This window comes from Streptomyces sp. NPDC015346 (assembly GCF_043078785.1).
Lineage (GTDB): Bacteria > Actinomycetota > Actinomycetes > Streptomycetales > Streptomycetaceae > Streptomyces.
The window spans coordinates 1-56856 of the sequence record NZ_JBIBTW010000007.1; the positions used below are offsets into that span (position 1 = coordinate 1).

Consider the following 56856-nt stretch of genomic DNA (forward strand, 5'->3'; position numbering starts at 1 on the left):
GAGTTCTCAAGGAACGGACGCTTCCTTCGTACTCACCCTCTCGGGCTTTCCTCCGGGCTTTTCCCTTCGGTCTTTCGTGTTTCCAGCTTAGCAGATCCGTTTTCCGTTTCCGCCACCCGCTGGAGCGGGCTTGCCGTTCCAGGAATTCGCTTTCGCGCTTTCCCTTGCGGCGGGGTCAAACACTACCAGGCTTTTTCGCTCCCCCCGACCACCCCTCCGCAGGCATGCAGAGGTGTAGACCACTGGGGTTAGGATCTGAACTCGATAGGTGCTGCCGACTGCCGACCCACGACTCAGCGTCGCGTTGGGGTCAAGCAGGAGTAACGACAGTACATCCCACCGTCAGTAGAGGCAAATCGTTTCCGGGTAGTCCCTAGGTCCGCCAACTGGTACATCTCGTGCGGAACTGGGACTTCTTATGACTTACGCTCTCAACAGTACGCCGTCCGGGACAGGTAGTGACGGCGACACAATCTCCGCCCCTGGGAGGCTTCCCATGACAACCGTGACGTCGCCACTTGCTGGACGCGCCATCGGTCTTGCCGCAGTGCCCGACCCCGTCTTCTCCGGTGCGATGGTCGGCCCCGGTACCGCCATCGATCCCGTGCTCGAGCCGTCGGAGGCCGTCTCGCCCGTCGACGGCGTCATCGTCTCGCTGCACCCGCACGCGTTCGTCGTCGTCGACTCCGAAGGGCACGGTGTCCTCACCCACCTCGGGATCGACACCGTCCAGCTGAACGGACAGGGCTTCGAGCTTCTCGTCAGCAAGGGCGACACCGTGCAGCGCGGGCAGGCCGTCGTGCGCTGGAACCCGGCTGACGTCGTGGCCGCGGGCAAGTCCCCCATCTGTCCCGTCGTGGCCCTGGAGGCCACGGCCGACTCTCTCTCCGGTGTGGTCGAGGACGGCGACGTGAAGGCCGCCGACGAGCTGTTCAGTTGGCGCTGACGCCGGCGTCGTCCTCGTGACGACCACGAGTTCGTGATTCATCGCGGCGGCGGGTGCCGCCGCTCTATCGGAGACGGTGAGATGGAGACAACGCTGCGAGGCGTCGGCGTCAGCCACGGAGTGGCGATCGGCGAGGTACGGCACATGGGTACGGCGGTCCTCGAGCCGCCGGCCAAGCAGATTCCCGCCGAGGAGGCGGAGCGCGAACAGGGGCGCGCCCGTCAGGCCGTGGAAGCTGTGGCCGCCGACCTGATCGCGCGGGGCAATCTGGCCGGGGGTGAGGCGCAGCACGTGCTCGAGGCCCAGGCCATGATCGCGCAGGACCCGGAGCTCATCGCCGACGTCGACCGCCGGATCGCGGTCGGCAGCACGGCCGAGCGCGGTATCTACGACGCGTTCTCGCACTACCGCGAGCTGCTCGCGGGTGCGGGTGAGTACATGGCCGGACGCGTCGCCGACCTCGACGATGTGCGGAACCGTATCGTCGCGCGCCTGCTGGGTGTGCCGATGCCGGGTGTGCCGGACAGCGACGAGCCGTACGTACTGATCGCGCGGGACCTGGCTCCCGCCGACACGGCGCTGCTCGACCCGGCGCTCGTCCTGGGCTTCGTGACCGAGGAGGGCGGGCCGACCAGCCACAGCGCGATCCTCGCGCGGGCGCTCGGTGTGCCGGCCGTGGTCGCGTTGCCGGGCGCGGGGGAGATCGCCGAGGGCACGGTCATCGCGGTGGACGGTTCCACCGGGGAGATCTTCGTGGACCCGAGCGAGGAGAAGAAGGCTCAGCTGACGGCGGCCGCCGCCGAGCGCAGGGCCGCTCTCGCCGCGTCCAGCGGTCCGGGGGCGACCTCGGACGGCCACAAGGTGCCGCTTCTCGCCAACGTCGGTGGTCCGGCGGATGTGCCGGCCGCGGTGGCGGCGGGCGCCGAGGGTGTCGGTCTGTTCCGTACGGAGTTCCTCTTCCTTGACGACAGCGAGAAGGCTCCGTCCGAGGAGAAGCAGGTCGAGGCGTACCGCAAGGTCCTCGAGGCGTTCCCCGAGGGTCGTGTGGTCGTGCGGGTGCTGGACGCCGGTGCGGACAAGCCGCTCGACTTCCTGACTCCGGCGGACGAGCCGAACCCGGCGCTGGGTGTGCGGGGTCTGCGGACGCTGCTCGACCACCCGGAGGTGCTGCGGACGCAGCTGACGGCGCTGGCGAAGGCCGTCGAGGGTCTGCCGGTGTACCTGGAGGTCATGGCGCCGATGGTGGCCGACCGTACGGACGCGAAGGCCTTCGCCGACGCGTGCCGTGAGGCGGGGCTGCGGGCGAAGTTCGGTGCGATGGTGGAGATTCCCTCCGCCGCTCTGCGGGCTCGTTCGATCCTGCAGGAGGTGGAGTTCCTGTCGCTGGGCACGAACGACCTGGCGCAGTACACCTTCGCCGCCGACCGTCAGGTGGGTGCGGTGTCGCGGCTGCAGGATCCGTGGCAGCCGGCGCTGCTCGACCTGGTGGCGATGTCCGCCGAGGCGGCCAAGGCCGAGGGGAAGAGCTGCGGTGTCTGTGGTGAGGCCGCCTCGGATCCGCTGCTGGCCTGTGTGCTGACGGGTCTGGGTGTCACCTCTCTGTCGATGGGTGCGGCGTCGATTCCTTACGTGCGGGCGACGCTCGCGAAGTACACGCTGGCTCAGTGCGAGCGGGCCGCCGCCGCCGCGCGGGCGGCCGACACGGCCGAGGAGGCCCGTGTGGCCGCGCAGGCGGTGCTGTCCGGGGAGTGATCCCGGCGGGTTGTTGTTGAGGAAAGGGGCTTCTCGTCACGTCGGTGACGGGGAGCCCCTTTTCCGCGTCAGGGGTGGGTGGGCCAGTCGTCGTCCTCGGGGGCGAGGGCGAAACCGGCGCGGTAGTCGACGTGGGGTTCCGGGGAGAGGGGTTCTCCGGTGTGGGCGTCGGTGCAGTAGGCGCTGAAGACCTCGGCTTCGGTGAGGGGGATGAGGCTGCCCCGGGTGAGCCGCCAGCCGTGGAGGCGGTCGCGGGCGCCGGGGTTCATGGTGCGCAGGACCACTCCCCCGGGGCTTTCGAGGGCGATGCCGACGGCGAGGACGGTGACGAACTCGGCGCCCTGGTCGCGGTCGAGGGTGACGGGTCGGTCGTCGTCGCGGATGGCGTGGAGGGCGGCGAGGAGTTGTTCGTCGCCGGCGGGGACGCTGCAGACGAGGTGGTGGGTGCCGGGTCCCGCGGCGTCGAGGAGTCGCATGAGCAGGCGGGACGCGTGGTCGAAGGCGGCCCTGCCGATGTCCTGTCCGCAGCTGGCGCAGTCGCCGGTGTCGGTGAGGAGCGTCGTGGCGTACTCCCAGGTGGCGCGGCGGACCGCGGTGTCGACGAGGGTGGGGACGAGGTCGGTCATGGGTTGGCCGGTGTAGGTGACGCGGGGGCCGTCGCTGGCCAGTTCGGCGGTGTAGCGGCTGCGGCTGGCGGGGTGGTCGGGGTCGATGCCGGTGTCGGCGCAGTACTGCGCGTACTCCTCGGGGTCGAAGAGGGCGACGGTGGTGTGGCCGCCCTGGGTGGAGAGGGTTTTGAGCAGGCCTTCGACCTCGCGGAGGTAGACCGGGTGGTCGTCGAAGGGGAAGGTGGCGTACCGGCGCATGGCGGTGAAGTCGTGTTCGTCGGCGAGGAGGCCGATGGTGCTGGGGACTTCGCGGCGCAGGGCGCGGCGCAGGGATGTGGTGGTGGCGGGCCGGATCATGTCTCCCCCTTGTGCTCTGTCGATCAGTGCTCACTCACCGTAGTCGGCGCCACTGACAGTGAGGATGTGCCGGGGCGTCGGCGGACGAGGCGGTGTTGGCCGGCGCAGGTGGCGACGAGGCCGGCGCCGAGGAGGGGCCAGGCGAGGGGGCCGGCGCTGATGACGGCGGTGAGCAGGAGGGGTCCGGCGAAGCGCTGGCTCGCGGCGGCGAGGCCGTGGACGCCGAGGTAGGCGCCTTGGGCGTCGTCGGGGGCCAGGGCGAGGGACAGTTCCCAGGAGGCGGTGGCGTGGATCATCTCGGCGAAGGTGAGGGCCACGGCGGCGGTGACGAGGGCGGCGATGGCGGGGCCGCGTCCGGTGAGGGCGGAGGCGGTGAGCGCGAGGGTTCCCGCGACGAAGAGGCCTGCGAGCGGGAGGAGGAGTCGTCGGGCGGCGTCGGTGGTGGCGCCGAAGCGCGCGAGCGGTACCTGGAAGAGGACGACGAGGACGCTGTTGAGGACCAGGAGCAGCGGGGCGAGGCCGACCGGGGCGTCGGTGGCGTGGACGATCCAGAGGGGCAGGGCGACCTGGAGGATCGTGTCGTGGAGGCCGAGTCCGGCCTCGCTGGCGGTGAAGAGCAGGTAGGTGCGGTCGCGCCAGGGGCTGGTGGGCCTGGTGGTGGGTGCCGGGGTGGTGGAGTCGGCCGCGATGCGGGAGGGCGCGGCGGGTTCGGCGCAGCGGAGGGTGAGGGCGGCCATCACGACGTAGGAGAGGGCGTTGCCGATCAGCAGGAGCTGGAAGGCGGTGCTGGTGGCGACGGAGAGGGCGGCCGCGGCGCCGAGTCCGCCGAACGCCCAGCCGAGGTTGGAGACGGTTCGGTTGATGGCCTGGTATCGGACGCGTTGTGGTCCGGCGACGCGGGCTGCGTACAGCTTGGTGAGGACGCCGGTGGCGCGGTCGGGTACGGCGCCCACCGCCGAGTAGAGGATGAGCAGCGGGTAGGTGTCGGTGGTGAGGAGGGCGAGGAGGGCGGCGGCGCGCAGGAGTTGGGCGCCGATGAGGACGTGGGTGACGGGGAAGCGGTCGGCGAGGCGGCCGGCGAGGGGTGCGCCGGCGATGCCGACGCCGCCGGATATGCCGACGAGGAGGCCGACCTGGGCGATGCCGAGTCCGGTGACGTAGGTGAAGTAGAGGGCGATCGAGGTGGCCCAGAGTCCGGTGCCGCATTTGTCGATGAAGCCGATGACGAGCATGCGGCGGCCGTTCACCCCTCCCGGGATGCGGTTCTTCAGCGGTGAGCGGCTCACTCGTCCCCCTTGACAGCAGTTTTGTATTGATACAGACTTTGGTACGTGGCAGCACAATATTCGATCGAGGGGACGACGGCCAAGGGGATTGCCGCGTCCGTCGAGCGCGCGGTGAGCGAGGGCGGGCTGGGGCCGGGGGACGCGCTGCCTCCGGTGCGGCGGCTCGCGGACGAGCTGGGAGTCAGCCCGGGCACGGTCGCGACCGCGTACAAGGAGCTGCGGCAGCGGGGCCTCGTGGTGACGCGTGGACGGGGCGGGACCGTGGTCGCGGAGGCGCCCTCGGTGGCGTCGCGGCGGCCGCCGCGCGTGCCGGCCGGTCTGGTGGACCTGGCGGGCGGTCACCCGGACCCCGCCTTCCTTCCCGAACTGCGGCCGCCCGCCCTGGTCCGGCCCGTGTACGGCTCACACCGTGCGGCGCCCAGGCTCGGGGCCCTGGAGGAGCTGACCCGCGCCTGGTTCGAGCGGGACGGGGTGCCGTCGGAGCATGTGACGTTCGCGCACGGCGCGCTGGACTGCGTCGCCCGGCTGCTGTCGACGGAGCTGCGGCCGGGTGACGCGGTGGCGGTCGAGGACCCCGGCTTCCATCACCTGCTCGACCTGGTTCCGGCCCTGGGGCTGCGGATGGTGCCGGTCGCCGTGGACGGGGAAGGGCTCGTGCCCGAGGCCTTGCGGGCCGCGCTGCGGGCCGGCGTGCGGGCGGTGGTGTGCAGTCCGCGCGGGCAGTGCCCGACGGGCGCCTGGTTCACGCGGGCGCGGCGGGACGACCTGGTGGCGGTGCTCGGGGAGTTCCCCTCGGTCCTGGTCGTCGAGGACGACCACAACGCGGACATCGCCGGCGTGCCGGCCCACACGTTGGCGGCGGGCGGGCTCGAGCGGTGGGCGCAGGTGCGGACCGTGTCCAAGCACCTGGGCATCGACCTGCGGTGGGCGGGGCTCGCGTGCGACGCGGTGACGCTGGCGCGCCACGACGGGCGGATGCTCATGACGTCCGGCTGGGTCAGTCACGTCCTGCAGGAGACCGCGGCCGGGCTGCTGCGCGATCCGTCGGTGGCGGCTCTGGTGGCGGCGGGAGCGGCGGCGTACACGGCACGGCGTACGGCGCTCGTCGACGGCCTGGCGCGGCACGGTATCGACGCCGTCGGGTCGAGCGGGCTGAATGTGTGGGTGCCGGTGCGGGACGAGTCGGCTGTAGTCAACGGGCTGCGGACGCGGGGCTGGTGGGTCGCGGCCGGGGCACGCTTCCGCATCGCTTCGCCGACGGCGGTGCGCATCACGACGGCGGCGCTGGGCGCGGAGGCGGCGGGGCGCCTGGCGGCCGACTTCGCTGAGGTGCTGGGCGAGTCGCAGGCGACGTACGGGGGTTAGGAGGTTGTCCGGCGGATCAGGGCCGGACAGCCCCTAGGGGTGCCCCTCCCGGGGGCGAGGCCACAGCCCCCTTGGGGCTGTGGCCTCGGTGCCCGGGCGACCGGGGGTGGCTAGGGGGCGGTGACGGTCAGCGTGGCGTCGACGATGCGGTGGTCGGAGCAGGCGATGTAGGCGGTCTTGGTTCTGTTGAGGCAGCGGTCCTGGGCGATGGGGTGGGCGTCCGCGTCGTAGCTGAGCAGGCGGCTCTCCGCCGCGAAGACCAGGTCGACCTTGGCGGGCTGCCCGCACGCGCCGGCCAGTGTGCCCTCGGTGGTCTGCTCGCCCCAGCCGGGGCACAGCGGATCCCGGTCGTCGAGTTCGCGGAACAGACCGGTGTTGTTCGCGTTGTTCGCGGTGGTGACGGTCGGCGCGTACCAGGTGTCGAGCAGCGGGTCGTGGGGCTGGACGTTGAAGTCACCGGCGGTGATCACCGTGCTGCCGGCCGCCGTCCACTCCTCCATCCTGGCGCGGACCGTGTCGAGCTGGGCCTGCTTGTACGCGCTTCTGAAGGTGATGTGCGTGGTACAGAACCTGGGGCTGCCGGGCTGGCCGGCGAGGGGCGCGCAGAGCAGCTTGCGGGCCTTGTCCCCGTCGGACGGCAGGGTGATCCGGTCGGTGCCGGTGGGGGCGAAGCGGCTGAACAGGGCGATGCCGTACGGGTCCTGATCGGCGCCGTCGTCGTCCCGGCACAGGTCGGCGTCCACGTCCGGCATGGGCTCGAACCGGGCGAAGTTGGTGGGGCTCTGCGGCCATCCGGCGTCCTGCAGGCCCTTGAGGATGGCCCGGTACTGGTCGGGACAGACCTCGTTGAGGGCGATGAAGTCGGGATTCCGGTAGCTCACCGACCCGAGGATCGCCTTCACGAGGCCGTTGTCGGTCGACCCGTGGTTGATCGCGTGACCGGCGATGTTCCATTGCCAGATCTTGTACGTCGCGGTGCCGGTCGCGGCGGTTGTGGTGCCGGTCGCGGCGGTCGTCCCGGTGGAGGGCGACGCCGTTCCGGCGGGCGCCGTCCACACGGTCAGGCCCAGCAGCGTGGCCAGCAGCACGATGAAGGTACGTGGTCTTGCCATGTCTCCTCTTGGTTCGGGGTCATGCGCGCCTGGTGCGGGCGAGCTCCTCGTAGAAGTGGAGCAGGTCGAGGTTGTCGACCGAGCCGGGGTTGACCGCCTTGGACAGCGGGGTGCCTTGGAGGAGGCGCTTGACCGGGACCTCGATGCGCTTGCCCGTGAGGGTGTGGGGGACGCCGGGGACCTCGATGATGTCGTCGGGGACGTGGCGCGGGGAGAGTTCGGCGCGGATGGTCCGCTTGATGCGGGCGATCAGCTCCTCGTCGAGCGTCGCGCCCTCGGCGAGGTGGACGAAGAGCGGCATCCAGTAGCCACCGTCGGGCTCCTCCAGGCCGATCACGAGGGATTCGCGGATCTCCGGGAGCCGCTCCACGGCCTCGTAGATGTCGGCGCTGCCCATCCGCACGCCCTGGCGGTTCAGGGTGGAGTCCGAGCGGCCGTGGATGATCACGGAGCCGTGGTCGGTGATGGTGATCCAGTCGCCGTGGCGCCAGACGCCGGGGAACATCTCGAAGTAACTGTCGCGGTAGCGGCTGCTGTCGGGGTCGTTCCAGAAGTAGATGGGCATCGACGGCATCGGGTTGGTGACGACCAGCTCGCCGACGTCGCCGGTCAGCGGCTTGCCGGAGGGGTCCCAGGACTGGAGGTCGGTGCCGAGGCACGCCGCCTGGAGTTCGCCGATGTGGACGGGGAGGGTGGGGACCGCGCCCGCGAAGCAGGAGCAGACGTCCGTGCCGCCGCTCACCGAGGCGATCCAGAGGTCGTCACGGACCTCGTCGTGGAGCCAGCGGAAGCCGTCGGGAGGCAGCGGGGAGCCCGTGGTCGCCACGCACTTGATCGCCGAGAGGTCGAAGTCCCGCGCCGGGTGGACGTCCGCCTTCGCGCAGGCCATGACGTACGCGGCGGACGTGCCGTACAGGGTGGCGCGGGTGCGTTCGGCGATCCGCCACTGGGCGGCGGTGTCCGGATAACCGGGGCTGCCGTCGTAGAGGACGACCGTGGTGCCGGTGAGCAGACCGGAGACGAGGAAGTTCCACATCATCCAGCCGGTGGAGGTGTACCAGAAGAACACATCCTCCGGGCCCAGGTCGCAGTGCAGGCCGAGCTGCTTGAAGTGCTCGACGAGGATGCCGCCCTGGGACTGCACGATCGCCTTCGGCAGGCCCGTCGTACCCGAGGAGTACAGGACCCACAGCGGGTGGGAGAAGTCGACCGGCTCGAAGACCGGTGTCACGTCCGCCGAGGTGAGGTCCGCCCAGGCGAGCGCGCCCTCGGGCGGCTCCGTGCCGAGCAGCGGGATGTGGACGACGGCCCGGAGGGTCGGGAGTTCGGCGCGCAGCTCGGCGACGGTGTCGCGGCGGTCGTGCTCCTTGCCTCCGTAGCGGTAGCCGTCCACGGCGAACAGGACCACCGGCTCCACCTGCTGGAAGCGGTCCAGGACGCTGCGCGCGCCGAAGTCCGGCGCGCAGGAGGTCCAGACCGCGCCGACCGCGGCGGTGGCCAGGAGGGCGGTGACGGCCTCGGGGATGTTCGGCAGATAGCCGCTGACGCGGTCGCCCGGCCGGACGCCGAGGGCGCGCAGCTCGGCCGCGAGCGAGCCGACCTGACGGCGCAGGTCGGCCCAGGTGATCGGCCGGGGTTCATGTGTCTCGTCCACATGAAGGAGGGCGGTTTCGTGGGGGCGTTCGTCCGCGGCGCGCAAGGCGTGCTCGGCGTAGTTGAGGGTGGCTCCGGGGAACCACTGGGCGCCCGGCATCGAGCGGTCGCCGAGGACGCGCTCGTACGGGGTGGAGAAGCGGATGTCGAACCACTCGGTGACGGCCTGCCAGAACGACTCCAGCTCCTCGACCGACCAGCGGTGAAGGGCCGGGTATCCGCCCTCGGCCGGGGCTCCGTGGCGCTCGGCGGCCCAGGACTGGAAACGGGTGACCGCGGCGGCGGCGACGCGTTCCTCGTCCGGCTGCCAGAGCGGCTCGGTGTGCGCTGATGTCATGGTGCGGCTCCTGGGGCGTACGCGGGGGTCTGCGTGTGTCGCGCGCACGTGCTGGGGTGTGCGCGTGACGCGGCTGACAGGGACGATGCCATGGGAGCGGCTTTCGCACCAGGGTTCCCCGCCCATGATCGAAGAGCTGAATATGTGCTCCCACCACGGGTGAACGGCAGTTGAACGGACCCCGCGCGCGCCCTGCGGGCTGGCAGGGTGAACGGCATGGACGGTCGTGAGCTGGTGCGTTCGGTGAGGGTGTTCGGATCGGTGCAGGGGTTGCGGACGGTGCGTTCGGCGTGGCGGCAGCGTCGGACGGATGCCTGGGGGCTGCCGCCGAGGGGTGAGGAGCGGGCTCGGGTGCCGGGGCCGGTCGGCGAGGCGGAGCCGCTTCCGGGCGGGGGGATCGTCCGTTTCGCCCGCTCCGAGCTGCGGATCAGTGTGTCGGCCGGGGGCACGGTCTTCTGGGGCTGGGACGGGGCCGGGCCCCTTCCGTCGTACGCCCTGGCGGGTGAGCCGCCGGAGCCGGATCCGCGGGCCCGGCTGGAGCCGGACACGGACGGCGGCTGGCGGGTGGTGTCGGAGCGGGTGACGGTCGCGGTCTCCCGGCACGGGGCGGTGGAGATCCGTACGCCGGGGGGTCTGGTGCTGCGGCGGGATCTGCCGCCGCGCTGGTGGGAGCCGGTCGCCGGCGGTCCCGCACGGTGGGTGCAGCGCAGCGAGGTGCCCGCCGACGCGCGGTTCTTCGGGCTCGGCGGGCGGGCGTCGGGGCCGCGGCTGCGGGACGGTTCGTACCGGCTGTGGAACACCGATCCGCACGGCAGCTTCTCCCCCGGCACCGATCCGCTCTACATCACCATGCCCGTGCAGTTCGTCGTCTCGGACGCGGGGACGCATCTGGCGTTCCACGACAACTCCTGGGACGGCCGGGTCACCCTCACCGAAGGTGAGGAGGGCGCGGGCTCCGGGCACGACCGGCCCGGCACCTGCGAGGTCCGGATGGGCGGCGGGCCGCTGCGCTGCTGGGTCGTCGTCGGTACGCCGGCCCGGGTGCTGCACGGCTGGGCGGCGCTCACCGGGGCGCCGGCGCTGCCGCCGTCCTGGGCGTTGGGGCCGCAGCACGCGCGGTGGGGGTTCGGCAGCGAGCGCGAGGTACGGCGGGTGGTGGACGGCTACCGCGAGCGGGGTCTGCCGCTGTCCGCCCTCCACCTGGACATCGACCACTTCGACGCGCATCAGGTGTTCACGGTGGACCGCGAGAACTTCCCGGACCTTCCGGGGCTCGCGGCCGAGCTTCGGGAGAGGGGCGTGCGGCTGGTCTCGATCGTGGACCCCGCGGTGAAGGCGGAGCCGGGGAACGCGGTGTACGACAGCGGGAGCGCGATCGGTGCCTTCGTCCGGGACGGCCGCGGGGACGAGGTCCACGGCGTGGTCTGGCCGGGCGAGTGCGCCTATCCGGACTTCACGGATCCCGCGGTACGGACGTGGTGGGGCGGGTTGTACGAGGAGCGGCTCGCGCAGGGCTTCTCGGGGATCTGGCACGACATGAACGAGCCGGTGTCCTTCGCCCCCTTCGGTGACCAGACGCTGCCGCGGTCGTCGCGGCACGCCCTGGAGGGCCGGGGCGGCGACCACCGCGAGGCGCACAACGTGTACGGGCTGCTGATGGCGCGGGCCGGGTACGAGGGGCTGCGCCGGCTGCGTCCGGCGGAACGGCCGTTCCTCTTCTCGCGCTCCGGGTGGGCGGGGATGCAGCGGTACGGCGGGACCTGGTCCGGCGACGTGTCGACCGGGTGGCCGGGGTTGCGGGCCTCGCTGGCGCTGGTCCTGGGGCTCGGGCTGTGCGGGGTGCCGTACTCGGGGCCCGATGTGGGCGGTTTCGACGGCAGCCCGTCGCCTGAGCTGTTCCTGCGCTGGTTCCAGTTGGGGGCGTGGCTGCCGCTGTTCCGTACCCACGCGGCGATCGACGCGGGGCGCCGTGAGCCGTGGGAGTTCGGTCCCGAGGTCCTGGAGCACGCGCGCGTGGCGCTTGCCGAGCGGGAGCGGATGCGGCCGTACTTCGTCACGCTCGCGCAGCTCGCCCGGCTGACCGGGGCGCCGTACGTACGGCCGGTGTGGTGGGGGTCGCCGGAGGACCGGGCGCTGCGGGACTGCGAGGACGCGTTCCTGCTGGGTGACGCGCTGCTGGTGGCGCCGGTCCTGACGCGGGGGGCCGACCGGCGGGCGGTGCGGCTGCCGCGCGGGCGCTGGTACGACACGGCGACGGGCCGGGCGTACGAGGGGCCGGGGCAAGTGCTGCTCGACGCGCCGCCGTCCCGCATCCCGGTGCTCGCGCGGGCGGGCGCGGTGATCCCGGTGCGGGGCCCAGGCGGGGAGCTGGAGCTGGAGGTGTGGGCCCCGGCGGCGGGGCGGACCGGTGGGGGGCTGGTCGTGCGGGACACCGGGGACGGGTGGCAGCCGGGCGAGATCGAGCGGTACGCGTCGCGGTTGGTGGACGGGCGGGTGATCGTGGAGCGCGCCACGGACGAGGGGAGCGAGGAGGTGCGGGCGACGGTGCGGGGGTTGGGGTTGGGCGGGTGAGGGGCTGGGGGGCTGAGGGGGCGGGCGCGCGGGGTGAGGGGGACGCGGGGGCGGCGTGACGGCGCCGGTTGGTGGGCGTGGGGGGGGGCCGAGGTCGGCGCGGGGCCGGGTGGTCCGCGCGGGGGCTGTGCCGTGGGCTAGTCGTAGTGGCCTGTGAACCAGCGGCGGGCCGCCTCCGTGTGGAGAGGGAAGGCGAGTTCGGTCGGGGCGTGGAGCAGATGGCGGCCGGTGGTCTCGGCCGTCGGGACCGGGGGCGGCAGGTCGGCCGCCCGGCGGGCCGGGAGCAGGCCGAAGAGGAGCAGGTGCCCGCCCGGGGAGCTGAGCGCGTCCGCGAGCCGCACCTCCCCCGCCGACGCCTCGATGCCGGTCTCCTCGCGCAGTTCGCGGACGACGGCGTCCCGCCAGTCCTCGGCGTGGTCGATGAATCCGCCGGGCAGGGCGACGCCGCCCCGCTGGGGTTCGATGGCCCGGGTGATGACGACGAGTCCCGTCCCCCGCTCGTCCGTGACGGGAAGCAGCGCGACCGCGACGGGGAGGGGGTTGCGGTAGGCGACGGAGCCGCAGGTGGCGCAGGCGCGGGGCCAGGTGGTGGCCTCGGTGTGGCGTGTGCCGCAGCCGGAGCAGTAGGAGTCCTTCACGGCAGGACCGTATGCGATCACCCTTTCCCGTGCGAGGGAGAAACTGATAGACGGTGCGCATGACAGGACTTGCTTCCGCTTTCCGTACCCTCGGTGTGACCGTCGCCGCCGGTCTGTTCGCCGCCACCGCCGCCGTACCGTCCGCGCAGGCCAGGCCGGAGCCGAAGGCTCCGAAGGAGTTCGTGGCGCTGAGCTCGGTCGACCGGACGATCATCCAGGAGATGCGCTACACCACGGAGCACAACTTCGTGGGCGAACCCGTCGACGGCTACCGGCAGCCGCTGTGCATCCTGACCCGTCCCGCCGCGGAGGCGCTGCACCGGGCGCAGGTGAAGCTGCTCGCGCAGGGCTATTCGCTGAAGGTGTACGACTGTTACCGGCCGCAGCGGGCCGTCGACCACTTCGTGCGCTGGGCGGAGGATCTCGACGACGAGCGGATGAAGAAGGAGTTCTATCCCCTGGTCGAGAAGTCGAGGCTGTTCGCGGACGGTTACATCGCGGAGAAGTCGGGGCACAGCAGGGGCTCGACGGTCGACGTGACGATCGTGAGGCTGCCCGCGGCGCCCACCCGCCCGTATGTGCCGGGTGAGCCGCTGGTGGAGTGCTACGCCCCGCAGGCCGAGCGGTTCCCGGACAACTCGGTGGACATGGGTACGGGCTTCGACTGCTTCGACACCCTGTCGCACACCGACGACCAGCGGATCCAGGGGGCTCAGCGGGCCAACCGGCAGCTACTGAAGGGGACGCTGGCCGAGCAGGGGTTCGTGAACCTGCCCGAGGAGTGGTGGCACTTCACGTACAAGCCGGAGCCGTTCCCGAGCACGTTCTTCGACTTCCCGGTGGCGCGCCGGTCGGTGGCCGGGCACTGACGTCGGGAATGCGACGGGCGGCCGGGGCCACCCCCGTGGGTCCCGGCCGCCCGTGCTGTCCGGAAGGACGCAGGGCGGCGCCGTACGGTTCTCAGACATCCGCATCCGTGTCACACTTCTGACGATCCGTCAGGTCTCAGATCGATTGTGGTGCTCGGGGAGGGCCGTCGTGACACGAACGCGCAGACCTGTGGTGGCCGGATGGTTCACCGACGACGTTCCGGAGGGTGATTTCCGGCTCCTCGGCACCCGCTGCACGGCCTGTGCCGCGGTCTTCTTCCCCCGCGAGGACTCCTGGTGCCGCAATCCGGGCTGTCCGGGCGGCGGAGAACTGGTCGAGGCCCCGCTCTCCCGGCGCGGACGCGTGTGGTCGTACACCGACGGACGCTACCGGCCGCCCGCGCCCTACGTCTCCGACCCGGACGCGACCTGGGAGCCGTACACCCTGGTCGCCGTGGAGCTGGCGGCGGAGGGGATGGTGGTGCTCGGGCAGGCCGCACCGGGGGTGCGGACCTCGGACCTGGCTGTCGGGATGGAGGTCGAGGTGGTGCCGGGCGTCCTGAACGAGGACGAGGAGCACACCTGGACGACCTGGCACTGGCGTCCGGTGACCCGGCCGCCGGCGTCCCCGGAACCCCCGGCACCCGTGCACGCGCGCGTGGCGGAGGATCCGGCATGAACGACATCGCCGTCCTGGGTGCCGGGATGCACCCCTGGGGCAAATGGGGCCGCGGCTTCGTCGAGTACGGGAGGGCGGCGGCCCGCGCCGCGCTCGCCGACGCGGGACTGGGGTGGACGGACGTCGACTCCGTCGTCGGGGCGGACACCGTGCGGTGCGGCTATCCGGGGTACGTGGCGGGCGCGACCTTCGCCCAGTCCCTCGGCTGGCAGGGGGCGCGGGTCACCAGCGTGTACGCCGCCTGCGCCTCCGGCGCGCAGGCGGTCGCCACCGCACGGGCGCAGATCCTCTCAGGCCTGGCGGACGTGGTACTGGTCGTCGGCGCCGACGCGGCGCCCAAGGGGTTCTTCGCCCCGGCGGGCGGGGAGCGGCCCGACGACCCCGACTGGCTGCGCTTCCGGGTGCTCGGGGCGACCAACCCGGCCTACTTCGCGCTCTACGCGCGCCGCCGGATGGCGCTCCACGGGGACACGCTCGACGACTTCGCGCGGGTCAAGGTGAAGAACGCAGCGGCCGGCGCGCTCAATCCGCTCGCCCGCTACCGCACGGCGGTGAGCGCCGAGGAGGTCGCCGCCTCGCCCGTGGTCGCCGATCCGCTGCGGCTCCTCGACATCTGCGCCACCTCGGACGGGGGCGCGGCGCTGGTGCTCTCCAGCATGGAGTTCGCCCGCCGGCACGGGCATCGGGACCCCGTCCGGGTCCGGGCGGTGTCCACCGTCACGCCGACGTACCCGAAGGCGCTCCTCGACCTGCCCGACATCGCGACCGACTCCACGGCGGCCGTCTCCCCCTCTCCGCACACCTTCCGGGCGTCGATCGCCCGGGCCGCGTACGAGGAGGCCGGCATCGGGCCCGAGGACCTGTCGCTCGCCGAGGTGTACGACCTGTCCACCGCGCTGGAGCTGGAGTGGTACGAGGACATCGGGCTGTGCGGGGTCGGCGAGGGCGCGAAGCTGGTACGGGACGGGGTGACGGCGCTCGGTGGCCGTGTGCCGGTCAACACCAGCGGCGGCCTGGGGTCCTTCGGCGAGGCCGTGCCCGCTCAGGCCATCGCGCAGGTCTGCGAGCTGACCTGGCAGCTGCGGGGGACGGCGGGGAGCCGTCAGGTGCCGGGCGCGCGGGTCGGGATCACCGCGAACCAGGGTCTTTTCGGGCATGGGTCGGCGGTGGTGGCGGTGCGCTGAGCACCGCCACCGACCACACCGCGGCTCCGTGCGCGCCCGGCAGCTCCATGCGCTCCCGGCGGCTCGGTCCGCGCCGCCGGGCGTCCGGTGGCCGCGCGCCGCTCAGGTGGCCACCGGGGCGGCGGGGCGGTCCGCGAGGACCAGGGCGTGCTCGACGACGGCCACGAGCACGTTCTTCACGGACTCCCGGTCGCGCGCGTCGCACATCAGCAGCTCGACCTCGGGGTCGAGGTCGAGGGCGCCCCGGACGCTCTCGGCCGGGAACCGCTGGGCTCCCTCGAAGCAGTTGACCGCGACCGTGAACGGAATGCCGCGCCGCTCGAAGTAGTCGATCGCGGCGAAGCTCTCCTCCAGGCGGCGGGTGTCGGCCAGGACGACCGCGCCGAGCGCCCCCTGGGCCAGTTCGTCCCACAGGAACCAGAAGCGGTCCTGTCCGGGGGTGCCGAAGAGGTAGAGGACCAGGTCGTCCCGGAGCGTGATCCGGCCGAAGTCCATGGCGACCGTGGTGGTCGATTTGTTCTCCACGCCGTGCAGATCGTCGACGGGCCGCCCCGCCTCGCTCAGGATCTCCTCGGTGCGCAGCGGCCGTATCTCGCTGACGGCACCGACCAGAGTCGTCTTGCCGACTCCGAAGCCGCCCGCGACCAGGATCTTCAGCGTCACCGGTTCGACGAGGGGCTTCTTGCGGCTAGAGCGCCCGAAGGCCATTGATCACCTCGCGGAGAATGCTCACGTCCGGCAGCTCGGCCGGCGGAACGGGGCGGGTCACGTGGACGAGTTCGTCCTCGACGAGATCGCCGACGAGGACGCGGACGACCCCTACGGGAAGGTCGAGTCCGGCGGCGAGTTCGGCGATCGACTGGGGCGTGTCCGAGCAGCGTTCGACGATCTCCACATGTTCCGGGGAGAGCGTCTGATCCCGGCCGGGGTCGTCGGCCGCCGGCTCGGGCACCACCACGGCGATGAGGTCGAGCCGGTGCCGGGTGGCGGCGCTGGTCCGGCCGCGGGTCATCGCGTACGGACGGACCACCGGCCCGGCATCGTCGTCGAACCAGTGAGGGGCCGGGTGTGCCCCCTGGTCCTGCTGGTCTGCGTCAGTCATGCCGTCCCCCCACTCACCCTCCGGCGGTCGAACCGGCGCGCGGGGCCGTCCCGAGGTGGACGCCGACGCGCTTGACCATGAGCGTCATCTCGTACGCGACCTGGCCGACGTCCGAGTCGGCGTCCGCGAGGACGGCGAGGCAGCTGCCGTCGCCGGCCGCCGTGACGAAGAGGAAGGCGTCCTCCAGCTCCACGACGGTCTGGCGGACCCTGCCCGCCTCGAAGTGGCGGCCGACGCCCTTGGCCAGGCTGTGGAAGCCGGAGGCGACGGCGGCGAGGTGCTCGCCGTCCTCGCGCGTCAGGTCGGCGGAGGCCCCGGTGGGAAGTCCGTCACTGGAGAGCACCAGGGCCTTGCGGATGGAGCCCACGCGCTGGACGAGCTCGTCGAGGAGCCAGTTCAGCTCGCCGTTGCCATGGCCGTTTCCGGAGGTGTTGAGTGCTGCGGCGTTCGGTGCGGTCATCGACCGTCCCCCTCGGGTGTCGTTCCTGGTGCTGTTGTCTCGGCGTTCTGCCGTCGTCCGCGCTGCCAGCCTCGCTGCATCGACGCCATGCGGTCGCGCACTTCCTCGGCGTCGCGCTCGAAGTCCCCGTCCGCGGCGGCGCCGGAGTCGGTGGGCGTCCGGTCGTCCGGGCGCTCGCCCGTCTCGCGCAGCTGGGGCGCGAGGCTCGCCTGACGGACCCTGCGGGGCAGCCCGCCGAAGGGCGAGGGCCCTTCGGGCGGTACGGGCACCAGCGTCGGCGGGGTCGTTCCCGGCGGGGTGGCTCCCCGCGGGGCGGTTCCCCTGGAGGTCGTTCCCGGCGGGGTGGTTCCCCGCGGGGTGACGGGCGGAGTGTCGGACGTCTTACGGACGGGCACGGGCGGGGTCATGGGCCCGTCGGCCGACCGGGCGGACGAGGGGTGGGCCGGGCCCGGTTCGTCGAGCCGGCGTCCGTGGTCGACGACGAGCGTCGGCGGCCGGCGGCGGGGCAGCGGCACGGGGCCGTCGTCGCGGGCCCGGTCGGGCGTGCGGCCCGAGGCCCGGTCCGGCGTGCGGTCGAGCGGGCGGTCGGCGGTGCGGCCCGGGGTCTGGTCCCTGGCCTGCTGGTGCTGCTCGCCGTCCGGAGCCGGTGCGAGGCCGCCGGGGCGGCGGCGCTCGCGGGCCCGGAAGAGGCCGCCGCGCTCGCTCTCGGTGTCCTCCAGGTCGGCGGCGGAGGGGTCGAGCAGCTCCTCGAAGCCGACGGAGCCCAGCGGCGGTTCGAGCTCGACGGGGCCGTCGAGGGGGCCGTCCAGGAGCGAGGGGCCCGCCGACCGCGTGGGGACCTGCGTGAGCGCGGCGCGCCGGGCGGGCTGCCCGGCGGTGCCCGATCCGCGCTCGGAGCCGTGGCGGTCCAGGCTCTTGCGGTCCAGGCGGAAGCCCGCGCCCTGGGTCTCGGGCGCGTCGGTGAGCAGGGCGGCCGGGATGAAGACGACCGCGGTGGTGCCTCCGTACGGCGAGGGCTGCAGCGAGACCCGGACGTTCTGGCGCTGGGCGAGGCGGCTGACCACGAAGAGGCCGAGGCGGTCGGTGTCGGAGAGTTCGAACTCGGGGGTCTCCGCCAGGCGCAGGTTGGCGTCGAGCAGGGCGTCGGGGTTCATGCCGAGGCCGCGGTCGTGGATCTCGAGGGTGAAGCCGTTGGCCACCCGCTCGCCGAGCACCTGCACGGCGGTGTGCGGGGGTGAGAACACCGTGGCGTTCTCCAGGAGTTCGGCGATGAGGTGGGTCAGGTCGGCGACGGCGGGGCCGCCCACGCCCAGGCGGGGCAGTCGGCGGACCTCGATCCGCTCGTAGTCCTCGACCTCGGCGACGGCCGCCCGGACGACGTCCATGAGCTGGACCGGCTTGCGCCACTGGCGGGAGGGCGCGGCGCCGGAGAGGATCACCAGGCCCTCGGCGTGCCGGCGCATACGGGTGGTCATGTGGTCGAGGCGGAAGAGGTCGGCCAGTTCCTCGGTGTCCTCGGTCCGCCGCTCCATGGTGTCGAGGAGCGTGAGCTGGCGGTGGAGGAGGACCTGGTTGCGGCGGGCGAGGTTGACGAAGACCTCGGAGACGCCGCGGCGCATGTCGGCCTGCTTGACGGCCGCCTCGACGGCCGCGCGCTGCAGGGTGTTGAGAGCCTGCCCGACCTGGCCGACCTCGTCCTCCGCGTACCGCAGGTGCGGCACCTCGGTCTCGACGTCGACGTGTTCGCCGGCGGCGAGGCGGCGCATCACGCTCGGCAGGCGGACGCCGGAGACCTCCTGGGCCTCCTTGCGGAGCCTGCGCAGGTCGCGGATGAGTTCGCGGCCGACGCGGACGGAGACGACGACGGAGACGAGCAGGGCGAGGAAGCCGAGGACACCGGCGACGCCGGCCTTGAGCAGCACGCTGTAGGCGGCGGGCTGGACGCGGTCCTGATAGCGGTCCCCCGCGGCGGTGTTCTCGCGGGCGAGGTCGTCCAGGACGGGGGTCGTCTGCTCCTCCCAGCGCTCCGCGGTGATGGTGCGCGGGTTCTTGGCGGGGCCGGCGTTGATCAGCGCTTCCTCGGCGCGGCGCAGCGGTGCGGTGGCGGGGCTGCTCCAGTACTTCTCGAAGATCTCCCGCTCACGGGCGGGCAGGACCTCGAGGTTGACCTCGTAGAACTGCTTGCGGTTGGCGACCAGGTCGGAGACGGCGCGGATCTCCTGGGCGGTGACGCGTTCGGAGATGAGCGCGGAGAGGACCAGGGCGTCCTCGCGGGAGAGCAGTTCGCGGCCGCGGACCACGCCGACGAGGGCGCGGCCCTGCTTGTCCATCTCCACGTTCTCGAGGGCGTGGAGGGTCATGAGGAAGCTGTAGCAGGGGTCGACGAGCCGGTTGTAGAAGTCGAGGGCCTGCATGCGGCCGATGCTGCGGTTCTCCACGGAGCGGCGGAGCGAGTCGAGTCCGTCGAGCGCTTCGAGGAGGGAGCCGAGGCGCTGGGAGGCGACCGGCCGCATCTCCTCGCGTACGCCGGAGTCGGCGGCGTTGCGCCGGATCAGGGCGATCTGGCGGTCGGTGGCCTCGCGCTGTGTGCGCAGGGTGGTGAGGGCGTCGGAGGCGCGCGGATCGGCGAGGTAGATGAGCGACTGGCGGCGTTCCTTCTGGATGACACGGACGGTGTCCTCCACGGGGTAGCCGACCTTGTCGACGATGTAGCCGACGTCGAGGAGCTGGTCGGCCTCGCGGCCGGTGAGTACCGTCGCGAACCCCCAGAGGCCGGTGAGGGAGACGAGCGGCACCAGCAACAACGCCACGATCTTCCGGCGGATGGACGTCCCGCGAAAGCGCATGGCCTCCCCCAGCTCGGCCTCCGCCCGGCGCGGAGATCCTCCTTGTCGACGCGCGGTGTCAACACACAGCGTCAACACATGGCGTCAACCATCGGTTTCAACAAACGGCGGCGCGAGCCTACTACTGCATCACAGTCAACTCGAAGGCACATCCGGGCGATTTTCAGCCTGTCGAGTGAGTGTTGATCATCAGATGTCCCGGTATTCCGTGAGTTGGGGTTCGCCACTGTGACACAGGACACCTGGGCAGGCGTCACTTCTTGTGCTCGGACGGATGGCTGGAACTGTTCGTTCCGTTGCGTGGGAGGGGAAACCTTTTCCCTCTCCTGAACGTCATTGAGTTCGGGGCGGGGTGTCTCCGCGTAAAGCGGCTCAAGGCGGGCAGCCACCCTAGTAAGACGTTCGGCGGTGGGGAGTGACGACACGATGGACCACGAGGCGCGGTCGGCGGGGCAGTTGTGGGTGGAGGACGAGAAGGGTCGGCGCCGATTGCCCGATCCGGTGCGTGCCTCCGCCGTACGGGCCGTGCTGCTCACGTCGGTGACGCTCATCCAGGCGATGGTGGCCTTCTTCTGCGCGCTCACGGGCTCCTGGCTCGCTTTTCCCATGCTGCTCACCTCGGTGGGCAGCACGGTGGTGGCGACCTGGAGCGTGCTCGACGTGTGGGTGACGCGTCAGGTGTGGCGGCAGCGCAACGGCGTGGTGTCGGAGCCGGCCAGTACGGCCCGTCAACTGCGGCGCGAGCGGCGCCGGGCGCGGAAGGCCGCGCAGACGATGGAGAGCGAGCCGGGGCACGGGGCCGCCGGGATGCGGCGCCCGGGGACGGAATCCCCCCGGGCGCTGTCCGAGGCGGCCTGAGAGGTCCGGAGAAGGCGGCCTGGGCGTCTGGAGAAGGCGGCCTGAGGCTTCTTGATCACGGCCCGATCGGCCCGGCCCCCCTCGGGGGGCCGGGCCGCGTCGCGTTACGGGGGTGCCGGCGGCGGGTCGGCTACTCGGCCGCGGCTGTCGCCCGGGGCTCCTCCGCCGGGGTGCGGCGGAACATGCGGGTCGCCGTGATCTCGCCGTGGATGGTCTCGCCCTCGGCGGCGGGCTGCGGGAGGCCCGGGCGCAGGTGCTCCTCCACGCTGATGTACTTCAGTCCCGCGCGGAGGTCGGCGTCGTTGCGCAGGCGGATGACCAGCGGGAACTCGGCGAGCGCGGTCGTGTCGAACAGACCGGTCGTGTAGAGGAGCTGGACACCGAGCGCGTCCGACACGGCCCGCTGGAGCTCCAGCAGATACGTCGCGTTGGCGCGGCCGATGGGGTTGTCGAGGAACAGGGTGCCCGCGTGGCGGTGCTTGTCGCGGCCCCGGTCGTTGGAGCGCAGGGCGGCCATCGTGCAGTACAGCGCGATGGCGGCGGTGAGGAGCTGGCCGCCGGAGAAGACGTCGCCCATCTGCCCGACCGGGACGCGCTCGGCCCGCAGCACGGCGTCCGGCTTCAGGATCTCGACCGCGATGCCGCGCGGTTCCAGGGCCGCCTGGACGCCCCGGAGCAGCAGGGACATGCCGTCCCGACGCAGGTCGGAGTTCTTCTTGACGGCAGCGCGGGTCGCCTCGTCGACGACCTCGCCGAGCCGTTCGGTGAGCGTGGCCTGGTCGGGCTCCTCGAAGCGGATGCGCAGGAACTCCTGGCCCGACCACTCGCCGAGCCCCTCGGGCAGCCGTGACAGGCGCTGCGCCGAGCGGAGCGTGGTCAGCGCGGACTCCACCAGGCCGCGCAGCCGGTCGACGATCGAGTCCCGGTTGCGCTCCAGCTGCTCCAGCTCGTCGGTGAGGACGCGCAGCCGGGGCGCGAAGGCCTCGGCCCACTTGGCGGCGTGCTCGGGGAGCGCGGCCGCGGGCAGTTCGCGGATCTGCTGCCGTGCGGGGGTGCGGACCTGCTCGTACCGGTTGGAGTTGGCGTGCCGGACGAGGATGTCGCTCGCCTCGCGCACGGCCGAGTCGGCGGCCGAGAGTTCGGCGGCGCAGCCGCGCAGCGAGCGGCGCGCCTCGGCGGCGGAGTGCCGGGCCTCCTCCAGGGTGCCCGGATAGGGCTCGGGCCCGTCCTGCTCCTCCTCCGCGTGGTCGCGCAGCAGGTCCCGCAGGAGCGCCGCCGTCTCGTCGAAGCCGCCCGCCGCGTCCTCGGCGGCGCGGTGGGCGTGCAGGAGGCCGGCGTGCGCGGTGCGCGCCGCCTCCAGCGCGTCGGTGCGGGAGGCCAGTTCGCTCGTCGCGGTACGGAGCAGGGCCTGGGCCTGCTCGGCGTCGGCGGGGACCATCTCCTCGGGCAGCTCGGTGTGCGACGCGCCGTCCTCGGGAGCCAGCCGCTCGGCCTCCCCGCGGAGCCGGCCGAGCTTCTCGCTCGCCTCGGAGGCACGGGTCTCCAGCATCTGGACGAGTGACTCGGCGCGGGCCGCGGCGGCCTGGCGCGAGGGGCCGTCGGCGCCGTCGGTCGACTCCAGGAGCTGCTCGGCGCGGGTGCGGACCTTGTTGGTGAGGCGGTCGAGCTCGGCGAGGGCGGCGGACTCGTCGCTCTCGGCCCGGGCCTGCTCGGCGCGCAGATCGGCTCCGACGCCGACCTTCTCGTACAGCTGGGAGGCGGCGCGGTACGCCTCGCGGAGGGTCGGCAGCGCGGAGCGCGGGGTGTGGGCGTCCGGCTCGGGGAGCTGATCGGGGGCGCCGGCGATCTCGGCGCGCTCGGCCCGCAGGGCGCGGGCGGTGCGGTGGGCGTCGTCGGCGGCGCGCTGGGCGGCGCGGCGGTCCTCGTCGGCGGCGCGGGCGCGCTCCAGACAGGTCTGGGCGCGGGCTTCGAACTCGGCGGCGTCGTCGGCCAGTTCGCGGAGCTTGGCCTGCCAGGCGGAGCGCTCGCGCAGCCGGAACGCCAGGCCCGCGAGGGCGTCGGCCGCGCGGCGGGCGCGCTGGGCCGCCTCCTGGCGTTCGTCCCGGACACGGGCGGCGTCGGCGGCGGCCTCGTCGGCCTCCGCCCGTGCCGTCCGGGCCTCGGCGAGCGTGGCCGCGGCCGCTTCGGCGGTCTCGCGGGCGGTGGCGGCGACGGCGGCCAGCTCCGCGAGCATCCCGGGCGGGCAGTCGGCGCGCCAGGAGCCGATCCGCGCGGCGAGCGAGCGGTCGCCGGTCAGCCGGGCCGCGAGCGCGCGGATCTCCTCGTCACGCGCGGTGGCGCGGGCGCGCAGGGCCTGCCGCTCCTCGTCGGCCGCGTGCTCGTCGTGCATCGCCGGGTTCGGCGGTACGAGGAAGACGCCCGCGTCCTCGCCGGATTCCGGGCTCGGGACGGGCGCGAGCAGGGCGGCGGCCGTGCCGACGGCCACTGTCGAGCGCGGCAGCAGGGCCGCGGTGCTCAGCACCTCACGGGCGCGGGTGTACGAGACGGGGTCGGTGATCACGACGCCGTCGACCAGCTCGGGGCGGGCGGCGAGCACGGCGGCGTGGTCGGCGGGGTCGACGGCCTGGGCGAGGTAGCGCCAGCCGGGAAGGGCCGGGATGCCCTGCTCGCCGAGGTACTCGACGGTGGCCAGCACGTCCGGGCCGGGCGGCAGCAGCCCGCCGTCGCCGAGGGCGCCGAGGATGCGGGAGTCGTCGGCCGCGGCGGTGCGCAGGTCGAAGAGCTTGCGCTCGGCGGTGGCGATGGACTGGTCGAGGAGCCGCCGCAGCTCGTCCGCGTACCGGTCGAACTCGGTGACGGTGAGGGGGCCCTGGGGGCCGGCGGCGAGGCCGAAGGCGGCGCCCGGCGTGGTGGCGGCCCGGGCGTTGCCGTCGGCATCGGGTTCGGTGCCGGGGCCGAGGTCGCGGTCGCGGTCGGTGCCGGGGCCGAGGTCGCGGCCGGAGCCGGGGCCGAGGTCGGGTCCGGGGTTCGCGTCGGCGTCGCCGGTGCGCGAGGCGGGAATGCTCGGGTCCATGGCCGTGGACGGGCCTGCGGCCGAGGGTCCGTGGCCGCCCGCACGCTGGCTCGGGAGGGGGAGGCCCGCGCTCGGCAGGCTGAGGAGTTCCGCCAGGCGTTCGTCGCCGGCCAGGGCCTCGGCGGCGCGGCGCTCCGCGTCGTAGGCGTTCTCGGCGGCTTCGGCCGCGTCCGCCGCGCGGGCGGCGGCGAGTTCGGCGCGGGATTCGGCCGCGGTGGCCTCGCGGGCCCGCTCGGCCGCGGTGCGCGCGGCGTCGCGTGCCGCGTCCCAGGCGGCGACCGTGGTCTTCTCGGCGTCGCTCGCGGCGAGGGCCGCGCGCGCCGGGTCGGCGTCCGGCGCGGAGTCGTCGAGCCACCCCGCCCGTACCGCCTCGGCCGTCTCCTGCTCGACCTCGGCGAGGCGCTGGCGCAGGTGGCCGGCCTCGCTGCGGGCGCGCTGGGCGTCGGTGGCGGCGGCGGTGGCATCGCGGTGGGCGGTCTCGCCGACCTCCTGGAGGGCGGCGGAGCGCTCCTCCTCCTCCGCGGCGTGCCGCTCGCCGTCCTCCGCGGCGGCGTGCAGGGCCCGTACGAGATCGGCGGCGGCCTTGGCGCGGGCGGCGAGCGCGGGGGCGGCGTCCCGCTCGGCCTCCCGGATGGCCGCGGCCACGCGCGCGGAGCGGTCGCTCGCCGCGCGGTGCCGCAGAACGGTCTCGGTGGCCTGCCAGGCGGAGTGCAGGGTGCGGGCGTCGGTGAGTTCGCGGCGCTGGGAGGCGGCGCTCTTCTCGGCGACGGTCAGGGCGAGGGAGGCGTGGCGGTAGGCCAGTTCGGCGGCGATGAGGGAGCTGCGGCCGCGCGCGGCCTCGGCCTCGGAGACGGCGTGGGCTGCCGTGGTGACCTGCTGGGCGAGTTCGGCGGCGCGGCCGCGCTCCTCGGTGGCGCGGGCGGAGAGCCGGCGGGCGAGCGTACGGGTGCGGCGCTCGGCGCCCGCGTGGATGTCACGCGCGCGTGCCCGGGTCTCGGCGGCCTCCACGATCCGGCCGAGGAGGTCGACGGAGCCCGCGGTGAAGTCGCGTTCCGCGGTGAGCTCGGCGCGTCGGCCGAGCTTGTTGCCGAAGCCGCTGACGAGGTCCGCGAGGCCGTCGGTGTCGCGGGTGTCGGTGACGGCCCGCAGGAGGAGGTCGGTGAAGTCGGAGTCCTTCTTGACCGCGAAGAGGCCGGCGGCCTCGCCCTCGTCGGCGTTCATCTCCCGCTGGTAGCGGAAGAGTTCGGGGTCGAGACCCAGCTCGCCGAGGTGCTCGTTCCAGCGGTCGTGGATCTCCTCCCAGTAGACCTCCAGGTGCGGGTAGGCCTTGCCCGCCTCGGTGAGGGCGTCGCGGAACCCCTTCATGGTGCGGCGGCGGCCCTGCGCACCGGACGCGCCCTCGACGGGCGGGCGTACGGAGGTGGCCTCGGCGACGGGGAGGCTGTCCAGGCTGAGACCGGGGCCGGGGCGGAAGGAGTACCAGGCTTCGGCGAACTTCCGCGGGTCGTTGGAGACCTGGCGTCCGCGCCACTCGCTGGCCTTGCCGACGACGACCAGTTCGCCGGTGAGGGTGTGCTGCCACTCGAGGGCGACGTGGCCGCAGTCGTCGGCGAGGAGGAACTTGCGGAGCACACCGGAGCTGGCGCCGCCGAGGGTGTTGCGGTGTCCGGGGAGCATGACCGAGAAGATCAGCTTGAGGAGGACGGACTTGCCGCCGCCGTTCTCCAGGAAGAGCACGCCCGCGGGCGCCGGGCGGCGCGGCGGGCCGACCGGCTCCTCCTCGAAGAACTCCGCCTGGGTGGGGGCGGGGTGGGGCACGGGCGCGCCGACTCCACGCAGGTCCAGGACGGTGTCGGCGTAGCGCGCACCGGCGGGACCGATGGAGTAGAGGCGGACCCGGGACAGCTCGTACATGGCGGCGGACTCTCGTCGTCTCTGTGTCTTCGTGGTGTCTTCGTGGGTTACGCGTGGAAGGGCAGGCCGGCGTCGGCGGCCAGCTCGAGGTCGTCGCCGTCGGGCGGCGGCACGAGGGTCGCGGAGCCGTCGCTGACCGGGACGACGCCGAGGTCGAGGATCTCGGCCATGGCGGCGCTCCCGGCCATGTCGCGCACCTGGAGCTGGTAGCGGGCGGTGGTGCGGTAGGCGCCGCCCGCGTCGTCGCCGGTGCGCTGGAGGAAGCCGGATTCGGTGAGGAAGGCGACGGCCTTGCCGACGATGCCGGTGGTGGAGCCGGCGAGCCGGCGGGCGTCCTTGGTGGCGCCGGTGGAGGTGCGGCGGGCGTAGATCCGCCAGGCGGCCTCCAGGCCGGGGGCGTCCGACGCGGGGTCGGTGTTCTCGCCCTGTTCCTCCGCGCGCTCCTCGAGGCGGCGGCAGGCCTGGCGGACGAAGGCGTCGACGCCGTTGACGGTGAGGCGGCCGATGTAGCCGTCGTCGGCGAGGTCCTCGGGGCGGGGGAAGGCCATGGCGGCGACGGCGAGGTGGGCGAGGCCGTGCAGGAAGCGGTCGGCGGAGTCGGTGGAGGCGCGGCGGGCGTAGTCGCCCATGCGGACGGCGAAGACGGAGTCCTCGCCCGCGGTGACGGCCATCCCAGCGCGCGGGGAGACCTCCAGGACGACGAGGCCGAGCCCGGTGGCGACGGCGTCGGCGAGGCGCGCGAAGGCGGGGTCCTCGCGGTAGCGCCGCAGGAGCTCGGCGTACTCGGCGTCGCGGGCGGGCAGCAGCTTGGGCTGGAGGCCGAAGGAGACGAGGCGTGCGGCGTCGGCCGCGTCGGCGGGCGTGACGGGGGCGGCGGCGGAGGCGACGGGGGTATGCGGGGGCTCCGGCTCGCTCCACGCGTCGGCGTGCTCGGCGTGGTGTTCGCTCACGGCTGGGGCTCCTCGGTACGGGTGGTCGGTGGTGCGGCGGGGGCGGCGGTGGGCCGGGCCAGGGGCAGCCGCACGGGCGTGACGCTCACGCCGCGCCGCCGCGCGGGCACCTCGCCGGCGGCGGTCCCCTCGGCCACGAGCCGGACGGCCCGCACGGAGGGGACCGGACTCCGCCTCGCGGGCCCGGGCGGCAGCACGACACTGCCGGCCTTGGGCGTCGGCGGGGCGGGGGCCTCGACGGAGGCCGGGGTCCGGGCCGGTGCCGTGGCTTCGGTCTCGTCCGAGGCCGGGGCCCGGGCCGGGGTCCGGGTCCCGTCCGAGGCCGGGGTCCCGTCCGTGCCGGAGGCTGGGGTCCCGTCCGTACCGGAGGCGGGAGCCTCGGACTCGGGGCCCCGGTCCGTGCTGAGGCCTCCGTCAGGGGCCTGCTCCCAGGACAGGGCGGGGCCCTCGACCGGGGCGGAACCGGAGACGGACTCGTCCGAGGTCAGGGCCTCGGTCGGGGTCCCGGGCTCGTCGGGGGTCGGGGCGGCGGTTTCGCGGGCGGTCGGGGCGGGAGTGAGCCCGGGGGTGGTCTCAGGCTCCTCGTCGGTCGGGGCGAGAGCGGGCTCCGTGGTGGTGGTCATGACGCCTCCGAGCGGGCTGCGGCCATGCCGGCCGCGTCGAGGAGTGCCGTGCCCACTATCAGGTCGGCGCCGCCGAACTCCGGGTCGTCGAGCGGGGTGCCGTCGTCGACGGCGAAGAGCAGGCGCTCCTCGCCCTGGCGGTACGCGGTGCCGACCGGGGGGCTCGCCGCGTGGACGGCGAGCAGCGCCACCAGGTACGGGAGGTCCGGGTCCCGGCGGCGGGCGTCGGCGAGGAGGCCGGAGAGGCGGCGCGGGGCGTCGTGCTCCAGGTCGAGCAGCTCCATCGCGCTCGCGAGCTGCTCCTCGCTGAAGCGGCTGTCGTCCGGGGTGGCGATCAGGTCCGGCTCGGGCATCTCCGCGCCGAGGTGCTCGCGCTCGACCGGCGGGGTGAGCAGCATCTCCACCAGGTCGCCGACGCGCACGGACACGGGGGTGCGCAGGCCGGTACCGCGGGCGAAGAAGGCGTCGGTGACCCTGGTCGCCTGTTCGACGGGCAGCGGGAGGAGCGGGGCGACCAGCTGCCCGTACAGGTCTATCCCGGTGTACGAGGTGGGGGCGGCGAAGGCCTGGCGGTCCTGCTCGGCCCGGAAGAGCGGCCCGGCCTCCAGGAGGCGGGACTGGAGCTGGGTGTGGCGGCGGATGCAGTCCTTGACGATGTCGACGAGCTCGGCGGCGCGGCGCTTGTGCTCGTGGTCCTCGGCCTCGTCGCGGGCCTTGCGGATATTGGTGAGGATCGCGTTCTCGTGGCGGTAGCGGTCGGCGACGTGGTCGAGCGCCTCGGCGATCATGTCGGGGACCGCGCTGAGCCAGTCGACGGCGCGGACGTTTCGCCGGGTCGCCTCCAGGGTCTTGCGGAGGGTCTCGGCGTACTGCACGGTGCGGTAGCGCGCCTGCTCGGCGGCGAGCTGGGCGTCGGCGAGCCGGCCGCGGCTGATCAGGATCTCCAGCTTCACCTCGGCGGCGATCTGCGCGCTGGTGACGTCCGTGTCGAGGGCTCCGACCAGGACGTTGACCGCTTCGTCGGTGGTACGGAGGTAGATCCCGCCGCCGTAGCCGGGGACTTCCTCGATCAGTTTGAAGTCGTAGTCCCGGCGGGTGTAGACGCCGTCGGCGCCGAAGGTGCCGTACACGGCGCGGAAGCCGCGGTCGACGCTGCCGACGTTGATCAGGTTCTCCAGGACCCAGCGGGCCACCCGCTCGTGCTCGGCGGCGGGACGGGCGGGGGCCTGGGCGGCGACGCGGGGCAGGAGCCGGCCGACGATCTGCTCGTGGTCGGCGCCGGTGTCGAAGTCCATGTTGAGCGTGACGAGGTCGATCGCGGCGAGGGCGACCTCGGCCATCGCGTAGACCGAGTACTCACCGGCCAGGTTCGCCTTGCGGGTGTCCAGATCGTGCAGCGGCGCGGTGCACGCGAGCGCGCGGAGCCGCCGCGCGAGCCCTTCGTCGGCGGCCGGACCCGGCGCGGGTCGCGGCCCCGCGCTGAGCTGGGGCGGAACGAATTCCGTCGAGGCAGGCGAAGTCACGGTGCACAGATTAGGTCCTCGCACTGACAACGGTCGAAACGGCGCAGATGCGACCGCCTCCGCCCGCCCCCGACGATGGCGGCGGAGTCGCCGGACCGGCCGCCCGGAGCCCGGCCAGGACCCCCGCTTCCAACCCGGTCCCGGACCCGGCCGGGCGCGGTCGTCCCTCAGGCCTCCGGAGCCCCGGGCTCGTCGACCGCCTTCGCGTAGACCTCTACGATCCGCGCGCGGGAGTCGTCGAGGTAGCGCGCCAGAAGTCGTTCCGCCCTCGCGCGGTCACCGGCGAGCAGAGCGTCCAGAATCTCCCTGTTTCGCACGAGATACGGCTCGTGCAGTGCTCGGGCGTCGTCCACGACGTGGAAGGCCAGGCGGAGTTCGGCGAGGACCCCCCGCATCAGTTCGTCCGTACGGGCACTGCCGGCCAGGGCGACCAGTTCGCGGTGGAAGTGGATGTTGGCGGTGGAGACACCCTTCCAGTCCGCCGCGCGGGCCGCCCCGAGGCCCTCCTCGACGGCGTCGACGAGCCCGTCGAGGGCGAACGGCGGCTCCCCGAGCCCGTGGACGACGGCGCATTCGACGAGACGGCGGGTGCGGTAGATGTCGTCGACGTCCTCGACGGTGAGGACCCGGACGAAGACGCCCCGGTTGAGCTGGTGGACGAGCAACCGTTCATGGGTGAGCAGCCGGAACGCCTCGCGCAGGGTGTTGCGGGACACGCCGAGCGCGCCCCCGATGCTGTCCTCCGAGAGCCGGGTGCCGGGCGGGAAGAACCCCTCGGCGATCCGGGTGCGCAGAATGTCCGCGACCCGTTCCGCCGTGCTCGTACGCCCCAGCAGCGCCCGGTCGTCCGCGAGTTCGTCCATTCCGCCCACCGCGCCTCGTTCCCTCCGTCGCCCCCTGTCGTCCGCGGCGAGTCAATCGTAGAAACAAGAACGAGACAACACACCTCTTGTCGGATCGTTGAACAATCCTCTACGTTAACGACACCGCACGGTCCTTCAGTACGTCCTCAGGCACGCCTCCCCCTCTGCGAGGTGCAGATGAGCACGACACAGACCCAGCAGCACACCCAGGGCGAACGGCCCGACGACACGGGCGCGTTCGCCTGGCTGCGGGCCCTCGGGCCGCGCGGCCGACGCGCCTTCGGCGGCGCTTTCGGCGGATATGCCCTGGATTCCTACGACTTCTTCACGCTGCCGCTGTCGATGGTGGCCATCGCCGCCTACTTCAGCCTCGACAAGGGCCAGACCGGCCTCCTGACCACCGTCACCCTCGTCGTCTCGGCGATCGGCGGCGCGCTCGCCGGTATCCTCGCCGACCGCATCGGCCGGGTGAAGGCGCTGATGATCACGGTCGTCACCTACGCGCTCTTCACCGTGCTGTGCGGATTCGCGCCCAACTACGAGACGCTGCTGGTCTTCCGCGCCCTCCAGGGCCTCGGCTTCGGCGGCGAGTGGGCGGTCGGCGCGATCCTGGTCGCCGAATACGCCTCCGCCCGGCACCGGGGCCGCACCCTCGGCTTCATCCAGAGCGCCTGGGCGGCGGGCTGGGCACTCGCCGTGATCGTCTACACGCTGGTCTTCCAGTTCGTCGACGCCGACACCGCCTGGCGCGTGATGTTCTGGACGGGCGCCCTGCCCGCCGTCCTCGTCGTCTACGTCCGGCGCAACGTCGAGGACGCCCCGCAGGCCGCGGAGGTACGGCGCACCAGCACCCAACGCGGTTCGTTCACCGCCGTCTTCAAGCCGCCGCTGCTGCGCACGACGCTCTTCGCGGTCCTGCTCTCGACCGGTGTGCAGGGCGGCTACTACACCCTCGCCGCCTGGGTCCCCACCTTCCTGAAGACCGAACGCGGGCTGACCGTGGTGGGCACCGGCGGGTATCTGACCTTCCTGATCTCGGGGGCCTTCGTCGGCTATCTGACCGGCGGATATCTCACCGACCGACTGGGCCGGAAGAAGAACATCGCGCTGTTCGCCGCCCTTTCGGCGCTATCGGTCCTCGCCTACACGAACATCCCCTCCGGGGCGAACACCCTCCTCCTCGTCCTGGGATTCCCGCTCGGCTTCTGCATGTCGGCCATCTTCAGCGGCTTCGGCTCCTTCCTCGCCGAGCTGTATCCGACGGCCGTACGGGGTACGGGGCAGGGCTTCACGTACAACACCGGGCGCGCGGTGGGGGCCGTCTTCCCGACCCTGGTCGGCTTCCTCGCCGAGAGCTGGGGTGTGGGCGGCGCCCTGGTCTTCGGCGCCGTCGGCTACGGTCTCGCCGTCCTGGCTCTCCTCGGTCTCCCCGAGACGCGCGGAAAGGAACTGGTATGAGTGCCACGAGCGTTCTCGATCCGCGGGAGGCACGCGCGCGTGCCCGGGCCGGAGCGACCGACCCCACGGCGGGCTGGGCGCCTGGGCACACCCAGGCCAACCTGATCGCGGTGCCCGAGGCCTGGGCGTACGACGTGCTCCTGTTCTGCACCCGCAACCCCCGGCCGTGTCCCGTCCTCGACGTCACGGACGCCGGTGCGTGGACGACGGAGCTGGCGCCCGGCGCCGACCTGCGGACCGACATTCCTCGCTACCGCGTCTGGGAGCACGGCCGGCTCGTCGACGAACCGACCGACGTGACGCCGTACTGGCGCGGCGACCTGGTGTCGTTCCTGATCGGCTGCAGCTTCACCTTCGAGGCCTCGCTCGCGGAGGCGGGGGTGCCGATGCGCCATGTCGAGCAGGGCCGCAACGTGTCGATGTACGTGACGGACCGGGCCTGCCGGCCCGCCGGGCGGCTGCGCGGCCCGATGGTCGTCTCGATGCGCCACGTCCCGGCGGAACTGGTCCCCGCGGCACGGCAGATCAGCGGGCTGCTGCCCGCCGTGCACGGCGCGCCCGTGCACGCGGGCGATCCCGCGGCGCTCGGCATCCGCGACCTGGACCGGCCCGACTTCGGCGACGCCGTCGTGGCGGAGCCGGGGGACGTACCGGTCTTCTGGGCCTGCGGGGTCACCCCGCAGGCCGCGGTGATGGCCTCGCGTCCGCCGTTCGCCCTGACCCACGCGCCGGGGCGGATGCTCGTCACCGACGTACGCGACGCCGAGTACCGCGTCGCGGCCTGACCCGCACCACCAGCACCACCGGCACCACCCGGGAAGGAAGGGAACGACACCATGACCTGGGCCTCGATCGACCTCAACGCCGACCTCGGAGAGGGGTTCGGCCGCTGGATGCTGACCGACGACGAGGAGCTTCTCTCGGTGGTCACCAGCGCCAACGTGGCCTGCGGCTTCCATGCCGGGGACGCCGTCACCATGCGGCGCGTCTGCGAGCGGGCGGCGGCCGGCGGAGTACGGATCGGTGCCCAGGTCTCCTACCGCGACCTGGCCGGCTTCGGCCGGCGCTCGATGGACGTCCCGGCGGACGAACTGGCGGCCGAAGTGGCCTATCAGATCGGCGCTCTGGAGGTCTTCGCCCGGGCCGCCGGGTCGCGGGTCTCCTACGTCAAGCCGCACGGCGCGCTCTACAACCGGGTGGTCCGCGACGAGGAGCAGGCCCGGGCGGTCGTCGACGGAATCCTGCTCGGCAGCGCCGGCGCCGGGCTTCCGGTGCTCGGCCTGCCGGGTTCCCGGCTGCACGAGGCGGCCGCGAAGGCGGGCCTGCCCGTTGTCACCGAGGCCTTCGGCGACCGGGCGTACACGGCGGACGGCTCCCTGCTGCCACGGGGGCAGGAGGGAGCCGTCGTCACCGATCCCGCCGAGGTCGTGGAGCGCTCGCTGACCGTGGCCCGGTTCGGGGTGGTCACCTCGCACTGCGGGCGGACCGTCGCCGTCCGGGCGCGGTCGCTCTGTCTGCACGGGGACACCCCGGGCGCCGTCGGCCTCGCCCGGCGGGTCCGCGCCCAGCTGGAGGCGGCCGGGGTCCGGGTGGAGGCGTTCGCATGAGGGCGCGGCGGGTGTTCCGGGTGGGCGAGCGGGCGCTGCTCGTGGAGCTGGCGAGCGGGACGGAGACGGAGGCGTTCCACGCCGAGCTGCTGCGCCGTCGGGCGGGCGGTGCGCTGCCCGCCGTACGCGAGATCGTGCCGGCGGCGCGGACGGTGCTGCTCGACGGGGTCGACGCGCCGGACGTGCTGGCCGGGCAGCTGCGGGAGTGGACGATTCCGCCGCTGCACGCGCGCGTGGAGCGGGCGATCGACGTGCCCGTGCGGTACGACGGGCCGGATCTCGCGGAGGTCGCCGCGCTGTGGGGGGTGTCCGTGGAGACGGCGGTCCGGATCCATTCCGCCGCCGAGTTCCGCGTCGCCTTCTGCGGGTTCGCGCCGGGCTTCGGCTATCTGACCGGGCTCGGCGAGCAGTACCAGGTGCCGCGCCGGGCCACCCCGCGCACGGCCGTCCCGGCCGGGTCGGTCGCGCTGGCGGGGCCGTACACGGGGGTGTACCCGCGCTCCTCCCCCGGCGGCTGGCAGCTGATCGGCTCCACCGACGCGGTGCTGTGGGACACCTCCCGCGAGCCGGCCGCACTGCTCACGCCGGGTACCCGGGTTCGTTTCGTGGTGGAGAGCCGGTGACCGATCGTGCTGTCGCCGTCGTGCGGGCCGGAGCGCTGACCACGGTGCAGGACCTGGGGCGGACCGGTCACGCGCATCTGGGCGTTCCCCGCTCGGGGGCGCTGGACCCGGGCGCCGCGCGGCTCGTGAACCGTCTGGTCGGCAATCCGGAGGGCGCGGCGGTCCTGGAGACGACGGTCGACGGGTGTGCGGTACGGCCCCGGTGCGCGGTCACGGTCGCGGTCGGCGGGGCGCCGTGCTCCGTCACCGTCGACGGGCGCCCGGCCGCCTGGGGGACGGCGGTACGGGTCGGGCCCGGGGCCGTCCTGGAGGTCGGCGCCGCCGTGCGCGGGCTGCGCTCGTACGTCGGTTTCGGCGGCGGGGTCGCCGTCGAACCCGTCCTCGGCAGCCGCTCCACCGACCTGCTGTCCGGCCTTGGCCCGGCGCCGCTGGCGGACGGGACGGTGCTGCCGCTGGGGGAGGAATCCTCCGCCCGGGGGCCGGTCGACGCTCCGCCCTGGCCGGGCCCGCCGGACGAACTCGTCCTGCGGGTCCGGCTCGGGCCGCGTGACGACTGGTTCACCGGTGCGGCGCTCCGCACCCTCGCCACGCGCGCGTACCGCGTCTCTTCCTCCACCAACCGCATCGGCCTGCGGACCGAGGGCCCGCCCCTGGAGAGGGCCGTTCCCGGCGAACTCCCGAGTGAGGGCATGGTCCTGGGCTCGGTGCAGGTCCCGCCGGACGGCCGCCCGGTGGTCTTCCTCGCGGACCATCCGACGACCGGCGGCTACCCGGTGATCGCGGTGGTACGGGAGCGGGACCTGGCGGCGGCGGCGCAGGCGGTGCCGGGGACGGTGGTGCGGTTCGTGCCGGGCTAGGGGTGCGGTTCGTGCCCCCTAGCGGTCCGGTGGCGCGCAGCCGCCGCCGAGAGGCTCGGGGGCGGGCGGCGTGCCGTAGCCTCCGCCGCCGGGTGTGCGGAGCACGAGGACGTCGTCGGGGCCCACCTCGGTGGTGTCGACTCCGGCGAGGCGTTCGAGGGTGCCGTCGGCGCGTTCGACCGTGTTCTCCCCGAGGGCGCCGGGGCCCCCTCCTGCCATGCCGTAGGGCGGGACGCGGCGGTGGCCGGTCAGCAGGGTGACGGTCATCGGTTCCAGGAAGCGGATGCGGCGCTCGACCCCGTTGCCGCCGTGCCACAGGCCGGGGCCGCCGCTGCCCTCCCGTACGGCGAAGGAGTCCAGCCGGACGGGGTGGCGCCACTCGAGGATCTCGGGGTCGGTGAGCCGGGAGTTGGTCATATGGGTCTGGACGGCGTCGGCGCCGTGGAAGCCGTCGCCCGCGCCGGACCCGCTCGCCACGGTCTCGTAGTACTGCACGCGCGCGTTGCCGAAGGTCACGTTGTTCATCGTTCCCGAGCCCTCGGCCTGGACGCCCAGCGCCGCGTACAGGGCGCCCGTGACCGCCTGCGAGGTCTCGACGTTCCCCGCGACGGTCGCCGCCGGATAGACGGGTGCGAGCATGGAGCCGGGCGGGACGCGGATGTCGAGGGGCTCCAGACAGCCGCTGTTGAGGGGGATGTCGTCGTCGACGAGGGTGCGGAAGACGTACAGGACGGCGGCCATGACCACGGAGGTGGGCGCGTTGGCGTTGCCCTCCCGCTGGGGCGAGGTCCCGGTGAAGTCGACGACCGCGGTACGCCGTTCGCGGTCCACGCGGACCGCCACCCGGATGATCGCGCCGCCGTCCGTCTCGTAGCGGTAGGCGCCGTCCCGAAGGCCGGCGACGATCCGCCGCACGGACTCCGCCGCGTTGGCGCGCACGTGCCGCATGTAGGCGTGGACGACGTCGAGGCCGAACTGGTCGACCATCGCGCGCAGTTCGGCGATGCCCTTCTCGTTGGCGGCGATCTGGGCGCGCAGGTCCGCGAGGTTGGTGTCCGGGTCGCGGGAGGGGTACCGGGCGCCGGTCAGCAGGGCGCGCGTCTCCTCCTCGCGCAGCCGCCCGTCCCGTACGAGAAGCCAGTTGTCGAAGAGGACGCCCTCCTCGTGGACGGTCCTGCTGAACGCGGGCATGGAGCCGGGTGTGATGCCCCCGACCTCCGCGTGGTGTCCGCGTGAGGCGACGACGAAGAGCAGCTCGTCCCCGGAGGCGTCGAACACCGGTGTCACCACGGTGATGTCGGGGAGGTGGGTGCCGCCGTGGTACGGGTCGTTGACGGCGTAGACGTCGCCGGGGCGCAGGGAGCCGCCGCCGCGCCGCAGGACCTCCTTGATGGACTCGCCCATGGAGCCGAGGTGGACGGGGATGTGGGGCGCGTTGGCGATGAGGTTGCCCTCGGGGTCGAACAGGGCGCAGGAGAAGTCGAGGCGTTCCTTGATGTTGACGGAGTGGGCGGTGTTCTCCAGGCGTACGCCCATCTGCTCGGCGATCGCCATGAAGAGGTTGTTGAAGACCTCCAGGAGGACAGGATCGACGTCCGTGCCGACCGCGACCCGGGAGGGTCGGGGGCGGACACGGGTGAGGACGAGGTGGCCGCCGTCGCCGGCGGCGGCCTGCCAGCCCTCGTCGACGACGGTGGTGGCGTCGGCCTCGGCGAGGATCGCGGGGCCGGTGACCGTGTCGTTGGGGCGCAGGTCCTCGCGCCGGTACAGCGGGGTCGGCACGGCCGTGCCGCCGCTGTACGTCCGTACCGTGGCCCGGGGCGCGAGCGCGCCCTCGCGTGCCGCGGCGTCGGCGACCACCGGGCCGTGTGGTCCGGCCCGGCCGACCGCCTCCACGGAGACCGCCTCGACCACGAGCGGCTTCTCCATGGTGAAGGCGTACCGCGCGCGGTGGGTGGCCGTGAACGCGGTGGCCATCTCCTCGGCGGAGGCGAGGCCGACCTGGAGGCTCGCGTCCGTGCCCGCGTACCGGAGGAGCACGCGCGCGTGGGTGGTGATCGCGGAGTCCGGCAGCCCGTCCGCCCGCAGCTCCCGCCTGGTCCGCTCGGCGAGCCGGGCGCACAGCTCCGTCACGCGCGCGTGGGTCCCCGGTGCGCCGAGCTCCGCCTCGACCGACTGCTCGCGCATGGCGGTGGCGTCGGCGAGGCCGATCCCGTACGCGGAGAGGACACCGGCGAGCGGGGGTACGAGGACGGTGTCGACACCCAGGGCGTCGGCGACGGCGCAGGCGTGCTGGCCGCCGGCGCCGCCGAAGCTGGTGAGGGCGTAGCGGGTGATGTCGTGACCGCGCTGGACCGAGATCTTCTTGACGGCGTTGGCCATGTTGAGGACGGCGATCTCGAGGAATCCGGCGGCGACCTCCTCGGGGGTGCGGCCGCCGCCGATCTCTTCGGCGAGGGCGGTGAACTTCTCGCGGACGACGCCGGCGTCGAGCGGCTGGTCGCCTTCGGGCCCGAAGACGGCGGGGAAGTGGGCGGGCTGGACGCGGCCGAGCATCACATTGGCGTCGGTGACGGTCAGCGGGCCGCCGCGGCGGTAGCAGGCGGGGCCGGGGACGGCGCCCGCGGAGTCGGGTCCCACGCGGTAGCGGCGGCCGTCGTAGTGGAGGACGGAGCCGCCGCCCGCCGCGACGGTGTGGATGTTCATCATCGGGGCGCGCATCCGCACACCGGCGACCTGTGTACCGAGTTCACGCTCGAACTCGCCGGCGTAGTGCGACACATCGGTGGAGGTACCGCCCATGTCGAAGCCGATGACCCGGTCGAAACCCGCCTGCTGGGAGGTGCGGGCCATGCCCACCACGCCGCCGGCCGGGCCGGACAGGACCGCGTCCTTGCCCCGGAAGTGCGCGGCCTCCCGCAGTCCGCCGTTGGACTGCATGAACATCAGCCGGATCCCGGGGAGTTCCCGCGCCACCTGGTCGACGTACCGGCGCAGGATCGGGGAGAGATAGGCGTCCACGACGGTGGTGTCGCCGCGGGGGACGAGCTTGATGAGCGGGCTGACCTCGTGGGAGCAGCTGACCTGGGGGAAGCCGTGGGCTCGGGCGAGGGCGGCGACGCGGGTCTCGTGGTCGGGGTGGCGGTAGCCGTGCAGGAGGACGACGGCGGCGGCTCGGTATCCGGCGCGGTGGGCCGCCGCCAACTCCGCGGCGACGGCGTCCTCGTCGAGGGGCGTGACCACGCTCCCGTGGGCGTCGACCCGCTCGGGGACCTCGATCACCCGCTCGTACACGGCCTCGGGGAGCACGATGTGGCGGTCGAAGAGCCGGGGGCGGTTCTGGTAGGCGATGCGCAGGGCGTCGCGGAAGCCCTGGGTGACGAGGAGGACGGTCGGTTCGCCGCGCCGCTCCAGGAGTGCGTTGGTGGCGACGGTCGTGCCCATCTTGACGACCTCGACGCGCTCGGCCGGGACGGGCTCGTCGGGGCCGAGGCCGAGGAGGAGCCGGATCCCGGCGACGGCGGCGTCGTGCGGGCGGGCGGGGTCGTGGGAGAGGAGTTTGCGGGTGACGAGCCGGCCGTCGGGCCGCCGGCCCACGATGTCGGTGAAGGTGCCGCCACGGTCGATCCAGAACTCCCAGCGCCCGCTCATTCCCCCATTGTGGCCACCGGGGCGTCGAGGGACACCGCCGCGAGGGCGGCGGACAGGGCGTGTTCGGCGCGGTGGTCCAGCCGGGCGGCGGTGCCGGCCGCCGAGTGCCGCAGCTCGGCCCCCGCGAGGTGGAGCAGCTGGGGCAGCAGGTCGTGGCAGCGACGTGCGACCCAGCCGGTGCCGGCCGTGGCGAGCCAGCGGACGGTGTCCGCGCGGGTGGGCGGGGGCTGTTCGGGTTCGGGCGAGGGGGGCGTGCCGTGGGCGAGGCCACGGGCGGCGAGGAGCGTGTGGAAGCGGGCGGCGATCGCGCGGTGGCCGCGCTCGCCGGGGTGGAGCCGGTCGGCGCTCCAGAGGGACCGGTCGTCGGTCCAGACGGGTTCGGCGAGGTGGAGGTGGACGGCGTCGTAGCGGGCGGAGACGGCGTGGACGAGGGCGTTGACGGCCTTCTGGCGGCGCTCCAGGGGGCGGGCGAGCGGGGTGGGCAGCCGGAGCATCCGGCCGGGGTCGGGCAGGCAGGCGGTGAGGAGAACGGCTCCGTTCCCGGCGAGGTCCGCGCAGACCCGGTCGAGGCACCGGGCGAACCGCTCGATGTCGAAGGTCCGGCGCAGGGTGTCGTTGACGCCGACGACGACGGAGGCGAGATCCGGCCGGAACGCCACCGCCTCCGGAGCCTGCTCCTCGGCGACCTCCCGGCTCTGTGCCCCGCTGACGGCGAGGTTCCGGACCTCGACCGCCCGCCCGGCCTCGACGAGCCCGTCGGCCAACAGGGCGGCCCAGCCCCGCCAGGCGCCCTCGACGCGATCCCCGACTCCCTCGGAGAGGGAGTCACCGAGAACGGCGAACCTCAGCGGCTGGAGGGGGCGGTTGCCTGACCGCGGCCGGTCGGGGCCCATCACCCGGCGGGCGGGGCGTGGCACGGCCCACGCGCCGCCGTCACGGATCCCGGCCGGCTCGGCGGGGGGCCGTACGGGCGTGCGCACGGGCGTGGCAGGTGGCTGGGTCATCGGGGCGCCGTCACGGATCCCGGCCGGCTCGGCGAGGGGCCCTACGGGCGTGCGCACGGGCGTGGCAGGTGGCTGGGTCATCGGGGCGCCGCCTGGGACGGGACGCCGGGGAGGGTCGGGGCCGGAGTCGGGGCCGGAGTCGGGGCCGGGGTCGGGGCCGGGGTCGGGGTCGCGTCGTGGGCGTGGAGGAAGGCGGCGATCGAGCGGTCCCAGCCGAAGAGTTCGGCACGCGCGCGTGCCGCCGCGCGGCGCCGCTGTTCGGGTTGGCCGAGCAGGGAGCGGACGGCCGCGGCGAAGGCGTCCGGCCGGTCCTGGGCGCAGGCGCCCGCGTCGCCGAGGACCTCGGCGAGGGCCGACGAGGCGCTGGCGACGACCGGAGTGCCGCAGGCGAGAGCTTCCAGCGCCGAGAGGCCGAACGTTTCGGCGGGTCCGGGAGCCAGGCACAGGTCGGCGGCGGCCTGGAGGTCGGCCAGACGTTCACGGTCCGCGACATGGCCCAGGAACCGCACCGGCAGCCGCTCCTCCCTGGCCCGCCGCTCCAGCGCGCCCCGCAGCGGCCCGTCGCCCGCCACGGCGAGCGCCGCCCGGATCCCCGAGGCCCGCAGCACGGCCAGCGCGTCCAGCGCCGTCCCGGGCCGCTTCTCCACCGAGAGCCGGGAACACAGCAACAGCAGCACCCGCTCGCCGTCCGCGTGCTTGGCCCTCAGGACGGTGCTGCGCCGCCCCGGCCGGCAGCGGCCCAGGTCGACGCCGAGCGGCGCCCGTACGACGTTGCGGGCCCCGATCCGTACGAACTCCCGCTCCGCCCACTCCGTCGTGCAGACGATCCGCGAGTAGGCCCACGCGGTCCGGCGGTTGAGCCGGTCGGCCACGCGGGCGGCGGCCTCCTCGGGCACGCCCCAGGTCCGCAGCACACCGTGGGCGGTCTCGTGCGAGACCATCACCGCGGGCACCCTGGCCCGCCGGGCCCACTCCCCCGTCCACCGCAGAGTCGTCCGGTCGGAGACCTCGAGCCGGTCCGGCGCGAGCTCGTCGAGGAGCCGGCGCAGCCGGCGCCGGTCGGCGAGGACGCGGTAGCCGCCGGTCCCGGGCAGGACGGGGCCGGGCAGGGTGATGATCCGGCCCTGGTCGGTGACCTGGGCGCTCGCCACGTCCCCGGGGACGATCAGGACCGGTTCGTGGCCGGCTTCCCGGTAGCCGCGTCCCAGCTGTTCGAGGGCGGTGCGCAGGCCGCCCGAGGTGGGGGTGACGAAGTTGGCGAGCCGGACGATGCGCAGCCCGTGGCCCGGCCGGTCGTGTCCGTCGCCGTTCATGCCGCCACCGCCGTCCGCTCGCGCAGCACCTCCAGGTAGTGGCCGATCAGTTGGTCGCCGACGGCCTCCCAGGTCCGGTCCTCGACCGCGGCCCGGCCGGCCCGCCCGTAGGCGGCGCGCAGCGCGGGCGCCGTGGCGAGGGAGGCCACCGCGTCCCGCAGGGCGGTGACGTCGTCCGGTGGGACGAGGAGCCCGGTCCGCCGGTGGGCGACCAGGTCAAGGGGGCCGCCCGCCGCGGGGGCGACGACCGGGACGCCGCTCGCCATCGCCTCCTGCACGGTCTGGCAGAAGGTTTCGTACGGGCCGGTGTGCGCGAACACGTCGAGCGAGGCGAAGATCCGTGCCAGGTCGGAGCCGGTGCGGCGGCCGAGGAACACGGCGTCGGGGAGGGCGGCGCGCAGCCCGGGTCCGCTGGGTCCGTCGCCGACGACCACGACCCGTACGCCGGGCAGTGCGCACACGCCGGAGAGCAGTTCGACGCGCTTCTCGGGGGCGAGGCGGCCGATGTAGCCGACGAGGAGTTCGCCGCCGGGGGCGAGCTCGCGGCGCAGGGCTTCGTCGCGCAGCTCGGGGCGGAAGCGGACGGTGTCGACGCCGCGGCGCCAGAGCCGTACGCGGTCGATGCCGTGGCTCTCCAGGTCCCGCAGGGCGGAGGTGGACGGTGCGAGGGTGCGGTCGGCGGCGCCGTGGACGGCTCGCAGCCGGCGCCAGGCGGCGCCTTCGCCCGTACCCATGTAGGTACGGGCGTAGCCGGCGAGGTCGGTCTGGTAGACGGCGACGGCGGGGAGCCCGAGCCGGGTCGCGGCGGCCATCCCGCGTACGCCGAGGACGAACGGGCTCGCCAGGTGTACGAGATCGGTCCGGTGCGCGGCGATGGTCGCGGCGACCCGGCGGCTGGGCAGGGCGACGCGTACCTGCGGGTAGCCGGGGAGGGGCAGGGAGGGTATGCGGACGACGGGGCAGGGCGCTTCGGCGTCCGGCTCAGGGGCGGCGGCGGGGGCGATGACGAGGGGGTCGTGACCGCGGCGGGCGAGGTGGCGCGCGGTCTGCTGGGCGCAGTGCGCCACACCGTTGACATCGGGAGGGAAGGATTCGGTGACGATGACGACACGCATACCGGTGTTGTCGTCGGGCCCGGCGTGTCCCCGCCAACGTGGATCTGGACGTACGGGGAACGTCCCATGAGCGTTTGCCCCGGGCGGCACCTTCCCTTGCCTCGGAGGCCTCATCGTCGGGGCGGGGCCCCATCGGCGGGACCCGTGCCCCCCGCAGGCCGCTCGCCCCTCCGGCCGGGGGCTCTGGACCGCCGCGGGCCACGCCGCTCAGCGGGCGTCCGGCCTTCAGTGCCTCGTCGAGCCGGGCCCGCGCCGGTGCGTATCCGGCCTCCCGGCCTCGGCCTGCCGGCGCCGGTCCCGACGGACATCCGGCCCTTCCGGCCTCAGCGGCTCGGGCCCCGCCCGGCGGGCGTGCGGCCTTCGCGGCATCACCGGCCGGCGTCACTCCCCGCAGGGGGTCCGGGGCATCCAGCCCCAGCGGCTCGGGCCCCGCCCGGCAGGCGTGCGGCCTTCGCAGCATCACCCGGCCGGCGCCACTCCCCGCGTGGGATCCCGGCATCGCGCCCCAGCGGCTCGGGCACCCCAGCGGACGTGCGGCCTTCACGGCTTCACCGGGCCAACGCCACTCCCCGCGGGGATCCGCGCATCCGCGCCCCAGCGGCTCGGGCCCCGCCCGGCAGGCGGGCGGCCTTCACGGCATCACCGGGCCGGCGCCACTCCCCGCAGGGGATCCGGGCATCCGCGCCCCAGCGGGTCGGCCCCGCCCGGCAGGCGTGCGGCCTCCGCTTCCCCACCGGGGATCCGGGAATCCCGCCCCGAGGGCCTCGCCCCGCGCCCCGTCTCAGACCTGCAGGTCCGGGCCTATGCGGTTGCGTACCGCGGTTTGGACCTCGGCCTCTTCGGCCGGGTCGGCGGCCAGGCGGCGCAGGCGTTCCGCGACGCGGACGTCGCCGGTCTCGGCGTGCAGTGCCGCCACCTCGCGGGTGGTCTCCTCGCAGTCCCAGAGGCATTCGACGGCGAAGCCCGTCGGAAAAGTCGGATCGGTCGCCGCGAGGGCGCGGGCCGTGCGGCCGCGGAGCTGGGAGGAGGCGGTCTCTCGGTAGACGTGGCGCAGCACGGGGGCGGCGCAGGCGATGCCGAGGCGGCCGGCGCCGTCGACAAGGGTGTAGAGGGCGGTCGCGTCGGGGCCCTCGGCCCGGACGGTCTCCCGCAGGGCGCCGAGGACGAGGTGGGCGTCCCGGGCCCCGCCGCGGGAGGCGAGGACACCGGCGGCGGCGGCGCCGAGGGGATCGGGCCGGTGGACCCAGCCCCGGGCGCGGTCCACGGCGTCTTCCCCGCACATCCGCTCGAACGCCGAGACGGCGGCTTCGGCGACGGTACGGGAGTCGCTGCCCGCCGCGGCCTCGATGAGGTCCAGCACCGCGGGATCGCGCGCCTCGGCGAGGTAGTGCAGGGCGGCGCAGCGCGCCCCGTCCGGACCGCCGCGGGCCGCCCCGACGATCGCCGCCCGGTCCTCTGGCCCGGCGACGGCTGTCAGGCAGCGGGCGGCGGGCCCGTGCAGGACCGTGCCGCGCTCCAGGCCCTCCTGGGCCCAGTCGAAGACCGCCTGGACGCTCCAGCCGGGCCGGGGCCCGCTGGGTCGCATCTGGCGCTGCCAGCGGTCGAAGGAGCCCTGTTCCTGGGCCGCCCTGACCCGGCTGCCGACCGCGTCCCGCCGGTCCTCGGCCCAGAGCCGCCACGGGCGGGGCTCGAAGGCGTCCCGTACGGCGCTCGCCAGCTCCGCGTCGCCCTCCGCGGTGGCGGGAAAGCGGGCGAGGACGGGAACGGCGAGCGAGCGCAGTCCGGCGTCGTCGTCGCGCAGGGCGAGCTCGTCGAGCGCCCAGGCCCAGTTCGCGCCGGTCGCGGCGTACCGCCGGAGCAGCGTCAGGGCGTCCCGCCGGCCGTACGAGGCGAGGTGCCCGAGGACGGCGAGGGCGAGCCCGGTCCTGTTCTCCTCGGCGTCGAAGAGGTCGTCGGCGCCGAAGAGGTGGGCCTCGACCTCCTCGAGCCCGCCGTGCAGGTCGAGGTAGAGACGGGCGTAGTAGAGAGAGCGGTTCTCGACCTGCCAGTCGTGGCGCGGGTCGTTGAGAACACAGTGGTTCAGGGCCGCGAGGGCCTCGGCGCGTGGCGCGGCGAGCGCGTGCAGGGTGCCGTCGCCGCGGCCCCTCTGCAGCAGGCCGAGCAGGGTGCCGCTCGGCGCTATGAATGGTTCGAACATTGGAAGATGCCTCACATCAAGCTGTCGACACGACCGGGGAGTACCGGGGACTGGTGATCGCCTAGGCCGCGCAGCAACATGGAGGGCCGCCTGTCGTCCTTCGCTTGGTGTTGACCATCTTCCTCTGCCTCTCGTCGGTGGCCCCTTGCGGGCCCGACGTCATGATGACCCAGCCATTTCGCCACCGCGACCACATTTACGACACCGCTCTCACCTGGGGTTCAGTGCCCGTTCACCACGATCTTCACCGGGCGCCGAACAATTCGAGGAGTTCTGCCTTCCCAAACATCCGAGCAGTATCCACGGCGGACGGAGTCCCTGCTTCCGGATTCGCCCCGCCGGCGAGCAGAGCGCGGACGACCTCGTCCTCGCCCTTGAAGACGGCGCCGGCGAGCGGGGTCTGGCCCCGGTCGTTGGCGCGGTCGGCGTCCGCGCCGCGGGCGAGGAGGGCCGTGACCGCGTCGGCGTGCCCGTGATAGGCGGCGAGCATGACGAGGGAGTCGCCCTTCTCGTTGGTGAGGTTCGCGGGGACGCCCGCGTCGACGTAGGCGGCGAGCGCCTCGGCGTCGCCCGTGCGCGCCAGGTCGAAGACCTTCCCGGCCAGCTCGACGACCTCGGGGTCCGGAGTCTCGCTCATCGGAGGTGTCCGCCTTTCTCTCCTGCTGTGGATCTCTGTGTATGTCGACCGTCGATGTCGACCGTCGGTATCGACCGTCTCGGCCCTGACCTCGGCGTGGACCGGGGCCCTGACCTGCGCACGGCGAGCGCGGCCGTACGAGTGAATCGACAGGGTACTGCCCGTGCGACGACATGACCTGGGCCGTCCGCGGCAAAGATCACCCCAGTCACGGCCCGGTCACATCCCGGTCACGCCCCGGGCGGACCGGCGCTAGCGCGCCTCGCGCGTTTCGCCACCCGGGCCCGTCCGCCACATCCGCCAGTCAAGTGAAATCACCCTCTTTTCACTCATATGCACCTTTAATCGCATAGATACTTCCTGTGAACCTGGAAGGACTCATGGTGACTGTCCCCTCAACCAGGAGAACACCTCATGATCCTGTCCATCTCAGGCGTGGTCCTGCTCGGCATCATCTGCTTCCTGTTCTTCAAGAAGGACGGCCTCAAGGCATCCCACGCCCTCGTGTGCTCGCTGTTCGGCTTCTATCTCGCCGGCACCGCCATCGCCCCGAGCATCACCGCGGGCGGCCAGAGTCTCGCCAGCCTTCTGGGCGGGATCAACTTCTGACGCCCCGCATCACAGCCCCTTCCACAACTCCAGGAGTACGACGTGGCCCGGCGACCACTCCCCCGCATTCTGAGCAGCGGCAGCGACCGGATCGCTCGCAGTCGAGAGATCGCGCGCACGGCCGCCGACAGCGCCACCGACGTGCTCCATCCGCTGATCACGATCACGCGTGGTCTGCGGAGGCTGGCCGCGACCGGGCGTGCCAGGTGGGCCGCGACCCCCAAGGAACGGCGCGGTCCCACGCTGCTCCTGGTCGCGGCCTGCGTCCTCGTCGTCGCCCTCGTCCCGTACGGGCCGCTCCTCGCGCTCGTCTCGGTCATGGGCGCGGCGGCGTGGAAGGGGCGTGAGCACCCGGTCGTGAAGACCGGACCCGACGACGCCGAGATCGAGCGGCTCAAGGGCCTCTACGAGGCGCTGGTGCCGTACTTCTCCGTGCCCGAGGACCCGGCCCCGCTGTTCGCCCACGGCGGCGACTGGACGGGCGCCTTCGCGGAGTACGCCTTCGACGACGGCGGGCGCCTCACGCGGCTTCGGATCAAGTACCCCGCCTACTTCACCGACGGGGAGGCCTCCTCCCGTGCCCGGATCGAGCAGCTGCTGCACGCCAAGTCGGGGCGCGGCCGTGAGTACCTCTTCGACTGGGACGAGGAGGGCAACCAGCTCGTCCTGAGCGTGCTGCCCGCCCTGCCCACCACGATCGCCGCCCAGCGTTTCGTCACCGTGCCGGGCGAGACGGTCCTCGGCTTCACCGACGCGGACGCCGTCCAGCGGACCGTCCCGGTCCTGGCCGCCGACGGGGCGAAGGACGCGCCGCCCGTGATCTGGCGCACCGGCCCGCGCTCGACCGAGCCGCATCTGCTCGCCGTCGGCCAGCCCGGCAGCGGCACCACGTCGCTGGTGCGGTCCATCGCCCTGCAGGCCCTGCCGCACGGCGACGTCCTCGTCATCGAGGGCAGCGGCACGGGCGAGTACGCCTGTCTGATCGGCCGTGCGGGCGTCCTGGCCGTCGAGTGCGGTCTCGCGGGAGCGCTGGCGAGCCTGGAGTGGGCGGCCCACGAGACCGAGCGGCGGCTGATCGCCGCGAACCGGGCGCGCCAGGCCGGTCACCCCGCGCCCGAGGACACCAAGCGCCCGCTGTGGATCCTGCTCGACCGCCCGAGCGTCCTCGGGCATCTCGCGGCCGCCGCCGGGCGCACCGACCCGCAGGACCTCCTTCACGTGCCGCTGCGGCACGGCCGGGCCGCGCAGGTCACGGTCGTGGTGGCGGAGCAGTTCGACAGCGTGGACGCGCTGACCGAGACGGTACGGACGCACACCCGCGCCCGGGTGGTGCTCGGGCCCGCGTCCCCCGAGCAGATCGAGTCGGTCCTCGGCGTCGAGCCGCACACCACGCCGATCCCGGTCGTCCCTCCGGGCCGCGGCTACGCCCGCCTCGGTGCGGGCCCGGTCCTGCGCCTTCAGGTCCCGGCGACGCCTGACCCGTACGACGACGCGACGAGCGAGGCGCACCGCAGGGCGGTCCTGGAGCTCCTGCCGGAGCGCCAGACCGCGACGGCGACGGCGATCGAGGCGGCCCCGGGCTCGGCCCCCGACCCGGGTCACATTCCCGGCGCGGCTCCGGCGGTGGAGCCCGACGGGGCCCCGCCCACCCCCGCCTCCGTCACCGCGCCCGCGCCCACCCCCGCCTCCGTCACCGCGACGACCACCGCCTCCGTCACCGCGACGACCGCCGCGACCACCGCCGACCCGGGTCCGGCCCCGCGCCACGCCCCGGTCCCCGCCGAGGGCTGAGGACGGCGAAGGGCAGCGGTCATGCCACGAACGCCCGCTGCCCCTCGACGCCCGCCCCCGCGCCGGACTCCACGAGCCGGGCCGCCGCCGCCAGCCTCGCCGCCGCTTCCTCCGCGACGGGGCCGCCGACGGTGAACGGCAGCCGGATGTACCCCTCGAAGGCGCCGTCGACCCCGAAGCGCGGCCCCGAGGGCACCCGGACGCCCACCCGCTCGCCGACCTCCGCGATCCGCGAGCCCGACAGGCCGCCCGTGCGGACCCAGAGCGTCAGACCGCCGCGGGGCACGTCGAACTCCCACTCGGGGAGCTGGGCGCGAACCGCCGCGACCAGCGCGTCGCGGTTCTCACGGGCCTGGGTACGGCGGATGGAGACGGCCTGCTCCCAGCCGCCGGTCCCCATCAGCCAGTTGACGGCGAGCTGCTCCAGGACCGGGGTGCCGAGGTCCGCGTAGGCCCGCGCCGCCACCAGCGAGCGGATCACGTCCGGCGCGGCCCGGACCCAGCCGATCCGCATGCCCGCCCAGAACGCCTTGCTCGCCGAGCCGACCGTGAGCACCGTGGAGCCCGCCGGGTCGAAGGCGCAGACCGGCTTGGGCATCCGCAGGTCGTCCTCCAGATAGAGCTCCGACATGGTCTCGTCGACGACCAGGACCGTGCCGGCCGAGCGGGCCGCGTCCACCATCTGGCGCCGCTGGTCCTCGTCGGCCAGGGCGCCGGTCGGGTTGTGGAAGTCGGCGACGACGTACGCGAGGCGGGGCGCGGCGTCCCGCAGCACCTGCCGCCAGAGGTTCAGGTCCCATCCGGTCAGGCCCTCGGCCATCGCGATCGGGACGAGACGGGCGCCCGCGGCCCGCATGAGCTGGAGGATGTTGGCGTACGAGGGCGATTCGACGGCGATCCGCTCGCCGCGCCCGGCGAAGAGGTGACAGATCGCGTCGATGGCGCCCATCGCGCCGGTCGTGACCATGATCTGTTCGGGCATGGTGGGGATGCCGCGCCGGGTGTACCGGTCGGCGAGCATCTGCCGCAGCGCGGGCAGGCCGGCCGGGTAGTCCCCGTGCGTGTGGGCGTAGGGCGGCAGCTCCTCCAGGGCGCCCTGGACGCTGCGGGTCAGCCACGGCTCGGGGGCCGGCAGGGCGGCGCAGCCGAGGTCGATCATGGAGCCGAGCGATTCGGGCGGCAGCGGTTCGAGCCCGCGCGAGGGCAGCGGGTTCCCGGCCGGTACGGCCGTCCAGCTGCCGGCCCCGCGCCGGGACTCCAGGAAGCCCTCGGCGCGCAGCGCCTCATAGGCGGCGGCCACCGTCGTACGGCTGACGGTGAGCGCCACGGCGAGTTCGCGCTCGGCGGGCAGCCGGGCGGCGACGGGGACCCGTCCTTCCAGGACGAGGAGGCGGATGCCGTCGGCCAGGGCGCGGTAGGCGGGCGGCTTGCGCGCGCCGGGACCGGCGGGGCGGGGCTGCTGCGCCTGGAGCTGACGGGCGAGCTGAGCCGGCCCGACGGCCGAAGTCCACTGAGCCATGGAATTCAGTCCACCTTCCTCGAATTGGCCATAGTTGGGATCCGATCCCCTGCCACAGAGTGACATGAGTCAGTCCACTACCACCACAGGGGGCAGTCCTTTGTCCATCGCCTCCGGTCTTCGCGACCGGCATCTGACCCGTCGGCTCGCTCAGCTCTACGCCGGTCTCGCGCTGTACGGGATCAGTTCGGCGCTGCTCGTGCGCGGCGGGCTCGGTCTGGAGCCCTGGGGCGTTCTCCACCAGGGTCTCGCCGAGAAGACCGGATTGACCATCGGAGTCGTCTCGATCGTCGTCGGCGCGATCGTGCTGCTGCTGTGGATCCCGATCCGGCAGAGGCCCGGTCTCGGCACGGTCTCGAACGTCTTCGTCATCGGTGTGGCGATGGACGGGACGCTGGCGGTGGTCCCGGACGCCCACGGGCTGCTCGCGCGGAGCGCGCTGCTCGTCGTCGGCATCGTCCTCAACGGTGTGGCGACGGGTCTCTACATCGCCGCCCGGTTCGGCCCCGGCCCGCGCGACGGCCTGATGACCGGTCTGCACCGGCTCACCGGCCGCTCGATCCGCCTGGTCCGTACGGGCATCGAGGTCGCCGTGGTCGCCGCCGGCTTCCTGCTGGGCGGCACGGTCGGCGTGGGCACGGTCCTGTACGCGCTGGCCATCGGACCGCTCGCGCAGTTCTTCCTGCGCCGGTTCGCCGTCCCGGAGCGGGCCGGAAGCAGCACCGTGGTCGCCTCCGCGACACCGGAGCAGGCCATACTGCGGCGGTGACTCGCGTACGCCACCCCTATCTGGACCACCCGTCCCCCATCCCGTTCGCCCACCGCGGCGGGGCGGCGGACGGCCTGGAGAACACCGCGGCCGCCTTCCGGGGCGCCGCCGCGGCCGGCTACCGCTACTTCGAGACCGATGTGCACACCACCGCGGACGGCGCGCTGGTCGCCTTCCACGACTCCACGCTCGACCGGATCACGGACGCCACCGGCCGGATCCGTGATCTGCCGTGGGACGCCGTCCGTGAGGCGCGGGTGGCGGGCAAGGAGCCGCTGCCGCTCTTCGAGGAGCTCCTGGAGGAGTTCCCGCAGGCCCGCTGGAACGTGGACCTCAAGGCGGAGTCGTCGCTCGTCCCGCTCGTCGACCTGATCCGCAGGACCGGCGCCTGGGACCGGATCTGCGTCGGGTCGTTCACCGAGGGCCGGGTGGCCCGGGCCCAGCGGCTCGCGGGGGCGCGGCTGGCCACCTCGTACGGCGTGAAGGGCGTCCTCGGGCTGCGGCTGCGCTCGCTCGGCATCCCCGCCGCCCTCCGCGCGGGCGCGGTGGCCGCGCAGGTCCCGGAGAGCCAGGGCGGGATCCCGGTGGTCGACCGGCGCTTCGTGCGGGAGGCCCACGCCCGTGGGCTGCAGGTCCATGTGTGGACCGTGAACGATCCGGACCGGATGAACTCCCTCCTCGACCTCGGGGTCGATGGCATCATGACCGATCATCTGGAGACGCTGCGTACCGTTCTGACCGACCGGGGAGTGTGGGTCTGAGCGCGCGTCCCGCCACGGGGACCAACGAGGGGGCCGCGGCCTTGACCGCCAACACTGCCGAGCCGGAGGAGCACACCGCCGATCCCGCCGACCGCCGTCGCGAACAGCGCGGCTGGTATTTCTACGACTTCGCCTGCTCGGTGTACTCGACGAGCGTGCTGACGGTGTTCCTCGGGCCCTATCTGACGTCGGTCGCCAAGGCGGCGGCGGACGCGGACGGGTTCGTCCACCCGCTGGGCATCCCGGTGCGCGCCGGCTCGCTCTTCGCCTACTCGGTCTCGGTCTCGATCGTGGTGGCGGTCCTCGTGATGCCGCTGGTGGGCGCGGCGGCGGACCGTACGGGCCGCAAGAAGCCGCTGCTCGCCGTCTCCGCGTACACCGGCGCCGCCGCGACGGCGGGCATGTTCTTCCTGGGCGGTGACCGGTACCTGCTCGGGGCGTTCCTGCTCATCGTGGCGAACGCCTCGCTGGCGGTCTCGATGGTGCTCTACAACGCGTATCTGCCGCAGATCGCCGAGCCCGACGAGCGGGACGCGGTCTCCTCGCGCGGCTGGGCCTTCGGTTACACCTCCGGCGCCGTCGTCCTGGTGATGAACCTGGTCCTGTACTCGGGGCACGAGTCCTTCGGGCTCTCGGAGGGCGCGGCGGTGCGGATCTGCCTGGCCTCGGCGGGGCTCTGGTGGGGCGCCTTCACGCTCGTACCGCTGCGGCGGCTGCGCGACCGCCGGGTGCGGCCGCACGGGGAGGGCGCGGTCGGCAGCGGCTGGCGGCAGCTGCGGGAGACGCTGCGGGACATGCGGCGCCATCCGCTGACGCTCTCCTTCCTGCTCGCCTATCTCGTCTACAACGACGGGGTGCAGACGGTGATCTCGCAGGCGTCGATCTACGGCTCGGAGGAGCTGGGTCTGGAGCAGACGACGCTGATCACGGCGGTGCTGCTGGTCCAGGTCCTCGCGGTCGTCGGGGCGCTCGGCATGGGCCGGATGGCGCGTACGTACGGCGCCAAGCAGACGATCCTGGCCTCCCTGGCCGTCTGGACGCTGATCCTGGCCGCCGGGTACTTCCTGCCGGCCGGCGCGCCGGTGGCGTTCTTCTGTCTGGCGGCGGCGATCGGTCTCGTCCTGGGCGGCAGCCAGGCGCTGTCGCGCTCGCTGTTCTCACACCTGGTGCCGCGCGGCAAGGAGGCGGAGTACTTCTCGGCCTACGAGATGAGCGACCGGGGCCTGAGCTGGCTGGGGCCACTGGTGTTCGGTGTCGCGTATCAGCTGACCGGCAGCTATCGGGATGCCATCATCTCTCTGGTGATCTTCTTCGCCGCCGGTTTCGTCCTTCTTGCGCGGGTTCCGGTCCGGGCCGCCGTGGCCGCCGCGGGCAACCCGGTTCCGGAACGGATTTAGACGCGGAAGTGAAAGGCCGGTAGTGTACGCCTTTGGCCTGCCAGGCGGACCGTTACTGCGTGCTGCTTTAGTGAAAGCGCTGGGTGACATCTGCTGCCAGATGTGACAAACCGGGCACTGGTGGGTAGAACAAGGGGCGGCACGACGGGCGACGCACGACCCGGAACGGGAATCTTTACCGCCGACCGGACGTTGACCGGATGACGACGACAGCGACACCTGTCCTGTGGGCGACAAGCCCGGGAGGCACGATTCATGAGTGAGCGAGCTCTTCGCGGCACGCGCCTCGTGGTGACCAGCTACGAGACCGACCGCGGCATCGATCTGGCCCCGCGCCAGGCCGTGGAGTACGCATGCGAGAAGGGCCATCGTTTTGAGATGCCCTTCTCTGTGGAAGCGGAAATTCCGCCGGAGTGGGAGTGCAAGGTCTGCGGAAGCCAGGCTCTACTGGTGGACGGGGACGGCCCCGAGGAGAAGAAGGGCAAGCCGGCGCGTACGCACTGGGACATGCTGATGGAGCGGCGGACGCGTGAGGAGCTGGAGGAGGTGCTGGCCGAGAGGCTGGCGGTCCTGCGGTCCGGCGCGATGAACATCGCCGTACATCCGCGAGACAGCCGCAAGTCCGCCTAGCGGACGGCGCGGCCGAAGCAACGCCGCGGGGCCCGGTACACCTGGTGTGTACCGGGCCCCGCGGCGTTGTCGTGCGGCGTTACGGCGTCGTGCGCGTTACGGCGTCAGCGGCGGGCGAGGGTCCTGGGGGTCGCGCGGCCCCTGGGGAGCGTCGTCCCGCACCACTTCACCCTGCACGACCTTGCCGTCCGGCCGGTGCATACGAGCCTGCTGGAAGGCGTCCTGGAGGCTGCCCTGCGGGGCGGCGCTCATCCGGCGCTCCACGGCCCTGTCCGCGGACCGTCCGAGCATCGAGCGGACGGGCGGTACGAGCAGCAGCAGACCCAGCACGTCGGAGACGAGGCCGGGAATCATAAGGAGCAGCCCACCGAGCATCAGGAAGCCGTTGCGGTCCTGCGCGCCGACCCGGTCGGCGGGGGTGGGCGCCACCCCCGTCTGCGCCGCCATCTGCGCCTTCTGGAAGGTCTCGGTGAGGTTCCTGAAGGCCCGTCGGCCCGCCCGCTTGATCACCACGGCGCCGAGGACGAAGCCGCCGACCAGCAGGCCGAGGACGGTCAGTCCGCCGGCCGCGTCCGCCACGACCGTGAGCAGCCAGATCTCGAGGACCAGCCAGGCGACGAGGGCCAGGGGGAGGAACGTACGCGCGCGGGAGCGCTTGGGGGCGAGAGGGGGCGGTGCGCCTGTCGTCATGGTCCCCAGTGTGCCTGGCGCCCCGCAGGAACGTCGTAAAGGGTCGTGAAGGAAAGGGTCGTAAAGGAGGGGCTCGTAAAGGAGGTAAAGGAGGGGTCAGCGCGCGGGCCCGCGGCCGAGCAACCTGCCGACCTTCCGCGCACGGGCCGTCAGGCCCCAGCCGGTGACCCGCCACAACGCCTCGACCAGGATGTCCTTGCTCATCTTGGAGTCGCCCGCCTCGCGCTCCACGAAGGTGATGGGGACCTCCACGACGTGGAAACCGGCGGCGACCGCGCGGCGGGCCAGGTCGACCTGGAAGCAGTAGCCGGCCGAGGCCACGTCGTCCAGGCCGAGGCCCTCCAGGGTCTCCTTGCGGAAGGCCCGGAAGCCGCCGGTGACGTCCCGGATCGGCACGTCGAGCATGAGGCGCGAGTAGAGGCTGCCGCCGCGGGAGATGAACTCGCGAGACTTGGGCCAGTTCACGATCCGGCCGCCGGGCACCCAGCGCGAGCCGAGCACGAGGTCGGCGCCCTTCAGCGCGGTCAGCAGCCGGGGCAGCTCCTCGGGCTGGTGGGAGCCGTCGGCGTCCATCTCGACCAGGACGCCGTAGCCGTGCTCGACACCCCAGCGGAAGCCGGCGAGGTAGGCGGCGCCGAGCCCTTCCTTGCCCGCGCGGTGCAGGACGTGGACGTGGTCGTCCTCGGCGGAGAGCTCGTCGGCGAACTTGCCGGTGCCGTCGGGGCTGTTGTCGTCGGCGACGAGGATGTGCGCCTCGGGGACGGCCGCACGTACGCGCGAGACGATGGGCTTGATGTTCTCCGCCTCGTTGTAGGTCGGGATGATCACCAAGGCACTGCCGAGCGGGCCGTACCGCCTCTGGCCACCGTCGTTCACTGCTGCCCCTTCGGATGCCTGCGCGAACCTCCACCATAGCGAGCCAGTGATGCGGATCGGGGCCCGGCGTCCTTCGGGCCGACCTCGGGACCCGCTGGCTGCGGGTCGACCGAGAGCCGTTGTCTACTGAACGTCCGGGCCCCACCCGGGTCGCACCCTCCGCCGGAAAAGACCTTCCCTCGCCCCCGAGGCGCGGGCGCTGAACCTGGTTCCCGGGGATGGTGAGCCGGTGCGGCACACCATTCCTTGACCCAGCGGCGTTCGACGACTGCGTGGAGGTTTGAATACCGGTCGGACGTCGTGTGGTGGACGCGCCGAACCTACCGGCCGGTGGCGGCTCGCTGTCAACACCCCTTCGACCTGCGAAGATGCCCGATACTGCCAGGTCAGTGGGGAAGCTCCGCAGGTCGTGAACGAGCCGGTTGATCATCGATCGGCGGTACGAAATGTCCCTACGTCACTCGTTCGGTCGCACGAAGACCGTTTGTCCGAAGACCACCGTCCGCAGGCAGACGGGGAGTTCGCGCCCGGGGGTCAGATCGGGCAGACCGGGCGTTCCGGAGCGCGGGTCGGTCGACCAGCGGGCCACCCGGTCGTCGGGGGCCTGGACCACGAGCTCGTCGGTGCGCCAGATCGCGAAGTCGGCGGGGGCTCCGGGGACGAGCGTGCCCGCGTCGTCGCGGCCGGCGGCCCGCCAGCCGCCCCGGGTGTGCGCGGTGAAGGCGGCGCGGACGGAGATCCGGTGCTCGGGGGTGCGGTGGAAGGCGGCGGCGCGGATCGTGCCCCAGGGGTCCAGCGGGGTGACCGGGCTGTCCGAGCCGAAGGCCAGCGGCACTCCGGCGCGGAGCAGGGCGGCGTACGGGTTGAGGGTGCGGGCGCGCTCGGCGCCGAGGCGTTCGGCGTACATGCCGTCCTCGCCGCCCCAGGCCGCGTCGAAGGCGGGCTGGACGGAGGCGGTGAGGCCCAGTTCGGCGAAGGCGGCGATCGTCTCGGGGGTGAGCATCTCGGCGTGCTCGACGCGGTGCCGCGCGGCCCGGATCCGGGCGAGGCCGAGCTTCTCGGCGGCGGCGCGGACGCCCTCGACGACGGCGGTGACGGCCGCGTCGCCGATGGCGTGGAACCCGGCCTGGAGGCCGGCCTCGGTGCAGGCCACGACATGGCGCGCGACGGTCGGGGCGTCGAGGTGGGCGATCCCGGTGTGGGCGGCGTCGGCGTGGTCGGCGTAGGCCTCGTGGAGGCAGGCGGTGTGCGAGCCGAGCGAGCCGTCGGCGAAGAGGTCGCCGGCCGCGCCGACCGCGCCGAGGTCGCGGGCCCGGGCGACGTCGAGGTCGGCCCAGTAGCCGACGACGCGCGGCCCTGGCTCGTCGCGGGCGAGATCGAGGAGGCCGGTGAAGTCGTCCTCGGAGGAGATCTCCGGTCCGCCGCACTCGTGGAGCGTGCCGATGCCGAGCGAGGCGGCGTGGGCGCGGGCGGCGCGCTGGGCCTCAGTGCGCTGGGCGGGCGAGATCGCCGCGTAGGCGGCGGCGCGGACGGCGTGGTGGGCGTCGCCGGTCAGCGGTTCGCCGTCGCGGAAGCCGGCGAGGTCGCGGATGCCCGGTACGAGGTCGAGCAGCGCGGTGGTGACGACGGCCGAGTGGACGTCGATCCGGGTGAGGTAGAGGGGACGGCCGCCGGTGAGGGCGTCCAGCTCCTCGCGGCGCGGCGCCCGGCGCTCGGGCCAGCGGGAGGCGTCCCAGCCGTGCCCGATCAGGATCCGGTCGTCGGGGCGGGCGGCGGCGTGGGCGCGGATCCACTCGGCGGCCTCGGCGAGCGAGGCGGCGGCGGAGAGGTCGAGGCCGGTCAGGGCGAGGCCGGTGGCGGTGGTGTGCACGTGCGCGTCGACGAACGCGGGGGTGACCAGGGCGCCTTCGAGGTCGATCACCTCGTCGACACCGGAGGCGAAGGCGTCGGCCGCCCCCTCCGAACCGACCCAGGCCACGTGCCCGCGCTCCACCACCATGGCGGTGGCGAAGGGGTCGGCGGGGCTGTGGACGTCTCCACCGCGCAGCAGCACGGTGCGGTGTTCGTACTCGGTGACCATGGTGACCAGCCTAGATACGCGGCGGCCGGGCTTCGTACGGGGTCGACAGGACGACCGTGGTCCGGCTGGAGACGCCCGCCTGCGAGCGGATGCGGCTGAGCAGGTGTTCCAGCTCCAGCGGGGTGGCGACGCGCACCTTGAGGATGTAGTTCTCCTCGCCGGCGACGCTGTGGCAGGCCTCGATCTCCGGGATGTCCGCGAGCCGGTCCGGAGTGTCGTCCGGGGCGCTCGGGTCGAAGGGTTTGACCGAGATGAAGGCGGTCAGCGGCAGCCCGACGGCCTCCGGGTCGACGACGGCGGCATAGCCGCGGATGACCCCGCGCTGCTCCAGACGGCGGACGCGCTGATGCACGGCCGACGTGGACAGGCCGGTGGCCTTGCCCAGGTCGGTGTAGCTCATGCGCCCGTCCCTGACCAGCAACTCGACGATCTGACGATCCAGCTCCTCCATGCGGTCAACCTATTGCCCAGGCGGTCCATCGGCACAGCCGGGGAGCCGCCTCTTTGGCCGTCTATGGGCATCCGCGGGGCACCTGCGAGCGGCATGTGACGAACGCCACAGGTTTGCGACCGGGGTCGGACGAGACCTCACGGTTATACGACCGCCCGCATGGGAATTGCTTGTTTTGGTCGAGGCCATACGTACTTGGTCGACCCACCCGAGGGGGAGATTCTCCATGCAGGAGCCTGTTGATTCGGTCGAGGCGGCCGACGAGCTCGACGCGTACGACACCTTTGAGATGTACCGGGTCATCTGCCCGGACTGCGTGCAGCCGATCGCGCTGCTCGCCGACGAGGACGTACTGCCGGAGCACGCCCTCTGCCCGACTCCGTGGAACCCGTTCGTCCTGACGGTCTGCTCCGGCACCGGCCGGGCGGCCTCCGACGCGAGCCCGGCGGACGAGACCCTGGAGGTCCAGGAGCAGGACACGGCGCTCCTGCTGACCCTTCCTCAGGGCCTCGACTGGCGCACGCAGCCCTTCTCGCACGTGGGCGGTCCGGGCTCGCGTCCGATCAAGGTGCCGCAGATGCGGCGCGCGGCCTGAGCCCGTCCCGCCGGGACCGGTCCGCCTCCGCCGCCTTCGCCCTCACCTTCGCCTTCACCAGTAGTCGCCGCGCACCATCGCCGCGAGCGTGGCGTGGTGCAGGATCAGGCTGTCCGGGTTCTCGGGCACCTCGACCTCTCCGAAGTGCGCCTGGCGGTACGCGACCCTGAGCATCACGATCGCGTGCCGCAGCGCCGCGTAGAGGGTGTGGAACTCCATGTCGCGCGGCGTGTGCCCGGTGAGACCGGCGTAGCGCCGCTCGATCGCGTCCCGGCGCAGGAAGCGGGGCAGCCCGGGCTGGCCGAAGCTCACGGTCAGGTCCTGGAAGAAGCGGTGCAGGTAGACGGTCCAGCCGAGGTCGACTTCGCGGGGGGCGTACGCGGCCATCTCCCAGTCGAGGACGGCGGCGGGTTCGAATCCGTCGTAGACGATGTTGCCGATGCGCGCGTCGCCCCAGTTGAGGACGGCGGGGCCTTCGTCCGCGGGCCAGTGGTCCGCCAGCCACGCGAAGGCGGACTCGATCAGCGGCGAGGGCGCGAGATCCTTCACCACCCAGGCGTAGTAGGCGCGTTGGGCGTCGACATGGCGACGCAGCGGGCTTCCGGCCCCCTCGGGGAGGAGGAACTCGGCCTCCTTGGGCGGGAACTGGTCGTGCAG

46 protein-coding genes (1 of these 46 only partly in view) are annotated in these 56856 nt (G+C 73.5%); 20 read left to right on the plus strand and 26 right to left on the minus strand.

Annotated elements, in window-relative coordinates; translation table 11 throughout:
• Positions 1-496 precede the first annotated feature (496 nt).
• Together ACF06X_RS24410 and ptsP are read left to right on the plus strand one after the other, a co-directional pair.
• Positions 497-946, plus strand: a complete 450-nt coding sequence (locus ACF06X_RS24410) for a PTS glucose transporter subunit IIA (RefSeq protein ID WP_392289431.1) — start codon at positions 497-499, stop codon at positions 944-946.
• A gap of 81 nt (positions 947-1027) precedes the next feature.
• A complete protein-coding gene (gene ptsP / locus ACF06X_RS24415; protein WP_392289432.1) occupies positions 1028-2698 on the plus strand; it encodes a phosphoenolpyruvate--protein phosphotransferase in 1671 nt (556 codons plus the stop codon).
• A 68-nt stretch (positions 2699-2766) separates the two neighbouring features.
• On the opposite strand, the gene ACF06X_RS24420 is transcribed toward ptsP, so the two are convergent.
• Entirely contained in the window at positions 2767-3663 is an 897-nt protein-coding gene (locus tag ACF06X_RS24420) for a hypothetical protein (RefSeq protein WP_392289433.1), read from the minus strand.
• Between the two features lie 23 nt (positions 3664-3686).
• Positions 3687-4949 carry an MFS transporter gene (locus ACF06X_RS24425; protein WP_392289434.1) on the minus strand — a complete coding sequence of 421 codons (1263 nt, stop codon included), beginning with the start codon at positions 4947-4949 and terminating at the stop codon, positions 3687-3689.
• 45 nt (positions 4950-4994) lie between these two features.
• Here ACF06X_RS24425 and ACF06X_RS24430 point away from each other — a divergent pair, with 45 nt between their 5' ends.
• Positions 4995-6314, plus strand: a complete 1320-nt coding sequence (locus tag ACF06X_RS24430; RefSeq protein WP_392289435.1) for an aminotransferase class I/II-fold pyridoxal phosphate-dependent enzyme — start codon at positions 4995-4997, stop codon at positions 6312-6314.
• Between the two features lie 110 nt (positions 6315-6424).
• On the opposite strand, the gene ACF06X_RS24435 is transcribed toward ACF06X_RS24430, so the two are convergent.
• Positions 6425-7426 (minus strand): endonuclease/exonuclease/phosphatase family protein, encoded by a 1002-nt coding sequence (locus tag ACF06X_RS24435; RefSeq protein WP_392289436.1) that lies wholly within the window; start codon positions 7424-7426, stop codon positions 6425-6427.
• Positions 7427-7445: 19 nt separating this feature from the next.
• On the minus strand, positions 7446-9416 hold the full coding sequence (locus tag ACF06X_RS24440) for an acetoacetate--CoA ligase (protein ID WP_392289437.1): 1971 nt from the start codon (positions 9414-9416) through the stop codon (positions 7446-7448).
• A 216-nt stretch (positions 9417-9632) separates the two neighbouring features.
• Between ACF06X_RS24440 and ACF06X_RS24445 the strand changes: the two genes are divergently transcribed.
• Positions 9633-11987 carry a glycoside hydrolase family 31 protein gene (locus ACF06X_RS24445; protein WP_392289438.1) on the plus strand — a complete coding sequence of 785 codons (2355 nt, stop codon included), beginning with the start codon at positions 9633-9635 and terminating at the stop codon, positions 11985-11987.
• Between the two features lie 137 nt (positions 11988-12124).
• Here ACF06X_RS24445 and ACF06X_RS24450 read toward each other — a convergent pair whose 3' ends face one another.
• Positions 12125-12625: an NUDIX domain-containing protein gene (locus ACF06X_RS24450; protein WP_392289439.1), complete on the minus strand. Its 501-nt coding sequence runs from the start codon at positions 12623-12625 to the stop codon at positions 12125-12127.
• 59 nt (positions 12626-12684) lie between these two features.
• Here ACF06X_RS24450 and ACF06X_RS24455 point away from each other — a divergent pair, with 59 nt between their 5' ends.
• From ACF06X_RS24455 to ACF06X_RS24465, 3 genes are all read left to right on the plus strand, one after another.
• Positions 12685-13494: a M15 family metallopeptidase gene (locus ACF06X_RS24455; protein WP_392289440.1), complete on the plus strand. Its 810-nt coding sequence runs from the start codon at positions 12685-12687 to the stop codon at positions 13492-13494.
• A 169-nt stretch (positions 13495-13663) separates the two neighbouring features.
• Complete coding sequence (locus ACF06X_RS24460) at positions 13664-14173, plus strand: Zn-ribbon domain-containing OB-fold protein (protein ID WP_392289441.1); 510 nt, start codon at positions 13664-13666, stop codon at positions 14171-14173.
• The gene (locus ACF06X_RS24465) at positions 14170-15357 is read left to right on the plus strand and encodes a lipid-transfer protein (protein ID WP_392289442.1); all 1188 of its coding nucleotides are present in this window, start codon (positions 14170-14172) and stop codon (positions 15355-15357) included. The genes ACF06X_RS24460 and ACF06X_RS24465 overlap by 4 nt, the downstream gene beginning before the upstream one ends.
• 102 nt (positions 15358-15459) lie before the next feature.
• Here ACF06X_RS24465 and ACF06X_RS24470 read toward each other — a convergent pair whose 3' ends face one another.
• The 4 genes from ACF06X_RS24470 to ACF06X_RS24485 are packed head-to-tail and all read right to left on the minus strand — an operon-like array spanning position 15460 to position 19765.
• The gene (locus ACF06X_RS24470; protein WP_392289443.1) at positions 15460-16065 is read right to left on the minus strand and encodes an ATP/GTP-binding protein; all 606 of its coding nucleotides are present in this window, start codon (positions 16063-16065) and stop codon (positions 15460-15462) included.
• Complete coding sequence (locus tag ACF06X_RS24475) at positions 16046-16459, minus strand: DUF742 domain-containing protein (protein WP_392289444.1); 414 nt, start codon at positions 16457-16459, stop codon at positions 16046-16048. The genes ACF06X_RS24470 and ACF06X_RS24475 overlap by 20 nt, the downstream gene beginning before the upstream one ends.
• 13 nt (positions 16460-16472) lie before the next feature.
• A complete protein-coding gene (locus ACF06X_RS24480) occupies positions 16473-16919 on the minus strand; it encodes a roadblock/LC7 domain-containing protein (protein WP_392289445.1) in 447 nt (148 codons plus the stop codon).
• Positions 16916-19765: a nitrate- and nitrite sensing domain-containing protein gene (locus ACF06X_RS24485; protein ID WP_392289446.1), complete on the minus strand. Its 2850-nt coding sequence runs from the start codon at positions 19763-19765 to the stop codon at positions 16916-16918. The genes ACF06X_RS24480 and ACF06X_RS24485 overlap by 4 nt, the downstream gene beginning before the upstream one ends.
• Before the next feature lie 426 nt (positions 19766-20191).
• Here ACF06X_RS24485 and ACF06X_RS24490 point away from each other — a divergent pair, with 426 nt between their 5' ends.
• The gene (locus ACF06X_RS24490; protein ID WP_392289447.1) at positions 20192-20623 is read left to right on the plus strand and encodes a hypothetical protein; all 432 of its coding nucleotides are present in this window, start codon (positions 20192-20194) and stop codon (positions 20621-20623) included.
• Positions 20624-20753: 130 nt separating this feature from the next.
• Here ACF06X_RS24490 and ACF06X_RS24495 read toward each other — a convergent pair whose 3' ends face one another.
• The 5 genes from ACF06X_RS24495 to ACF06X_RS24515 form a co-directional block, all read right to left on the minus strand.
• Positions 20754-25610 (minus strand): hypothetical protein, encoded by a 4857-nt coding sequence (locus tag ACF06X_RS24495; RefSeq protein WP_392289448.1) that lies wholly within the window; start codon positions 25608-25610, stop codon positions 20754-20756.
• A 47-nt stretch (positions 25611-25657) separates the two neighbouring features.
• Positions 25658-26560 (minus strand): hypothetical protein, encoded by a 903-nt coding sequence (locus ACF06X_RS24500; protein WP_392289449.1) that lies wholly within the window; start codon positions 26558-26560, stop codon positions 25658-25660.
• A complete protein-coding gene (locus tag ACF06X_RS24505) occupies positions 26557-27183 on the minus strand; it encodes a hypothetical protein (RefSeq protein WP_392289450.1) in 627 nt (208 codons plus the stop codon). Before ACF06X_RS24505 ends, ACF06X_RS24500 begins: the two co-directional genes overlap by 4 nt.
• Positions 27180-28706, minus strand: coding sequence for a hypothetical protein (locus tag ACF06X_RS24510; RefSeq protein ID WP_392289451.1), 1527 nt, complete (start codon positions 28704-28706; stop codon positions 27180-27182). Before ACF06X_RS24510 ends, ACF06X_RS24505 begins: the two co-directional genes overlap by 4 nt.
• Before the next feature lie 167 nt (positions 28707-28873).
• Positions 28874-29569: a GntR family transcriptional regulator gene (locus tag ACF06X_RS24515; protein ID WP_392289452.1), complete on the minus strand. Its 696-nt coding sequence runs from the start codon at positions 29567-29569 to the stop codon at positions 28874-28876.
• 177 nt (positions 29570-29746) lie between these two features.
• On the opposite strand from ACF06X_RS24515, the gene ACF06X_RS24520 reads away from it, so the two are divergent.
• Genes ACF06X_RS24520 through ACF06X_RS24540 form a run of 5 tightly spaced genes read left to right on the plus strand, consistent with a single transcriptional unit; the run spans position 29747 to position 34114 of the window.
• A complete protein-coding gene (locus tag ACF06X_RS24520; RefSeq protein WP_392289453.1) occupies positions 29747-31027 on the plus strand; it encodes an MFS transporter in 1281 nt (426 codons plus the stop codon).
• Positions 31024-31812 carry a putative hydro-lyase gene (locus ACF06X_RS24525; RefSeq protein ID WP_392289454.1) on the plus strand — a complete coding sequence of 263 codons (789 nt, stop codon included), beginning with the start codon at positions 31024-31026 and terminating at the stop codon, positions 31810-31812. Before ACF06X_RS24520 ends, ACF06X_RS24525 begins: the two co-directional genes overlap by 4 nt.
• 51 nt (positions 31813-31863) lie before the next feature.
• Positions 31864-32634, plus strand: a complete 771-nt coding sequence (locus ACF06X_RS24530; protein ID WP_392289455.1) for a LamB/YcsF family protein — start codon at positions 31864-31866, stop codon at positions 32632-32634.
• Positions 32631-33257: a 5-oxoprolinase subunit PxpB gene (gene pxpB / locus ACF06X_RS24535; protein WP_392289456.1), complete on the plus strand. Its 627-nt coding sequence runs from the start codon at positions 32631-32633 to the stop codon at positions 33255-33257. Before ACF06X_RS24530 ends, pxpB begins: the two co-directional genes overlap by 4 nt.
• The gene (locus tag ACF06X_RS24540; protein ID WP_392289457.1) at positions 33254-34114 is read left to right on the plus strand and encodes a biotin-dependent carboxyltransferase family protein; all 861 of its coding nucleotides are present in this window, start codon (positions 33254-33256) and stop codon (positions 34112-34114) included. Before pxpB ends, ACF06X_RS24540 begins: the two co-directional genes overlap by 4 nt.
• A gap of 18 nt (positions 34115-34132) precedes the next feature.
• Here ACF06X_RS24540 and ACF06X_RS24545 read toward each other — a convergent pair whose 3' ends face one another.
• From ACF06X_RS24545 to ACF06X_RS24570, 6 genes are all read right to left on the minus strand, one after another.
• Positions 34133-37765 (minus strand): hydantoinase B/oxoprolinase family protein, encoded by a 3633-nt coding sequence (locus tag ACF06X_RS24545; RefSeq protein WP_392289458.1) that lies wholly within the window; start codon positions 37763-37765, stop codon positions 34133-34135.
• Positions 37762-38850 carry a GDSL-type esterase/lipase family protein gene (locus ACF06X_RS24550; RefSeq protein ID WP_392289459.1) on the minus strand — a complete coding sequence of 363 codons (1089 nt, stop codon included), beginning with the start codon at positions 38848-38850 and terminating at the stop codon, positions 37762-37764. Before ACF06X_RS24550 ends, ACF06X_RS24545 begins: the two co-directional genes overlap by 4 nt.
• Positions 38847-40082 (minus strand): glycosyltransferase, encoded by a 1236-nt coding sequence (locus ACF06X_RS24555; protein ID WP_392289460.1) that lies wholly within the window; start codon positions 40080-40082, stop codon positions 38847-38849. The genes ACF06X_RS24550 and ACF06X_RS24555 overlap by 4 nt, the downstream gene beginning before the upstream one ends.
• Positions 40079-41197, minus strand: coding sequence for a glycosyltransferase family 4 protein (locus ACF06X_RS24560; RefSeq protein WP_392289461.1), 1119 nt, complete (start codon positions 41195-41197; stop codon positions 40079-40081). The genes ACF06X_RS24555 and ACF06X_RS24560 overlap by 4 nt, the downstream gene beginning before the upstream one ends.
• Positions 41198-41978: 781 nt before the next feature.
• Complete coding sequence (locus ACF06X_RS24565; protein WP_392289462.1) at positions 41979-43394, minus strand: HEAT repeat domain-containing protein; 1416 nt, start codon at positions 43392-43394, stop codon at positions 41979-41981.
• Between the two features lie 244 nt (positions 43395-43638).
• Complete coding sequence (locus tag ACF06X_RS24570) at positions 43639-44031, minus strand: ankyrin repeat domain-containing protein (RefSeq protein WP_392289463.1); 393 nt, start codon at positions 44029-44031, stop codon at positions 43639-43641.
• Positions 44032-44445: 414 nt separating this feature from the next.
• Here ACF06X_RS24570 and ACF06X_RS24575 point away from each other — a divergent pair, with 414 nt between their 5' ends.
• A complete protein-coding gene (locus tag ACF06X_RS24575) occupies positions 44446-44640 on the plus strand; it encodes a hypothetical protein (RefSeq protein WP_158985291.1) in 195 nt (64 codons plus the stop codon).
• Positions 44641-44682: 42 nt separating this feature from the next.
• Positions 44683-46431, plus strand: a complete 1749-nt coding sequence (locus ACF06X_RS24580; protein WP_392289464.1) for a hypothetical protein — start codon at positions 44683-44685, stop codon at positions 46429-46431.
• Between the two features lie 19 nt (positions 46432-46450).
• Here the strand turns inward: ACF06X_RS24580 and ACF06X_RS24585 are convergent, their stop codons facing one another.
• Positions 46451-47950, minus strand: a complete 1500-nt coding sequence (locus ACF06X_RS24585; RefSeq protein ID WP_392289465.1) for a PLP-dependent aminotransferase family protein — start codon at positions 47948-47950, stop codon at positions 46451-46453.
• A gap of 64 nt (positions 47951-48014) precedes the next feature.
• Here ACF06X_RS24585 and ACF06X_RS24590 point away from each other — a divergent pair, with 64 nt between their 5' ends.
• The 4 genes from ACF06X_RS24590 to ACF06X_RS24605 all read left to right on the plus strand — a co-directional run bounded on the left by ACF06X_RS24590 (position 48015) and on the right by ACF06X_RS24605 (position 51507).
• Positions 48015-48719: a YitT family protein gene (locus tag ACF06X_RS24590; RefSeq protein WP_392289466.1), complete on the plus strand. Its 705-nt coding sequence runs from the start codon at positions 48015-48017 to the stop codon at positions 48717-48719.
• Entirely contained in the window at positions 48716-49480 is a 765-nt protein-coding gene (locus ACF06X_RS24595; protein WP_392289467.1) for a glycerophosphodiester phosphodiesterase family protein, read from the plus strand. The genes ACF06X_RS24590 and ACF06X_RS24595 overlap by 4 nt, the downstream gene beginning before the upstream one ends.
• A gap of 41 nt (positions 49481-49521) precedes the next feature.
• The gene (locus tag ACF06X_RS24600) at positions 49522-50877 is read left to right on the plus strand and encodes an MFS transporter (RefSeq protein WP_392289468.1); all 1356 of its coding nucleotides are present in this window, start codon (positions 49522-49524) and stop codon (positions 50875-50877) included.
• A 255-nt stretch (positions 50878-51132) separates the two neighbouring features.
• Complete coding sequence (locus ACF06X_RS24605; protein ID WP_026278069.1) at positions 51133-51507, plus strand: RNA polymerase-binding protein RbpA; 375 nt, start codon at positions 51133-51135, stop codon at positions 51505-51507.
• Between the two features lie 96 nt (positions 51508-51603).
• Here ACF06X_RS24605 and fxsA read toward each other — a convergent pair whose 3' ends face one another.
• From fxsA to ACF06X_RS24625, 4 genes are all read right to left on the minus strand, one after another.
• Positions 51604-52197, minus strand: coding sequence for an FxsA family membrane protein (gene fxsA / locus ACF06X_RS24610; protein WP_392289469.1), 594 nt, complete (start codon positions 52195-52197; stop codon positions 51604-51606).
• Between the two features lie 96 nt (positions 52198-52293).
• Complete coding sequence (locus ACF06X_RS24615; RefSeq protein WP_392289470.1) at positions 52294-53073, minus strand: polyprenol monophosphomannose synthase; 780 nt, start codon at positions 53071-53073, stop codon at positions 52294-52296.
• Between the two features lie 457 nt (positions 53074-53530).
• Positions 53531-55153, minus strand: coding sequence for an amidohydrolase (locus tag ACF06X_RS24620; RefSeq protein ID WP_392289471.1), 1623 nt, complete (start codon positions 55151-55153; stop codon positions 53531-53533).
• A gap of 10 nt (positions 55154-55163) precedes the next feature.
• On the minus strand, positions 55164-55604 hold the full coding sequence (locus ACF06X_RS24625; RefSeq protein ID WP_158985307.1) for an Lrp/AsnC family transcriptional regulator: 441 nt from the start codon (positions 55602-55604) through the stop codon (positions 55164-55166).
• A gap of 226 nt (positions 55605-55830) precedes the next feature.
• On the opposite strand from ACF06X_RS24625, the gene ACF06X_RS24630 reads away from it, so the two are divergent.
• Positions 55831-56199, plus strand: coding sequence for a hypothetical protein (locus ACF06X_RS24630; RefSeq protein WP_392289472.1), 369 nt, complete (start codon positions 55831-55833; stop codon positions 56197-56199).
• Positions 56200-56253: 54 nt separating this feature from the next.
• Here ACF06X_RS24630 and ACF06X_RS24635 read toward each other — a convergent pair whose 3' ends face one another.
• Positions 56254-56856: the 3' portion of a phosphotransferase family protein gene (locus ACF06X_RS24635; protein ID WP_392289473.1), read on the minus strand. Its footprint extends 489 nt past the window's final position; 603 of the gene's 1092 nt are visible here — the last part of the coding sequence; its start codon lies off the right edge, out of view — the gene reads right to left on this strand; its stop codon occupies positions 56254-56256.

Excerpts from the sequence above, each read along its gene's own strand:
- ACF06X_RS24495 (WP_392289448.1), bottom strand. The coding sequence starts at position 25,610 with ATGTACGAGCTGTCCCGGGTCCGCCTCTACTCCATCGGTCCCGCCGGT.
- ACF06X_RS24410 (WP_392289431.1), top strand. The coding sequence starts at position 497 with ATGACAACCGTGACGTCGCCACTTGCTGGACGCGCCATCGGTCTTGCC.
- ACF06X_RS24520 (WP_392289453.1), top strand. The coding sequence starts at position 29,747 with ATGAGCACGACACAGACCCAGCAGCACACCCAGGGCGAACGGCCCGAC.
- ACF06X_RS24480 (WP_392289445.1), bottom strand. The coding sequence starts at position 16,919 with ATGACCGCACCGAACGCCGCAGCACTCAACACCTCCGGAAACGGCCAT.
- ptsP (WP_392289432.1), top strand. The coding sequence starts at position 1,028 with ATGGAGACAACGCTGCGAGGCGTCGGCGTCAGCCACGGAGTGGCGATC.
- pxpB (WP_392289456.1), top strand. The coding sequence starts at position 32,631 with ATGAGGGCGCGGCGGGTGTTCCGGGTGGGCGAGCGGGCGCTGCTCGTG.
- ACF06X_RS24485 (WP_392289446.1), bottom strand. The coding sequence starts at position 19,765 with ATGCGCTTTCGCGGGACGTCCATCCGCCGGAAGATCGTGGCGTTGTTG.
- ACF06X_RS24440 (WP_392289437.1), bottom strand. The coding sequence starts at position 9,416 with ATGACATCAGCGCACACCGAGCCGCTCTGGCAGCCGGACGAGGAACGC.
- ACF06X_RS24525 (WP_392289454.1), top strand. The coding sequence starts at position 31,024 with ATGAGTGCCACGAGCGTTCTCGATCCGCGGGAGGCACGCGCGCGTGCC.
- ACF06X_RS24470 (WP_392289443.1), bottom strand. The coding sequence starts at position 16,065 with ATGGCCTTCGGGCGCTCTAGCCGCAAGAAGCCCCTCGTCGAACCGGTG.
- ACF06X_RS24515 (WP_392289452.1), bottom strand. The coding sequence starts at position 29,569 with ATGGACGAACTCGCGGACGACCGGGCGCTGCTGGGGCGTACGAGCACG.
- ACF06X_RS24555 (WP_392289460.1), bottom strand. The coding sequence starts at position 40,082 with ATGAACGGCGACGGACACGACCGGCCGGGCCACGGGCTGCGCATCGTC.
- ACF06X_RS24445 (WP_392289438.1), top strand. The coding sequence starts at position 9,633 with ATGGACGGTCGTGAGCTGGTGCGTTCGGTGAGGGTGTTCGGATCGGTG.
- ACF06X_RS24575 (WP_158985291.1), top strand. The coding sequence starts at position 44,446 with ATGATCCTGTCCATCTCAGGCGTGGTCCTGCTCGGCATCATCTGCTTC.
- ACF06X_RS24550 (WP_392289459.1), bottom strand. The coding sequence starts at position 38,850 with ATGACCCAGCCACCTGCCACGCCCGTGCGCACGCCCGTAGGGCCCCTC.
- ACF06X_RS24455 (WP_392289440.1), top strand. The coding sequence starts at position 12,685 with ATGACAGGACTTGCTTCCGCTTTCCGTACCCTCGGTGTGACCGTCGCC.
- ACF06X_RS24545 (WP_392289458.1), bottom strand. The coding sequence starts at position 37,765 with ATGAGCGGGCGCTGGGAGTTCTGGATCGACCGTGGCGGCACCTTCACC.
- ACF06X_RS24625 (WP_158985307.1), bottom strand. The coding sequence starts at position 55,604 with ATGGAGGAGCTGGATCGTCAGATCGTCGAGTTGCTGGTCAGGGACGGG.
- ACF06X_RS24530 (WP_392289455.1), top strand. The coding sequence starts at position 31,864 with ATGACCTGGGCCTCGATCGACCTCAACGCCGACCTCGGAGAGGGGTTC.
- ACF06X_RS24630 (WP_392289472.1), top strand. The coding sequence starts at position 55,831 with ATGCAGGAGCCTGTTGATTCGGTCGAGGCGGCCGACGAGCTCGACGCG.
- ACF06X_RS24475 (WP_392289444.1), bottom strand. The coding sequence starts at position 16,459 with ATGACTGACGCAGACCAGCAGGACCAGGGGGCACACCCGGCCCCTCAC.
- ACF06X_RS24585 (WP_392289465.1), bottom strand. The coding sequence starts at position 47,950 with ATGGCTCAGTGGACTTCGGCCGTCGGGCCGGCTCAGCTCGCCCGTCAG.
- ACF06X_RS24565 (WP_392289462.1), bottom strand. The coding sequence starts at position 43,394 with ATGTTCGAACCATTCATAGCGCCGAGCGGCACCCTGCTCGGCCTGCTG.
- ACF06X_RS24465 (WP_392289442.1), top strand. The coding sequence starts at position 14,170 with ATGAACGACATCGCCGTCCTGGGTGCCGGGATGCACCCCTGGGGCAAA.
- ACF06X_RS24590 (WP_392289466.1), top strand. The coding sequence starts at position 48,015 with ATGAGTCAGTCCACTACCACCACAGGGGGCAGTCCTTTGTCCATCGCC.
- fxsA (WP_392289469.1), bottom strand. The coding sequence starts at position 52,197 with ATGACGACAGGCGCACCGCCCCCTCTCGCCCCCAAGCGCTCCCGCGCG.
- ACF06X_RS24560 (WP_392289461.1), bottom strand. The coding sequence starts at position 41,197 with ATGCGTGTCGTCATCGTCACCGAATCCTTCCCTCCCGATGTCAACGGT.
- ACF06X_RS24570 (WP_392289463.1), bottom strand. The coding sequence starts at position 44,031 with ATGAGCGAGACTCCGGACCCCGAGGTCGTCGAGCTGGCCGGGAAGGTC.
- ACF06X_RS24505 (WP_392289450.1), bottom strand. The coding sequence starts at position 27,183 with ATGACCACCACCACGGAGCCCGCTCTCGCCCCGACCGACGAGGAGCCT.
- ACF06X_RS24605 (WP_026278069.1), top strand. The coding sequence starts at position 51,133 with ATGAGTGAGCGAGCTCTTCGCGGCACGCGCCTCGTGGTGACCAGCTAC.
- ACF06X_RS24435 (WP_392289436.1), bottom strand. The coding sequence starts at position 7,426 with ATGGCAAGACCACGTACCTTCATCGTGCTGCTGGCCACGCTGCTGGGC.
- ACF06X_RS24490 (WP_392289447.1), top strand. The coding sequence starts at position 20,192 with ATGGACCACGAGGCGCGGTCGGCGGGGCAGTTGTGGGTGGAGGACGAG.
- ACF06X_RS24620 (WP_392289471.1), bottom strand. The coding sequence starts at position 55,153 with ATGGTCACCGAGTACGAACACCGCACCGTGCTGCTGCGCGGTGGAGAC.
- ACF06X_RS24420 (WP_392289433.1), bottom strand. The coding sequence starts at position 3,663 with ATGATCCGGCCCGCCACCACCACATCCCTGCGCCGCGCCCTGCGCCGC.